Here is a 57,671-nt window from a genome sequence, read left to right on the forward strand (position 1 = left end):
CTAATACGTTAGAAAGCGTATATAGGACGTCATTCCTATTTTTTTCAGGCCACTGACCTGATGGTTACTCGCAATGACGATCTTTCTCTAGAAATCTTTCAATACTTAAAGTTAGTTTTCAATAAAAAAAATTTAGAATTGAAATAACAGATTTCTCCATTTTGCTACCCATGAAAATCATTAATCTTCTTAATAATTCCTTCAAATTCCGGTTCTTTGGCCATGTACTTATTTAGTAAATCGATCTGATTTAAGCCCCTCAACAGGTTGTGTTTAGGATAATTCGTTTTATAGTAAATGTCGCCGTTCAAAAAATCCGTTATAAACCTTACCGCCTGCATATAAATCATAAATTTACCTGAATAAATAAAGAATTGTTTTTCGGTAAAAGCCAAAACCTGGTCCATTTCTTCCATGTAACCTTTATGTATTGCGGCAAAAACATCTGCCCTGATGATTATTTTGCTAAAATCCTTTTCTTCTTCATTGGCTTCAGAGAGATAGGTGCGCATCATATCTCCCACATCGCTGATAAAGTATCCCGGCATTACGGTGTCCAAATCAATTACGCATAAACCCACGCCGGTTTCGGCCTGTAGCAATACGTTGCTAATTTTGGTATCGTGGTGTATTACACGCAAATTAAGTATGCCGCTATCTACCATATGTACAAACTGTTCTTCTATATCGTAATGTCTGATAATTTCTTCGATGGCAAACTTTGCCTCACTAATCCTTTCGTCGCCAGCTTTTGCTAATGCTGTTTTAAATTGTTCTACGCGTAAAGGCAGGTTATGAAAATCTTCTATGGTGGGCTTTAATTTTTGTACATTAAAGGCACTAAGCATCCGGGTAAATTTACCAAACTGCCTGGCAGCATGATAAGCCTGTTCAGGTTGGTGTACAAAATCGATCGAGCAAGAATTTTCTACAAATGGAAAAATCCTGTAAAAATGATCAGCAATCACTACAAAATCATCTCCATTTGCCGCGGTTATTGGGGCAACAAACAGATATTCAGGCGCTGTTTGATCAAGATATTTTTTTATGGTCTTAATATTTTGAGCAATATTTTGTGGCTGGCGAAAAACCGCTGTATTCACCTCTTGCAAGATATAGGCTAATTTTTCACTGTAAACTTTCCAGGTATGGTTAATTAAGCCCGAGCCGAAAGGTTCAATTTTAAATTTTTCTGCGTTAAGTCCATAAGCACCTAATACTGCTTGAAACATAAGATGGTAGTCTATTTGAATGAAAATTGTTCCAGGAATTAATAACAATAACCCCTGGATTAAGTTGCTTATTAAATTATGCGGGTAAGGGATATGGCATTACCTAATATCATTAAATTAAGCGTTTTTAACCACAGATGAGCACAAATAAACACGGATTTCCCTATCAGTGTGCATTCTTCCTATCTGTGGTTAAATTATTTTTACTTGTACCGAATGTCTTAACTTAATGACATTGGGCATTAGCCCAAACGGAACTAAAAACCGCTATCATCTAAAGCGAAAGTATTTTTTCGATCCTTCCATTTTCCTTTCGTAAAATCAGGGAATTTCTGTGGCATATTTCCTTCTTTTAAAGATTTGGTGGATAATGGTGTGATTACACTCATCGTAACTGAATCATAGACGTCAATTGGTGTTTGCTTTTTCTGTTTTACCGCCTGGATAAATCCATTAAATACAAACCAGTCCATGCCACCGTGACCGGCGCCTACAGCTTCTGCTTCATATTTTTTCCAAAGCGGGTGATCATATTTGGCAAACCACTCCTGAGCAGGATCCCATACATCATCTTTCTTTGATTTATGGTCGATGTATACTGATTTATTTACATCCATCCAAAGACCTTTTGTTCCCTGCACCCTGAAACCGATCGAATATGGACGTGGCAAGTGTGTATCGTGGCTTAACAAAACGGTTTCGCCATTTGCACAGTTGATCATGGTAGTCGTTACATCGCCATTTTTATAATTAATTTTAGCATTAGGGTGGCCGGGAGACATTTCTTCTACATAAGCGGCCAATCCTTTGGCTTTAGAACTGAAGGATACCAGGCTAATAAAACTATTTCCCCTGTTAATGTTAGCATATTGCATTAAGGGGCCAACACCGTGGGTTGGATATAAATCACCATCCTGATCGATGTTAAACTGCGTACGCCATTGTGCCTCGCTTAGTGCTTTAGGTCCGTACTCTACCCCACCGCCATAATAATCTTTACCGTTATTAAACAGTACATTTCTTAAGTTATGTTGATAGCCACCCTCAAGGTGCACCAATTCGCCGAAAAGGCCTTGCCTAACCATATTTAAAGCCGCCATTACATCTCTACGGTAGCAAACGTTCTCTAAAGTCATGTAAGGCATGCCTGTTTTTTCAGAAGTATTTACAATATCCCAGTGATCCTGTACTGTTAAACCAGCAATTACTTCGCAGCCCACATATTTACCTGCTTTCATGGCATTAACCGCCTGGTCGCGGTGAAACTGCCACGGCGTTGCTATAATTACGGCATCAATATCTTTATGGTCTAAAAGTTTTTTATAAGCATCTAAGCCTCCTGTATATTCTGTTGCTGCAGGCCTGCCTTTTTTGGCAATAAAATTACGACAGATCTTAAGTGAGCTCTCCTGGGTATCGCAAATCGCAACAATTTCTACATCATCTCTTAATGCACCTTCAGAAATATGGCTCATGCCACGTGCACCTACCCCAATATAACCTAATCTTACTTTTCCACTGTCTGATGATGCAAATAAACTTCCGGTTGGCAGGATGGTTAAACCCGCAGCCGTAAATGCACCATTTTTGATAAATTCTCTACGTTCCATTTGTGTTTTTTTGGTTTTGTATTTTTAAAAGTAGAACAAGCAAATGAGCATTACAACATAAATATCAGCGCAAACGATTGACTAATTTTATATAGCTGCTTTATTTTGACAAAACTAAACCTTTGCCTTAACCTCTTGTTAATGCTTTCAGTTATTACTGTAAACAGTTAAATTACAGAAGAAATTGATATCTAGATTAGAGCCTGCAAATGCACAAGAATGGTTAAGATATGATCAATCTTAGTCCAACTTCCTTTAATGATAATAGAATAAGAATTGATTTTGGGAAATTATTATTAAGAACAACACTGCAAAAGTTTTCTTTTGTTCTCTATAAATTCCAGAAATTTATAATTTATGATTATAAATTAGCTTATAAACTGAGTCATTGGTCCATTTATAGTAAAACGAAAAGAGCACATTTATTTGGCATCTAATTTTATACAAGGGCTGTTTCGATTTAATTGAAACAACCCTTGTATTTTAATCTTTAAGGTATTGTTTTCTATAACTCAAATATGTTTTCGGGTTACAAATTATATAATCTATAATATCAATTTTCACTTTTTCGCAGGTATCAAAACAAGTGCTTACAAAGAGTTCATCAACAGAATCTATAAAAAGAGGTCTTTCGTTATTGTATTTCAAAATGACTATACCATAAGCATTACACGCTAGTGCTAAACCTATTACTTGTTGTATATAGTTACCCGCTTTCCCAAAGTCTTGAAATTTGTACCAAGAAAAAACATGCCGTTTTTCATTTACAAATAACACATACCGTTCGTTTTCATGATTGGACAATGGTTTACCGCTGATACGTTTTAAAAATTTAAAAGAAAACTTAGCCTTACTTACTTCTAAAGGCCGTTTGAGCGCTTGATAACTGAACTTAAGCTCAGCTAAAGCAATTTGATTTTTCGTTGGTTGCATTTTGAAAAAAGTTAAATACGCGCCCAGGTCACTGCAACCAACGTCGGAAAACCGAAGTGATGCTAGACTTTCACCAGTATGCCTGGGCTTATAATAAATAATTAAAATGGCTGGATTTCTCCAACGTTGGTTGCACTATAAAGATAAGAAAAATATTAACAACTTATATTAATAGATCAATAATATATCCTTCAAATGCTTGATATTGACATTATTCTTGTATTGGTGCCAGGCCATTGATGGAGTAAGTCACTAATAATGGCCTTACATTTTTCCAATTTTCCCTTAAACTTTTCATATGTTCTTCACACCTAGGATCTTGATTCATCTTCCAGCCTTCTAAAGTTTCTACTGTTTGTGATAATTTTTCAAATGATCGATCCGCTTCAAAAGCAGCATTTAGGCATGCACCAACTACTTCATCACATTTGTTTGAGTCTAGGTAAATAGTAGATATGAGATCTAAAGCTAATCTTTGCCTTATACTTGGTGGCGGGTGTGAATAGGTACTTAGCCTATCAAGATCGTAATTACCAACTCCAAATAACTTCCAAATCGAGTAATTAGCAAAAGACCACATATAAAGCATATCATAAAAGGATTTGAATACGCTATTGAGCTCATCTACAAAAGCCTTTTGATTCCACTCTATATTTAACAACGTTAAACCTTTTAGTGTAGAATAAGCATCTGCATCAAATTCAAGAGTTTGGCTCAACATCATATCTTCAGATGAAACAATAGAATTATGCCGTAAATTTTCAGTTATTATACCATTACTATTAATATTCAACATAAGATCACAATGCCCATTTATAATATGTGCATACTCATGTATCGTTATGGTGTGCAACGCTTTATTGGCTAACCAAGAAGCAAGTGCTTTCCTTGTACTGTCTACAGGAATAACTGGTTCCGAAATCGCTGCCAAAAGATTAATATCAAGGATGTGAATATTAAATAATTTTTCTTGATCAACTTCATTGATAAAGTTCCCAACATTAGATAATATAGCTTTATTTCCCAACATCCTGCAAAAGAGTGCAAACAAAAGCATATATGTTCCATAATTTATTCCGATAAAATATTTCATATCCACCTTAGTTGCATATGCGCCAAAAGTAGTATCATTCACGATATTAATATTAACTTCTGGAAGAACCGGTTTTAATTTTCTTAAAACATCAATCACATTTTGGACCCCTTTTAAGACCATCGGCGCTTCAAAATCCTTTCTAATTCCACCTTTAAACTTAAATGCATAATCGAATTCTTTCTCATCCGAAGTTAAGCTTACTTCTTCCATATTTTTCTTATTTTAAATTAAACTTAGCTTTGATTAAAATCTGTTCAGTTTTATAAATAGTAGTTAACCAACTTTAAATTACACTTTACAAAGCACGCTGCAATATCATTAAGTAAATTTTTATCCTAGCTTCATTTATCCATCAGCTTGATAAAATCAAATTTAATAAAAACCCCACATATGCATATGATCATTGGAATCTATCCTTTTCAAGTTTGTAATATTCAATAACTTTCTTCGCAAACACATCCATCCTATCCTTTAACGACTGAAACTGTTCATAGGCAGCGTTAATCCCTTCCATAGGATCTTTAATCTGCAGACGCTCCAATTGCTTAGGTTCGCCATCTGTAATTCTCTCTTCAAGCTCTAAAAATTCTTCGGGTGTTACTTCTTCTTAGGTTTTCTTGGTTTATCAGTAATTTGATTTAAAGTTGCAGCCTCTTTCAACAAATAGCGTTTTATTAGTTCAATTAACTCTTTCATAATAATTTTAGTTTTGTTATGCAATCTTGAGCCTTTTAGTTTCATAACTCAATCTTACAACAAAATTACTAAAAATATTAGTAAATAAAATTCCATTTCCAACACACTTTATTTTCCTGTTGTGCTTTTATTTTATTGCTTCCATTAAGATTTCCGCATACACGGGAATGATGCAAAGGACATAATAGCTTCCTTTTTATCCAGGAACTGCACTCTGTTCTTAAACCCGGTAGTAATGGAAATCCTTTTTATTGCATGAACATAATCACCTTCCATTCGTGTAAAATTTGCAATAAAAAGATTGAAATGCATAACGGGGCTTCAGCATCCACGGAGGTATGCATGTTCATTTTCAGACAAAAAAATGCACGAATTAATTGCAGACCACCCCCAGCCCCTCCTTGAAAATAAGGAGGGGAGTTGGATGATACGCCCACAACTTTCTGATAAAATCAACATCAACTATTATAAATAAAGTGGTACTAAATACCACAGCCCCATTCAGCAATAAACCCGGTAGTAATGGAAATCCTTTTTATTGCATGAACATAATCACCTTCTATTCGTGTAAAATTTGCAATAAAAAGATTGAAATGCATAACGGGGCTGCAACACCCACGGAGGTATGTATGTTCATTTTAAGACAAAAAAATGCACGAACTAATTGCAGACCACCCCCAGCCCCTCCTTGAAAATAAGGAGGGGAGTTGGATACGCCCACAACTTTCTCATCAACTATTATAAATAAAGTGGTACTAAATACCACAGCGCCATTCAGCAATAAACCCGGTAGTAATGGAAATCCTTTTTATTGCATAAACATAATCACCTTCCATTCGTGTAAAATTTGCAATAAAAAGATTGAAATGCATAACGGGGCTTCAGCATCCACGGAGGTATAAACGTTCGTTTTCAAATGAAAATGCATAAACTAATTGCCCCCTACCCCTCCAAAATTAGGAGGCGTATGTTTCTCTTTACTATTTATAAATTCCCCTGATCAAGCTTGGCAAAGCAATGAGCAATAAAGGCATGGCTACTATAAAACCACCAATAACAGCAATGGCCAATGGTTGATGCAGCTGTGCACCAGCTCCGATGCCTAAAGCCAAAGGCATTAAGGCGATAATTGCCCCAAGTGCGGTCATTAATTTTGGTCGTAACCGGGTAGAAATAGCAAAGGTTATGGCATCATCAACACTTTGTTTGGCAAGGGATTCTTTAAACTGTAAAAAAGTAAATATGGCATTCTCGCCAATGATGCCCACAATCATAATTAACCCTGTGTAACTTCCTACGTTTAAGGGGGTATGGGTTAAAAACAAGGCCAAATAACTCCCGGAAATGCCCAGCACCGAGATTAATAAAATGAGAAAGGCAATTTTAAAATCTTTAAATAGAAATAAGATTACACTAAACACCAACAAACTCGATGCGATAAGAATGGTGAGCAGTTCGGAGAACGATTGCTGCTGTTCTTTATATGCACCGCCATATTCGATATGATAACCTGACGGCAGGTTTACGTTAGTATTTACGGCTTTCTGAAGATCTTTCATTACACTTCCAAGATCCCGGTTATCGAGCCTTGAGGTAACTACCCCAATGGTTTGCAGGTTTTCTCTTGCTACTTCGGCAATTCCAGCTTTAAGATCAACCTTCGCCATTTGCTGAATGGGCACTGCTGTTCCATCGGGTAAGAAAATTTTAAGCTTGTTGATATCGGCCACGCTAAAAGTTCTGCTTCCGGGATAAACCATACGAATGGGCGAAAGCTGTTGTTTATCGTATAAATTGCCAATTAAGGTTCCCTGCATGGCGGTTTGAAGCTGCGATTGAAAGGACACCGGACTAACACCATATTGCGCCAGCATAGTAAAATTGGGCTGGATATTTACTGTTGGCCCTGAGCGTACAATGCCGTCAAACACATCGGCTGTACCACCTACATGCGAAACCAGATCGGCTACCTTTTTAGATAAACCCTGTAGTTTTTCCTGGTCGTTGCCAAAAATTTTCACCTCGATTGGCTGTGTAGAACTCATTAAATCGCCCAGCATATCGCCAATTACCTGCCCGAAATCAATTACCAATGCAGGTTGTGTATTTTCGATATGTGAACGTATTTCAGAGATCACCTGTTCGGTGCTTTTTGTTCTGTTATGTTTCAGCTGGATCAGGTAATCGCCGGTATTGGGTTCCGTAATAAAAAAGCCCATCTGCGTTCCTGTTCTTCGCGAATACGCCTGAACATCTGGAATTTTAACAATTTCCTTTTCTACTTCTTTAAGCATTCTATCGGTTTCTTCGAGCGAAGTACCTGGAGGCGAAGCATAATCCAATACAATACTCCCTTCGTCCATTTCGGGGAGGAACCCGGTTTCTAAACGTGGGAAAACGAGCACAATCGATACAATCAACCCGAACATAAACATGATCGAGATATAAGGTCTTTGTATAAAATAGCGCACCCAGTTTTGCGATTTAACCTCATTTACCACTACTTTTTTGCCCGATGATGCGTAGCTACCTCCTTTGCGGGTAAGCAAAAGATAAATCACAGGTAAACCAATCCAGGTAACAAAGAACGAGCAGACCAGGGTAATGATCATGGTATTGGTCATCACCTGAAAATAAGAACCTGCAACACCCGTCATCAGTACAAAGGGAACGAATATCACAATGGTACTGATAGAAGAACCCAGCATGGCCGGAAAAAGATAAGTCACCGCCTTGCTCAATAACCTCATGCTAAGCTCTTCGGGGTGTTCTTCATGTGAGCGGTGGATCTGCTCTACCACCACTATAGCATCATCTATAATTAATCCTATGGCCGCAGCAATGGCACCAAGGGTCATGATATTGAGCGAATACCCAATAAAATAGAGCACAATTATGGTTAAACAAAGTGTAACCGGGATGGTAATTAAAATGGTAATGCTTGCCTTGAACGATCTTAGAAAAATAATAGCCACCAAAATGGCCAATGCCAAACCAATTAATAAGCTATCGCCTACACTTTTTACCGATTCGTTTACAAAATCGGCCTGTACATAATAAGGTTTAATGCTTACACCAGCTGGTAGAATGCGTTTCAATTGTTCTACTTTGGTAAACATTTCGTTAGAAAGATCGACCAGGTTGGCATTAGGTTGTTTGATTACTGCAATCAGGATTCCATCTTTTCCGTTAGCATTGATGCGGGTATATTCTACACTTTGCTGAATATTTACCTTGGCAACATCCATTACCTTAATATTCCGGTTGCCCTTTCTGCTCAATACCAGATTTTCCAGATCGCTTTTGTTTTTTACAGTAGCATCGGTTACAGATAGGTAGAGATAATTGTGATCGGTGAGGTAGCCGTTAGATTTTATAAAATTGGTTTGGCTGAGTGCATTGCTGATCTGATCTGGGGCGATACCTAGTGTCTGCATTTTCTGTACATCAAGCTCCAGCCAGTATTCTTTGCTTTTGCCGCCAATTACCCGGATCTCAGAAACGCCATCAACTTGCGAAAGAAAGGGTTTTACGGTATAGGTGGCAATTTTTTTCAGTTCAACAGACGAATAATTGTGACTTTCTAAGCTGTAGCCACTTACCGGAAGGATAGACGGATTCATCTTCTCTACCGAAATATTAACCCCAGCTGGCAATGAAGCGCTAATTTTGGCAATCTGCGATTCTATCCGCTGCTGACTTAGATCGATATCGGCACCGGGGTTCATAAATGCAGAAAGTTCGCAACTGCCCCTACTGGTGGTACTCCTAACCAACTGAAGATCGGGCACTTGTTTTACCGCATTTTCTAAAGGCCGTGTTACGGTAACCACCATCTTATCAACCGGCTGTAATTCTGCATCGGCAATAATCTTAATCTTTGGAAAAGTAATTTCTGGAAAAAGCCCTGTTTTTAGCTCACTGAAAGCATATACTCCACCAACCAGTATAATAAGCAATACTGCCAGGATTGGGTTTTTATGGGAAATGAAAAACTTGTTCATGGGCTATTTCTGGATTTTAACTTTGGCGGTATCAGCTATTCCATAGTTTCCAGCTGTAATGATCCGGTCTGTTTTTGAAAATTTAGGATCGAGCACTTCTATTGTATTTTGGTTTTCGATGCCTTTTTTCACGTTGATCTTTACTGCTGTTGAATCGTTGATGAGTTTCATCACCCAAAACTCATCTTCGGTTTCGTTGGCCAATACCGCCGATTTTGGCAATACCTGGGCCTGTAGATGTTTTACTTTCGTCAACCTCACTTTCGCAATCAAACCTTCGGGCATATCTTTACCTCGCCCCACTTTAAGGATATAACGTTGGGTCTGTGCCGATGAATCGACAGCAGGCATTGTTCCTGAAACGGTTCCGGTTATTTTGGTTCCGTCCGGTAAGAGGATATCTAAGCTTCTATTCTGAGTGATCAGCTGATGATATTCGTAAGGCAGATCGAGCAGAAAAACCAGGCTATTGCGGTTGCTGATGGTAGCCAAAGCTTCTCCATCCTGCACATAATCCCCCTTTTGATGATTTACCTGGATAATTGTTCCGGCTTGATCGGCCCTGATATTGGAAATACCAGAAAATTTAAACCCGGCATCGAGTTTATTTACGCTATTGCCAATAGATTTTGCTTCTTTGGTGATTAAACTAAACAACAATTGATGGCTGCCCACCTGCTTGCCCAATACAACCTGGGTACTCTCTACATAACCATTGATGTTTGCTTTCACAAAACTTTTCTCCAGATAGGCCGAAACCGCCGAAAGCGCTACATATTCAGAAAGAGAACTATCTCGAACAGTTGTCACCTGAACCGGTGTAATTGGCGAGGGCTCATCTACTGCTTCTGCCGGGGCAGAATGATTACATCCCGAAAAAACAAACAGAGTGGCAATACCACTATACATTAATTTTAGATAGCTATTCATGGTTATCGGTTCCAGTAATTAAATTGATTGATCAGTTTTAAACGGTTAATATTCGTTTGGCGCAATAAATTTTGAGCGGACATATAGTTGTTGATCGCAATAACAAAATCGGCCACTTTTAAATCGCCAGTATGCATCAATTTGCTATCTACCTCGATCAAACCCTTGCTAAAACGGATCTGCTCGTTAATTTTTGGAAAAAGCGCATCAGTCTGGTTAATCTGTTGACGGATCAGGTTTAGCTGCTGTTGCTGTTGTCGAACAAAAAAATCGCGGTAACCAGATATGGTTTTAGAAGAAAGACGGAGCTTATTGTACTCCATTTTTTTCTGATGACCATCGTAAATGGGAACTGAAAAAGTAAAGCCAATACTTGCACCAAAATTTTTATAGGGCTGCAAAACAAATGAAGAATTATAACCCCCATTTGCATACACTCCAAGTTTGGGTTTATAGTTAAAGTTGATCGCGTTTTTTTGATTGATGTTTTTTAAACTGTCTATATCAAAACGTTTATTAAAAAAGCTATGATCAATTGAGGTGCTGGCGACCTGCAATTGGGGATCAGCTAACTTAACCTGTGTGGTATCAGTAATGCCCGCCAGATAGTTTAATGTGGCATAATCATTTTTAAACTGTAGTTCGGCCTGTTTTACTACCAACTGTTGTTGTTGTAGCGTAACCAGAAAAGTTAAATATTCTGATTGTTTATAAATATTGCTTCTTGTTAATTTTTTAAACAGTGCTTCTTCTTGTTCGAGCAGCGTAACCACTTCCCTATTAAAACCTACCTGTTCTTGGCTGGCATAGGCCAAAATATACTGATCGGCAATAGATCTTTGCAAATCATACAGTGACAGTTGTCCGGCATATTTAATGGAATCGTTTTGGATTTTAATGGCCTCAAGCTGGTTATTGATACGTTTCTTGTTCAGCAGATCATAATTCACATTAAGTAGTGCTTCTAACGCCTGTCCATTGGTAAGCACTTCATCATAACCATAACTACGAACAATTGGCGCATACATTCCTGCAGAACTGGCCGTAACCTGTGGACCTCCGGTAGCCCGAACAATTAAACTATCTATCCCAGCCGAACGTTGTTGGTTCTGCAAATCCTTAAGTACCGGACTTGTAAATTCAGCTTGTTTTAAATAATAATCGAGATTTTTTGAGACCGTTTGCGCCACAGCACCAGTCACCCAAAAAGTAATCAAGCATAGAATCAGGCATTTCAACTTTATATTCATTTTTGGATGATTTCAATTCAAAAAATATTGAACAATATTAAAATCTGCCCGAAAGCATTAAACCCGTGCTACCTTGTTGGTGGAAGGGCATAAATGTAAAATTCCCATCTTTTTTTGTGGTAAAAAGGCTTTTGATATATGGATATACAAGATAAGATATCTTTGTGGAAGCAATCCCAAATCCGGCACCGGCCACAACATCACTAAACCAGTGTTTATTATTATACATCCGCAATGTTCCGGTAGCCGTTGCAACAAAATAACCAGCATAACCTATCCATGGGTTAACATCTTTATACTCCTGGTGCAGAAATTCTGCAGCCATAAATGCAGAAGCGGTATGCCCTGAAGGAAAAGAATTTGTCCCCGATCCATCAGGCCGTTCTCTACCAACGCCCTGTTTCACAAAATGGGTAGAAATACCCATAATTGCAGCTGATGTAACATATAACATCGAAGCATCAAACAAATTGTGTTTACCTTTTATACCTGATAAATTTAGTGCGTACACCGCAGCAGCAGGTGCAAATTGAAGATAATCATCAACATGGGCCGCAAATAAAGGATGATCTTCCTGTAATTCTGCCCTGGTACTTACATCCAGTTGTTTTAACGCACCATGATCATAAACAGCTGCAAAACCGTAGCCGGCAAGTAAAACCGGTGCAATAAATGCTGTTGCCTGAAACCTTCTTTTCGGGATCGGATTACCAGCATACCATCGTCCTAACGAATCTGCAGGAACATTTTTAACAGAATCTATAATTTGGATCGACTGAATAACGGCATTGGCATAAGTTTGACTGGTATAAATTACCATAATCAACAGCATTCCTAAAAACCTTTTCATAGTTTAACTTTTAATCAAAAATATGATCGAATTATGGAGAAATTCTGAAGATATGGGTGAACGAAACTATTTTTTAAATCAGATTCGTAATGAGTAATTCGATAATGACAGGTGGTAACACCCATCACCACATCAAATTTTTATCAGACAACAGTGAAACAGGTTCAGCATGACGATGTGTAAAAAACGAACACATTAACCACCAAAATAGACTGTAAAAACATGTTCACCACTTTCTTCGTGATAACCGATGCAAAAGCCATAAAGGTTACAGATCTGTTTGGTTATGGCTAACCCCAGCCCCATGCCTTCAGAATCTAAAGATTTAGAAAAGCGATCGAAGATTTTGGTTTGCAGATGACCTGGGTTTCCGGAATTGGAAATGATTAAGCCCTTCTGATCAAGTTTAACATGAATGTGCCCACCACTTACATTATGCCGTACCGCATTACTAAAAAGATTGTTCAACAGAACATCTGCCAGGTAACGGCTCATTTTAACCTCAACCGGGGCAAGATCTTCTGTCAGGATCAGTCCGTCTTTTTCCAATAACTCTTGAAACTGGCGAGTCTTCGCCTCTACTATTTCTTTAAGTTCGATATGCTGAAAATCGGGAATCAGGTTATTTTCAATTTTGGCCAACAATAATAGCGATTGATGCAATCTTGATAATTTGCCCGTGGCATGATAAATATCTTCCAATAATGTGCCCTGCTGCTCGGTAAACGACTCTGTTTGCAGCAAAGAATCTAATTTAGAATTAATTACGGCTAATGGAGTCATCATTTCGTGCGAGGCATTATCAGTAAAACTTTTTAGTTCCTTATAGTCTTGCCTTACCCTTTCGGCCATGGCATTTACAGACTTATTAAGCTCGTTAAACTCATCAATTTTAGTTGGCTCTTGTTCAATAGTATCCATTCGGGTTACTTCGAAAGCTTTCATCCGGCTCAAAATAGAATAAAAGGGACGCCAAAGCCTGTTCAGTACAAATCGGTTAATCAGCAATAAGGATAAAAGCAAAACAACCGTAATTCCGAGTGTTATTAAAAGAATGATCCTAATCAGGTTTTCTGATTCTACCCTCGATTTGGTTATGGTTACCGCTATGGTTTTACCATCTAAATGTACAACGGTGACGAGACTCCGCCCAGGTTCGTTTTCACGTTCTTTCGGGTTAAAATAAATGGTATTTAGAAATTCTCTTTCTGAATTAATTCCGTTTAGGGTTTTATATGATATCTGTTGATCGAGATAGCTTGCAGGTAAAGGGAGTTTATGGAAAGTGTTTACATACTGGTTAATTTCATTTTCTTCAACAGCTAAATCGCGATCTAATTTTTCGGTTAAAATAAAATGGATTACAACGTAGTAAATAATGCCCGTAATGATTAATACAAAGATAGAGGTTAAAATATTTGCCTTATTGTAACGGTTGGAGAGTTTCATATATCGCCAAATTTATAGCCTATCCCATAAACAGAACGAAGATAATCTGCTGCTCCGGCTTCGAGCAGTTTTTTACGGAGATTTTTAACGTGAGTATAAATAAAGTCGAAATCATCCGACAGGTCCATTTCATCGCCCCAAAGATGCTCGGCCATTGCATTTTTAGTGACCACTTTATTACGGTTAGAAAGAAAATACACCAACAGGTCGAACTCTTTTTTGGTGAGGAATGCCTGATTGCCTTTAACGGTAATTTTCATTGCTGAAACATCAACGGTTATCTCGTTGAAAAGAATAATATTGTTGCCGTCAAAATTTTTTCTGCGGATAATAGCACTTACACGCGCTTTAAGCTCTGACAAATGAAAAGGCTTAACCAAGTAATCATCTGCACCAAGATCCAGCCCCATCAATTTATCATCTAAAGAGTGGCGTGCAGAAATAATTAATACTCCATCTCTTTTTTTTAGTTGTTTAAGCTTGGTTAACAGTTCCAGTCCTTCCCCACCGGGCAAGCCTAGATCCAAAAGAATACAATCATAGCTATAAAGTGATATTTTTTCATTGGCAGCGGCAAAATCTGAAGCATGCTCGCAAATGTTGCCCTCGCCTGTAAAATAAGCAAGGATACTTTCTAATAAAGCCTGTTCATCCTCAATGACTAAAATTTTCATTGGTTAATTATTTCGTTAAACATAAAGTAATCATTAAAACCTGAAAATTAAAAATACGATTACCATTCCAGTAAATTAAACGATATCGGAGCAAGGTTTTGAAAAAATAAAAGGAACAAAGATATTGGTATTAAATGCTTTGCAAAAAGAGCCGCACATCTCTCATTTCACCTTAAATGAGGCAATTGAATTTGCACAAAGGGTTGGCGCACAAATGACTTACCACCGAACATCAGGCTGGCTTATGACTGGCTTAGTTTTGAGTGTTAATTTGACAGATAAATTAAATTATTAACCTCAGTTCGATTAATAATGCTCATTTATTGTTCTGTATAAACATTTTGCATAAACGGGTCGTCACCCTGATCCGATAGGTATCGGATTCATTTCAGGGTCTTTCCTGCAAATAAGATGCTGACCACGAAGTTGCTAAAAGGCAATTGAAAACATCATCTCTACTTGTAAAATAAATTCAGCATGACGTGACGCCTAGCCTAGAACGATAAAAAGCAGATAATTGCTGTAAATATTAATCGAACTCAGGTTATTACCACTATTAAAAAACGAAACTGCCACAATAGCTGCTCATCGATATTTCCATTCTATCGTCTGCAATGAAAGCAATCCAGGTATGGAAGGTCCTGCCCTTATAAAAGGAGGGTAGCGCCAGGGTATCCCTTTCTTTAAATCGCCTGGCACCGCCTGTTTCGAATACAGCCGTTTTATTGTCCACATCATACGCCATCAGCATTACCTGATCATATTTCCTTGTATTATTGCCATTTGAATTATCAATCCAGCTGAAATATACGCCTGCATCATCCTGCTCCAGTTGAACACCTTCGGCTCCGCTGGCATTTCCAAAGCTTAAACGTATCGAGGCATAGTCGATTTCGCCGGCAATATTTTGTGCATTTAGCATATTATACGATTTTGCAACATTATGGGCGGTCATCATGCGTTTTTTCGATTCCAGGTTAAAGCCGATCCTTATAAAACCAACCATAGGGCTTAAGAAGGTCTGCATCATGGTAAAACGGGATCTGCTGGCCTTTTGATCAGCACTACCGGTTTTGTTTGTGATGGATTTTTTGCGTTTGCTCCTGATGACCCATTTCCCGTTCAGGTAATAACCGGTCACGGCACCTACTGTCCCGGTGAAGCCGCCATTAATTCCGTTTTCTATTTTTCCCATGATTGCATTAGCTTAGGCTATACAACATAGTAAATTACTGATTAATAAACAAATAAGCTGTATTTATTTCTGACTTAAGCCGGCTTTTATTCGGATACAATTGTCATAAGTCCGACGAAACCCCGGCTTAAGTGCATCGAAAGTCCATCGTAACGGTTACGCTTTTATGCCTGTATTATAGGAATAAGTTAACAATAGAAAGTAGCGTGGTAATTGAGCATACCCAAGGGAAATTGCTTTTAAAACATGTGCAGAAATTAATTAGCCACGGAAACACAGAAATCACGGAGGAAATTAAAGTCTTTCCGTATTTTTCGTGCTTCCGTGCCAAACATAACGCTTAGGCATGCGCAGAAAGAAGAAGAATTATCAGAGAAATGTTAAAAGCGATTTCCCTGGATCATACCCCAGATTAAAATAAGATTAATAAATTATTAAGTATAATACTTTAATAATACCTTTAAGCCTAACCAAACCTTCAGGATTTCTTCAGAATTGAAAACTACCTTCGCCAAATTACTTAATACCGGGCAAGTAAAATTCAAGCTTTGGATCCATCATTAATTATGAGCATTAAAGAAAAAACAAATAGGGTACTAAACCACAGGTTTGGACCAGTCTTTTTAGTTGTCGCACTATTGTGCGGCATTTCATTGATTACTAGAGTGGCCCTATTAATTTACAGTGCATCTGCTGTTGATTGGTCGATCTTGAATCTCCTTAAAATTCTGGTTGTTGGTCTATTTTACGACCTTGCGGCTGCGTCTTTTGCGGTAATTCCAATTGTAATTTACTTATGGATACTCCCTTCCAAATGGTACACCAGCAAATTCAACAGGATATTGTTGTTCATCTACTTTTTCTTTGTTGTTTTTACCCTTATTTTCAATGCCATCTCAGAATGGTTTTTCTGGGAAGAATTTTCGGTCCGTTATAACTTTATCGCGGTCGATTACCTGGTGTATACCACAGAAGTTATTGGGAATATCCGTCAATCGTACCCGATCAACAGCATTATGGTAGGTTTGGTGATCATTACGACACTAATCGTTTATCTTTTAAGAAAATCTATCACAACATCTACCACCAATAAGACCAGTTTCGGCAAACGAACCATAATTGCCTTGATTCTTTTGTGCCTGCCTGTGCTTACTTATTTTGGGGTAAGCCATAAATGGAAATATTACAGCAAAAATCAATATGTAAATGAGCTTTCGGGTAATGGCATGTACGATTTTGGATTTGCCTTCTGGAACAATCAACTGGATTATAATACTTTCTATAAAACACTACCGATTAAAAATGCAGAAGCTATTCTGAGTCGTTTATTGCAACAAGATTCTACTGCAGAGGGGAAATTTAAAAATACCTCCAGAACCATCAATAATTCGGGTACCGAGAATAAGATGAATGTGGTACTGATCAGTGTAGAAAGTTTAAGCGCTGAGTTTTTAGGTACTTTTGGCAATACACAGCACATCACCCCACAGCTGGATTCGCTGGCAAAAGAAGGTTTGCTATTTAACAATCTATACGCTTCGGGAACGCGCACGGTGCGTGGTTTGGAAGCACTTTCACTTTGCATCCCGCCTACCCCTGGGCAATCGATCGTTAAACGTCCTGATAATAAAAACCTGTTCACTTTAGGTAGCATATTTCGTTCTAAAGGCTACAACAGCAGGTTTATTTATGGTGGTTATGGATATTTCGATAATATGAATGAGTTCTTTTCAAACAACGGTTATCAGGTAACGGATAGAAGTGCACTTCAGGATTCAGAGATCCATTATTCAAATATCTGGGGTGTTGCCGATGAAGATTTATTTACGCTTTCGTTACGCGAACTGGATAAAGATTATAAAGACAATAAACCCTTCTTCGCACAGATTATGACGGTTTCGAACCACCGTCCATACACTTATCCCGGGGGAAGGATTGATATTCCATCACACACCGGCAGAGAAGGCGCAGTTAAATACACCGATTACGCTATAGGTAAGTTTATACGAGAAGCAAAACAGAAACCCTGGTTTTCAAACACCCTATTCGTAATTGTAGCCGATCACTGTGCTTCGAGCGCAGGTAAAGTAGAATTACCGGTAGATAAATACCATATCCCAATGATTTTTTATAGTCCAGGGCATATTGCACCAGGCAAATTCGAGAAACTAACCGCACAGATTGATATTGGCCCAACCATTTTGGGTTACCTGAATTTCACTTACGACAGTAAGTTTTTCGGTCAGGATGTATTTAAAATGAAAGATAACGAAGAAAGGGCATTTATAAGCACCTACCAAAGCCTGGGCTACATTAAAAACAATACGTTGGTTATTCTCGATCCGAATAAAAAAGCAAGTACCTACAAGCCCGATTTTACTACCGGAAGCGCTGTAGCCATACCAGCAGATCAGAAATTGATTAATGAGGCTATATCCAATTACCAGATGGCATCATACCTCTACCAAAATGGTTTGTATGGTTTTGAGTCTAAAAAGTAACCCCGATAAATTTAACCACCAGCATAATATTAGCTGCAGCATGTTTATAAAACCCAACTGACTGCAGCTTTTATCAGACTTCTGATCTTTATAATTGCCAGGATAGTTTATATGCTAAGCCTTTTTTGAGCGGCTGCAGGATTAAAACTAATCATAATATAAAACCTGTTATAATTGCTTTTTTCAACATCTCTTCCTGAAAAAAAACTATTTGACGCATTTAAAAATCGTCAGGTTGCTTAAAATTGACAATTAAACATCTAACCGAATAATTATGAAAAAAACACTATTATGCGCGCTCGCATCAGCGCTATTGTTTGCGGGCTGTTCTAAAAACGAGATCAACACTTCAGATCCAAAATTAACTCAGCAAACATTAGCCGCTATGAAACCTGACTCCCTGGGTGGAGCCACAGCTGCTTTGGCGGTTCAGGGCATAGCACAAATTGATGCTTCAACTGTTCAACAAACCATCAAGGGTTTTGGCGGAGCAAATATCGTTGCCTGGACGGGCGACCTGACAAGCACTCAAAGAAATACCGCGTTCTCACCTACAAGTGGTATCGGACTTAGCATCGTCCGGGTTCGGGTTCCCAATTCCAGTTCAGAATTTGCCGCTGAAAAAGCGACCATAGATGCCTGCAAGTCGTTCGGCGGCTCAGCGATTGCCTCCGCCTGGTCAGCACCTGCATCAATGAAGACCAATGGGAGTATTGTAGGTGGCAAAATAAAAACAGCATCTTACGCAAATTATGCTGCACATTTAAGTGCATTTAACAGCGCAGTTGGCGGGCTTGCTGCGATTAGTCCTACAAATGAACCAGATTACAAAGTTAATTACGAATCTATGGAACTCACCGCTCCGGAAGTAGCAGACTTTGTTGCTGCCCAGGGCAGCAATTGTGGTGCCCCGATTATGGCACCTGAACCCTTCCAGATGAATCAAACCTACATTAACACTTACCTAAGCAATGCCACAGCAAAATCTAAAACCAGCTTCGTTTGCGGACATATATATGGTAAGACCCCTTACAACCTGGGCAACGTTGGTAAACCCGTATGGATGACGGAGCATTATACCAATTCAAATATCAGTGGAGACGACTGGTCAAATGCCATGACTGCTGCCAAAGAAATACACGACTGTATGAATTCCGGATGGAGTGCTTATGTATGGTGGTACATCAGAAGAAGTTACGGTCCAATCAGTGAAAGCGGCAATATTCAAAAAGTTGGCTACATCATGGCACACTACGCCAGGTATGTTCGCCCTGGATATACCAAAATCAGCTGTACATCAAACCCTAGTACAGGTGTTTATGTTACTGCTTATAAAAGTGGTACAAAACTAGTATTGGTTATTGTAAACCAAAATCCATCAGTCACCAATCAAACTTTCAGTTATTCTGGAATAACAGTGGGCGGATTTAACCGCTATTTCACAACCAGCTCGGCCAATCTTAGCTCAAATAACTTCGCTGTATCAGGCGGTAGTTTTGGCATAAACCTGGCGGCATCCAGCGTTACTACGCTCGTTTCTTATTAAAGTTTATTACCGGTATGGCATGATAGTCATGATGGATCCAGACAGCAGGATTTCATTTCCCAACAGGTGAATTAAAAATGGCCTGTTCGATTTTTCGGACAGGCTTCTTTCTGGTTAAATCGCTAACTATTCAAAAATAATACAAGAATCGCATTTATAAATACGTTGTAATTTGAACCAAAGCTGGTAACCGCAGCCGTTTAGCCAAAGCCATTAACCTGCGATCTCATCGATAAACCGTTTCGGATTTTCCTGTATCAGCTTGGTGAAATCTCTTTACTAAACTTAGCTAATGCAACGGCTTGGGATTTACACTTAGGAAGATCTACATCAATAAAGAATTGAAAGGTTAGGCAATTATGTACATAAGTAATAACCTGTTTCTTATCACATAGATAAATTAATGCGGCAACCTGTCTCTGAGTAGTCCATACACCCAGGTACCTGCAATAGCACTTAAAAGTGTAACAAAAATAACCGTTGCACCCGTGCCAATTTGTGCAAAAAGTGGCCCCGGACAGGCTCCTGTAATTGCCCAGCCCAGGCCGAATAGCAAGCCGCCATATACCTGGCCTTTATTGAAAGTCTTCGGATGAAATTCGATACTTTCACCATAAATGGTTTTAATATTGAATTTTTTGATCAGCCAAACAGAGATCATCCCTACCACTATGGCACTTCCAATAATGCCATACATGTGAAACGATTGCAAGCGAAACATCTCCTGGATCCGGAACCAGCTTACCACTTCTGATTTAACGAAGACAATACCGAACAATACCCCCACAACCAGGTATTTGATGTTGTGGTACCATTTGGGTGTTAATTGACCTTCGTTTACGCACACCGCATCTAAAGTCTGGGTTTCAAAATCTGTGTTTTTATGTTGTACCATGATGATTTTTAGAGGGCTAAAATGTGAGGTAAAATTAAATTGGCCATAATGAAGCCGCCAATCATAAAACAAATGGTGGCTATTAATGATGGCCATTGCAAATTAGACAAGCCCATAATGGCGTGTCCGCTGGTACAGCCACCAGCATACCGGGTGCCAAAACCCACCAAAAATCCACCAACTACCATAAGCAGAAAACCTTTCAACGTAAGTAAAGCTGGCCAATTCATAATGTCTAGTGGGATTAAGTTATCATAATTGGTAATGCCGTAACCTGCTAACTCAGTGGCCAGTTTTGGGTTAACAACAACAGGATTTGGGTTAGAAAGAATGCCCATCGCAATGGCACCACCTATTAAAATCCCAAATACAAAAAACAAATTCCATGCTTCTTTTTTCCAATCGTATTTAAAAAAAGAGATGTTCGCAGGCAGACAGGCCGCACAGATATGCCTTAAAGAAGCGCTGATGCCAAACGACTTATTGCCGAGTATCAAAAGTGCCGGTACGGTTAACCCAATTAGCGGACCGGCGACGTACCAGGGCCAGGGTTGCTTTAAAAATTCTAACATATTGATATGATCTATTTAATTGCTTCAGTCAATTTTACGTTATCTATTGTTTCAAACAACGACGAAAAAAACTCCATAAATGTATTAAATCATCATCTGATATTAATCACGAAATAGTTAGTTTAATGGATTTTATTGGAATAGTTAACATTTTATTGCGATGCTTACTTTGATGCAAAAGAATCATAATCAGAAAGAGGTACTTGCTTCCTTTCAGACGGCATAGCTGACAGGTAGTGAAGGCGTATAAAACTACCAGGCATACCCAGTTACTGATTTTATTATTCAGGTGATTTAACAATAAGTTCTAAAATGCATTTGATGCCTGGTTAAATCAAAAACAGAGTTAACTATTTGATCATTATCAATTAACATTTGATAACTACCATTGGATGAATATTCAGTTCAGCATTTAAATCAAATCACATCCAATGAAAAAAGCCCCTTCTTACAAAGCAATTGCTTTTCTAATTTCTTTATTTGTTTTTTCAGGTTGCCATAAAGATAACCTGACCAAAAGCATTACAGTAAAATCTACGACAAAAGATGTACCCAATTATTATTTTAACTGGGAAACCGCTTCAAACATGCCGGTCGCAGGATCATCTCCGGTAGTTTCGCTTCCATGGCAGAGTCAATCCGGTAATTACATCGACCCGTCATTGGTGAGTGATTATAAAAGTAATGATGGATGGGAGCTGGTTTATAACACGTTTAATCCTAATGTCATTGCAACAGCTGCAAATCAACCGGCTGGCGGATTATATTTTGCCCTTTATAACCGCTATCGCGGCATAATAAGGTATTATCTTTATATACCTACAGGACTGTTTGGAAACAGCTCCAGCATAGAACATGGTTTAAGCACTTACTCAGATAATAGCACATCGTCTAAAATGTTGAATTTTGATGGGGTTGACATTGTTGATCCTAGTATAAGCACACCATCTTTTGTAAAAACAAATAATCAGGGTGTAGCTGTAGGCGGAGGCTGGTATTCTATGCAATATGAAATAGGCTATGATCCTGCATTTGCAGATACTACTTATCCGCATTTAGGATTTACGTGGAATTCAAAGACAGTAAACATTTCTCAGATAGCATTGAACGGAACCAATGTAGGTACTTTGAACGGTAATATTACTCAACCCTCAAGCGGCTTCGATTTGGCAGGTACGTTGATCAATGGTATTGTCGGAGCGGCAGAAATTTACGGAACCGTTGCGACAGCTGGCGCAGCATCGGGAACATTTTTGTCAGGTTTAGGTGGCGCAGCAGCCGGCGGTTTAGCCGGTAACGTAACGGGCTTTCTAAGCGGTATCTTCGGTGGAAACAGTAACAACTCGCAGGAAGTAGATTTGAAAATGAATTCGACCATATCACTAAACGGAACATTATCAGGAAGCCAGCCATTAGTTCCTAACAGCCTGGTGTTTCCCGGTCAAAGTGTTGCAAATACAATAGGTGCGCCAGTTCCATTAATTGGTCATGCGCTTGGCGTATTTAATTTGAGTGCAAGACCAACTGTAAACGTCCACACAACCAGACAATCGGTTTTGGTAAATGAAGGTGGTCAAAATGTCCCTTACAACCAATACTCCATACAGTATACCGTTAACTCGTCAATTTTTAATAGCTTAGTTCAACAAAACACATCTGTTATTAATTCAAGTGCAACAGGCGCCAGCATTCAAAATTTAACCTATCAGGTGGTCATGATAAACCCAAACACCGGTTATAACTTTAATGCTAATGCTACACATGAAAACATTGGCTCACTTTCCGTTTATACCGGATCGTCAGTTACTTTACAATATTTGGCGGAGCATAGTTTACCCGTTAATAATACGCAGGTCGCTGTAAGGGTTTCCTTTAATGTAGTGCCCAATAATGGCGCTCCATCTTCGCTGATCGTGAAGAGTTTTGTGGCCAACCTGGTTAACAATTAACCAAAAATTATAAACCGTGATTTTTGAATTTCATGTGTTCAAAAGGCTGTTTTTTATTTTTGTCACATCTAAAACTAGGATAGACCAGTTTTATTTCAAAAAGAATAATCGATTAGATCCATGATGTGTACAATTAAGTTATTCTAGAATCTGGCTAATGAGGCTATCCAAAGGTATTACGGTTGTATTATTAATATCATTTTCTCTTACTTCAAAAGCCCAGCAATTGTTGGGCTTTGAAGCAGGAGTCAGCCGTAACTTTCTAAAAACGAATGGCCCCAGTCAAGTTTCAACACGTGTTGATGCCAAAAACGGTTACTATTTTGCTTCAAGAATTCAATTTAGATTAGGTCATATAATAGCTATTGAAACAATGCCAGGCCTTATTGAAAAGAATTACAGCGTTAGCCGAACAGACTCACTGGCGGGCATTTATACAGATCATAGCAATAAGTATTTACAGATTCCAGTAACCTTGCATGCGGTTATCGGAAAAAGATTGAAGTTTTTTTTGGACGCCGGTATCTTTGGTGGTTATTGGGTAAATAGCAAAATTAACGGCACCGTGCCGGATATATTCTCAGTAAACAGCGATAAAAATCAGCATGGTCAGGAATTTAACTTAGTTCCCTACAGCCAGAACTATAGCTTTGATAAGCAAAAAGATCAACGATTCGATTTTGGTTATGCAGGCGGTTTAGGGCTACAATTTAACTTCTTTCAACAGTTGGATGGATTTATTGCAGGCAGATATTTTTACGCAATTTCTAACCGGCAAAAAAATAATCCAGCTTATGATATGAGCAGTTATAACCAAACCATAACGGTCTCTTTAGGAATTACCTATAACTTAGCTAAAAGAAAATGATTAGGAATCGCATAATCAGGTTGGTTTTAATTTTATCTCTATTATTTGCCGAATCAAGCTGCAGGAAAGAGATGGATGTCTCGACCCCGACTAATAATCTGCAAAGTTTTGATGCTATTTTTAAAAGCTACTGGACGCAAATGAGTACCAATTATGTTTACTGGGATATTGATACGACCAATTGGGATAATGTGTACAAAAAATATCAGCCCTTATTTGCCAACCTAAAAACAAACAATAACGATGATTTAAATACTGCCTTTAACTACTTTGAGTCAATCACTCAAGGCTTAACAGATGGTCATTACACTATAAACTTCAATTTAATGGGGCTATCGGGCCGCTATATTAATCCTGCTGCTACCAGAAAAGTAGCGGCAAAGCAGTTTCATACACCATACAATTACTTTGCAATAGATACGGGTTACCTGGATAAAGGCTTTAAAACAGGTTATTTCATAACCAGCGATAACAAAAGATTGCAGGTAACCAGTGGCCTGATTAATAATCAAATCCTGTACTTTAATTGTAATTTATTTTCGCTGAAAGAAGCTTTTACATCCCAGGAAAAGAACAGCGCTGCCGAAACATTATCCTATTTTTTTAATCTTCTGAAATCAAAAAAATCACTTTTAACGGCTGTTGTTGTTGATGTCAGGAATAATCCGGGGGGAAACATTGAGGACTTAAATTTCTTTGTTGGTCATTTCATTGACAAACGATTGAATTTCGGCTATACACGATATAAAAATGGTAGCGGAAGAAAAAATTATACACCTTGGATTAGTGCTTCCATCAATCCTGACCAGGATGGCAGATCACTTGCCATACCAATTATTGTCCTTACCGATCATTTCACGGTCTCATTAGCAGAAGCTGCGGCAATGGCGCTTCGCTGTCTACCCAATGTCAGCACAATTGGGGAACAAACCTGGGGAGCTACAGGACCGATCACAAATTATGGAGTTTACAATGATGGATCATTCGAAATACATGGTGTCTTATCTGTTTATACATCCTCTGCAGCATTTAAATATATAGATGGAAAAATGTATGAAGGTATTGGTTTTCCACCAGACCTTCAGGTTACCACAGATCCCGGTAATTTCGTTAATGGACACGATGATATACTTGATAAGGCTCTTCAAACAGTTAGATAGTTAAGTTAATCTTCGTATTTATTTTTTTAGAAGACTCAACCAAAAAAAATTGATAAGAAGGCAATTAGAATTTGTAGAAATAGAGTCAGGATTTCCTTTAAGACAATCGGTATAACAGCCAAAAAAATATTATTTTAAACTTTTTTGCTACCTGTTGGTCTATTTTATATGATAGAAACACAAGAGACATTCAATTTCACTACAATACCGCTGGTTAGCGGCATCTTACTGCTAGTTTTTGGCACCTTCATTTTCCTCTTTGCGCTATGGCGCAGAAACGAACGGAGAAAAGTGACAGGGATCAGCAGATTTACCTGCCCTGACAGGATGGTTAACACCAAAAACACGGAAAAGATCCTCCGGGTTTTGGCTATTTTGCTCCTTATATCCGGTTTTATACTGATCACCTCTGAAGCACTGAGGATTGAAAACAAGGCAGCAAATCAAATCACCACAGGTTAAATAGTAACCAGTTTTAGCTCAACTGATTCTCCCAGGTCTAAATACGCCTAAGTGCATATCAGCGTCATAAAATCATGTATAATTCATCATTTCAACTACGGGTTTGGATATATGGGCATAAAAAGCTATATTATCGTTCATCCCGAAATTAACCGCTCTAGTTAAAACAATTTTTTCATTAAAACTTTTCAAATTTGGCATTAAAAAAAGCAGGATTTTACAGGGGGCCACGCTTGCCCTTCAAAAAAAAAGAAGCAGAACACAAGATTAATAATTTTATCACCTCCCCGGAGGTACGCTTAACCGGAGATAATATTGAGACCAATATCTATCCGCTGGCTGAAGCACTCAAATTGGCAGAAGAACTGGATTTAGATCTGGTTGAAATTTCCCCGAACGCCACACCACCGGTTTGCCGTATTATCGACTACAGTAAATTCCTTTACGAACAGAAGAAAAAACAGAAGGAAATCAAAAGCAAGGCGAAACAGACCATCATCAAGGACATCCGTTTCGGACCGAATACCGATGAGCATGACTTTCAGTTCAAGCTCAAACACGCCGTTTCCTTTTTGGAAAGCGGAGAAAAAGTGCGTGCCTTTGTGCATTTCAAAGGCAGATCGATTGTTTATAAAGATCAGGGAGAAATACTGCTGCTAAAATTTGCGCAAGGCCTCGAAGAGGTAGGCAAAGTAGAGTTATTACCAAAACTCGAAGGCAAGCGGATGTTTCTGACCTTAGCACCAAGAGCAGGAAAAAAATAAATCCTTCAAAAAAACCGCGTTGCCACATCATTTATTGATCATTGATTTACAAAAAACAATTGCGACAGTGTCAAAACTGCGTCCGGACCAAGCTGTTATAAGATGAAAAAATCAAGCTTTTGAATACAAATGAAGCACGTTACCATATTGCATTGCCCCCAAAATTTAGCTAATTATGGGGGCATTTTTATGAGCAGCAAAAATTAATACAGTTTAACGTTAGAGCTGGAGAATGCTGCCCCTCCTCCCCGTAAGAATCATTCTCCTTCAATCAGCTTTTAAAGACGTTTTTCTTTGATTCCATTACCTTTCTGAAGAAATATAAAACATCATCAACATAATGGTTAAAGCTCAGGACTTCTCTTTTACGCCATATTTCCTGCCGCATGCGATTCATCTCTGCAGTATTACCAAGCTGTGCAGCCAGATCATCGTACGATTGATAAAAAATTCCAAATCCATTTTTACTGGTGAAAGCCTGGGAAGCGCAGATGTGCCCGGTATTATCCCGCTGGATCATGGGAAGTCCGGCTGCTCCTAATGTCGACATCCTCGCCGCAAAGTTAAAATCAAGCCAATTGGCTTTCATTAATTCACCGTTATTTTCAGAATCAAAAACGTGCAGCCAGCCGGCATCATACTTCGAGAGTTCTTCCACCCAATCTTGCGGCACACAAGCCGGATGCAGATGGAGATAGCCCGGTGCCAATTCATTAGCCTCATCTATCCATGATTTATAAACACTATGGTAAAAATCTCCATAGAGATGTAAGTGAATCTTCCTTTTAGCCAATTCTTGTATATCAGCAGGTAAAAGCCCCATCGGCCTTCCCGGAACCACGGTATGCATTTCCCCATCCTGTTCTGAAATCAGTCTGCCTGGTTTTCCCTTAAACCTTGAGATATGCGGCAAGTCACCGTCTACGATTATACTGAAAGGCACCTCAAAATGAAAAAATTGTTCATACCAGCGTTTAATTTCCGGATTTAAAAAGATTATTCCGTCAGCATACTGAAAAAGATCAATCATTTTATTCCATAGGCCATTTTGCCTGCAGAAAAATGGTCCTTCCTTAAAATGCCACACCAGTGGAATACCCAAATCTGCACGCATCACCTGATGAATGAATGGTATCACTTTGAAATTTAAGAGTGCATAGATGATATCTGGTTTCAATTCTTTAACCGCCTGCTGCCAGTTATCTTTTGGAATGTCTGTAATATTTCCAAAAGGAAGCGGACCAACTGCATTAAAAAAAGAAGGTTCGTCCATCCACAAACCATACAACTGATGGCCTTTTTCTTCAAAAGCCAGAACCCGTTCGGCATTATAAGACAACTCGCCAACGAGCAAAATTTTTAATGGTAAGCCTCTTGATACTACAGGAAGATCATCTAAGTCCAGGTATTCAGTAGTTTCATCTATCAATCCGCCAAAAGCCGATTTAAACCTGATTTTTTGATTGACCTGGTAAAACTGCTTGTACAGATTGATCCCCCCACCCCAGCGCTCACTGATGATTTTATGCCGTTGTCCCGGATGGGAAACCCATTCCGTTGTAATTTCCATGGTAAACTTTGGCGTTGCGCCATCCAGCAGTTTATTCCAGAACATATCATGCAGGCTATCGGTCACCAATTCATTCCTTTCCAACCACCTGTGAGGTGTTTTTTTATGCATCACCTGTACCAACTGATAGCCTATATCTATAAAGGCGCCAAAACTTTTCTGCCCGCTACTGCCAGTATGATCATCCTTATAATTGTGTTTTGCACCCGAACAGAAAAAAGTATCATCCGGATTAGCCAGTGCCAGATTCCATAGCGACTGTAAATGATCCTTAAAGTATAAATCATCAGAGGGCAGGTAGCTGATATAGGCATATGATGCCTCTTCAAGCCCCTTATTAATGGCAGCACCCAGGCCTTCATTATCAGCATTATATAAGTACCTGATCCGATGATCGTGGAGGTAACGTTCTACCACCTCAAGGGTAGCGTCAGTACTACCATCAATGATGATAATCAATTCCCAGTCCTGAAATGACTGGTTCAGCAAACTGGTGATCGCACCTGAGATAAAAGCGCCATGCCTGTAAGTGGGCATGATCACACTAATGCCTTTATTTTTCATTCTTTAGAGAGAAATGGCAAGCGAATACACATGATCTGCATCCGGTTACCAACGCGTTAAAAATTATTTGATTGTCAAACTTTATGGGATACTCCACTATACAATAATAAATATTATTTATTACATTATGGAATAGAATAGTACTATAAATCCAAAATGATCCACGCAGGTTTAATGCATAATTTTGCGGGAATTTCTTATGCCTTCCTGCTATCCTGCATAAGAAATATTAAAGGAGAAAACGTTAAAGCCCTCTGCACAAACTTCACTATTATTGATCAACACTTTATGAGCATAATGATCCCGCAATCGATCCCGTGAACGATTGCACAAATATATTCAACACAAAAAGACAATAATATATTCATTAACTGTAATTTAACAAATACATACCGAATAATATATTCCGACGCACCGAGAAAGCCCGCATGATTCCAACACAATTCTTCTAACCAAATTAAATTTAACATGAGAAACAAGTATTTATTAACATGCCTGACGGCTATTGCCGTGGCATTTTCTTTACCCGCGTGCAAAAAAAGTAATCAATCTGAAAGCAATGAGACCACGAACAAAAACGTTGCTTCACCAGTGGCTGTTACCGAAGCAGTTTGCCCATCAAAGGGCTGGGCATCACAAAACGGTGGAACAACCGGTGGCGGCGAAGTAACGGCTACCGTGGTAACCACTTATACCGCACTGAAATCAGCCATTCAAAATACCAGCGTGAAGGTAATCCAGGTTAACGGAACCATCACCATTCCATCCGGCGGGAGAATTTCCTTTCAGGACCAGAGCGGAAAAACGATTTTTGGTTCATCAGGCGCCAAACTTGTTTCGGCCGATCAAACAAAAGACAATTCAGGGATTATGTATGTTAAGAGATGTAACAACATCATCATCAGAAATATCATTTTTGAAGGCCCCGGTGCTTATGATGTTGACGGACAAGACAATGTAACCGTTGATGCCTGCAATAACATCTGGGTTGATCATTGCGAGTTTAGAGATGGTGTGGATGGCAATTTTGATCTCAAAAACATTTCAGATTACATCACGGTATCCTATTGCAAATTTTCTTACCTCAAACCACCAAAATCAGGTGGTTCGGGCGGATCTGACGATCACCGCTTCTCAAACCTGATCGGATCAAGCGATGGCGCCACTGCAGACAGAGGTCACTTTCGGATTACATTTGTACGTTGCTGGTGGGCACAGGGTGCTGTAGCCAGAATGCCCCGCGTAAGATTTGGCAAAGTGCATATTGTAAATAATTTATTTAACAGTACGGTAAGTAAAAGCTGTATTCAGGCCGGATTTGAAGCCAATATTTTAGTGGAATCAAACGTTTTTGAAAACGTGAAAAACCCGATTGATTTGATGGACAATAATTCAACAGCGGTTCAGGCAAAAAATAATCTTTTTACAGCCGTAACCGGAAATACTTCAGGCAATGGTGTAAATGCATTTACGCCACCTTACAGCCTGACTATACTAAATGCTTCCAGTGTAAAATCTACCGTAACGGCATCAAACGGCGCAGGGGCAACACTTACAGGCAACGCATGTTCATCGCTGTAAAAAATAATTAGGGCGAAGCTGCTATAGAAACCCATTCGGTAAATGTAAAAGTCATCCGATGAATACCGGTCTTACCGCTATTCACCGGATGATTTTTGGCGTAATGCTAAAATGATTTCTTTTAAGCGTTCTACATCATCAACATTTGCCTGCTCTATATAATCTCTTGCTTTTTAAATCATATTCACGGAATAACCGATCAACTGTAAAAATTTTCTGTGTTATAATTTCTTTGCGCTGCTTCATCATTCCTGATACTGACCAGGATTTTATGTTGAAATTCCCACTCGTCGGTCTATCTTCGATATATTAACCTCAATTCGATTAATATTTATTTATACTGACTAATTTAAGCCCTTGAAACTAGCGCGATCGTCATGCTGAATTTATTTCAGCATCTTTCCTGCTAAATAGACCCTGAAATAAATTTACTGCGTAGCTTTCCGCTTCGCTACAGGTCAGGGTGACGCTACGAACGAAAAACATCTGTAGTATACCTTTAAAGGAATAGTAATAATCGAACTGAGGTTATTAATATTTATAAAAGTTAATACAAGATATTTTATCGAATAAAACAGGTTATATATGGTAAGTATAGATCAACTAGTTTTTAGTAAGTGCGTCTATGCGCTCAGCTGCGTGTTTATTTTTCTGATCCAGCGCCAGTGACTTTTTATAGTTTGCCATTGCCTCAGCCTTGTTATCCAACATTTCAAATGTTTCAGCCAGGCTATCGTAAGCATTCGCACTTTGAGGATACATGGACACATTTAATTTAAAAACAGACAATGCCGCTTTAAAATTCTTCTGAGACAGAAGCTGATAACCCCAGCCGTTTAGCTCATTTTCCGATACATGAAAAGATCGATCTTTCTTTTTTAATTCAGAAATCACCTCAACGCCTTTCTCAAAACCCTTTTTCAACAGTTCAGCCCGCAGCTTTTTTAGGTTTGGTGGCAGACCAAAGCCATTAACCTGATGCATTTCCGGAATATAATAACCTGCGATCTCATCAATAAACTGATCCGGGTTTCCCTGCATCAGGTTGGTGAGTACGACAATAGAAAGGTTATCTTTTAGATAAACAAATAAAGCAGATCTTCCTCCGCCCACCGGGCCAACAGCAGGATGCTCTTCCCTGGTAACAGTGGGCCAACCCAGCGCATAGCCGTTTGTAAGGCGGTTGAAGCCGCCGATTTTACCATTGTTCAGCACAGCCGGCTTCCATAAGGAATCAATACTGGACTGTCTCTTCAGTAACTTTCCACCATTTATAGCCATAATCCAACGGGCCAGATCAGTTGCAGTGGATTGAATACCCGCAGCAGTTCTAAAAAAGACCGGAAATTGCATATAGGCATGACCCGGCACTTTATTCCGGACAAAGTTATCGCCCATTTGCCTGGTCATTGTATAAGCACCTGCATAATTCGGAATAACATCATACGAATCGCCAAATCGGGTCAAGGGCATTCCCGCCACATCAAATTGACGTTCCTGTATAAACTGCGTAAAATGCATGCCGCTCAATTTAGTAATTAACTGTCCTAAAAGCACATAGCCAGTCTGGTTATAGCTGAATTTTTCTCCAGGATTAAATGCCATTGGTAAAGCTTTAACTTTCTCCATAGCCTCTCGTTCATCGTTATGTCCCAAAACCTGCTCATCGGCATCCATCATATCCGGCAGGCCAGAAATATGGCTCATTGCCTGCTTAATGGTAATTTTCTTCCAGGCTTCAGGCAAACCATCCAAATGTAGAGAGATAGGATCAGAAATCTTCAACTTACCCGCTTCACTCAGCTGCATAATTGCAATACCGACAAAGGCCTTGGTAATAGAATTGATGGAAAAAACAGTTTCGTTATTAGCTTTGATATTGTACTCCAGGTTGGCAATACCAAAAGTGGTATCCTTAACCATTTTATCATTTTTTACCACAGCTATCTGGAGCGCAGGAATATTACGTTCCCGCATTTTGGTTTTCAGAAAAACATCAATACTGTCAGAAACAGATAATTCCTGCGCGTGCGCTGAGGTGAAGGCTAGACTAAATAAGATCGGGATAATTAAAATACGTGCTGAAATTTTCATATAAAAAGTATTGATAAGATACTGATAAAGACGGTGATTTTGGCAAATAGTTACAGGAGGTCCTGGTTCATGAACCGAAAACCAGCTAACAAACTGAAAGTTAAGATCATATGGATTTATGGAATTAAGGTCCATATTAACAATAAGTATATATAATAAGTTTATATTGCTTCTCTATATTTGTTTTTGATGTGCTAGCTGCAACAGAGGGATGATTGAGTTTGATCTGCCCCGAGAGAGACATCAATTAATATAAAAGAATGCGAGGCTTGGAATACCCGGAATATAGCCTATTCCCAAACCGGCCAGCACTAAAAATATGGAACAGGAAATTTTTACCTTCTGCGCCAGTACGATTAACAGCACAGCTTCTGAAAGTAAAATAAGAAACTGACGAAGAGTGTAATGCATCGCTTTCTCTCTTACAAAGAATAAGCCACTAACATAATCAACAAATAACCAAACACTTAAGCTTTATAGCATTGTTGTTTCAATAAAAAAATTAACGATATAACATGATTTTACCTGGAATTTGCGAGGCACGGATCAATCCTGCTATCGCGAATAACGGGCGAAGATTGCTTTGTCTTTCCCCCACGCAATGATTCCTCGCTACCGGCCATTTGAACCAGATTGGTCTTTAAATAAAACATAGGTTGGGTATCCACCACAACCTATGTTTTCACCAAACTAAAATCAGCATATAAAAAGATCAAATCTTATTACAACTGAAATTATGACCGGTCCTCACCGGATATCTTATCCTTCTGGGATTTGTATTGAAGTCTGACTTAACAAAACTTCTGAAGAGATTTTTAAATGATATTATACACCTTATCTGCTGCTACCTTTAGTCTCATAGTTTAATTTCGGAAAATCCTTCTGGGCCTGTTTAAACTGAATATCATATTCTGCCGGCCAACCAAAAGCTTTTTCTGCAACATCCTGCAGGTTTACACCAGATGCACCACTCCAGAAATGAATAAATTCTCCAAAATTCAGATCTCTTTTGTAACGTCCGTTTTTACTCTTTGGAAAGTTTAAAGCCAGGAGTTCAAAATACCTGTTGAGTACCTTTCCTTCACCATACTTACTGTAAATAGGGAAAAACCAGTTTTTGAACCACTGCGTTCCCTGTCTCGGAAAGTCGTCATACTGAGTCTGCATTTGCGTAAATACTTTATTGGCCTCATCGGCCATTCCTATGTTTTTGAGTACATCATAATTGAAAATCTCCATAAACTTACTGTCTCCCCACAATACATCAGACGGCGATCCTTTTGTACCATGACTTGCGCTGGTTACAATATGTCCCATCTCATGTATCGGCATGCCAATCTGTTCCCCGTTCGGATTGTCCCATTGCGCTAAACCACAATCAATCACGTTCCGGTAATCATGGCTCGCATCAAAAAAGGGTGATGGATGTCCTCCTCCATAATCCTTACCCATCGCGCGGTGCAGGATCACATAGAGTTTTGGATCTGGTCCAAAATCTCCGTAATTGCGTTTAACATAGGCCCAGCAATCTGCCATTGCTGCGATAGGCCATTTGACATTGGCCGGCATGTTTTTATCATAAAAAACAGCTACATGAGCATTGCTTCCTATTAGTTTTAGTTCTTCCTTGTGCTCAAACCAGTGCTCCTTCCATACAGAATCGGGAGTGGTTATCGTTTTGTCAGACTGATTCTGAGCCTTGGATTCTGAAACCAGTCCCAGTAAAAAAACCGGGACTAGTACATAAATGATTGCTTTGGTATTATTCATAATTTTATTATTCTCCATTATAGAGAAGAGAGCCTTATTTATTCCAGAAAGATACTTCACTAATATTGCTGTAATAGGCATCGCCACTGGCCACTTTTATTACCCGGATCCGGATGTATCGAATTGGAGGCAGGCCATCAGGCAGGGCAACTTTAAATGGTGCCGATCCATCATCTGAGCGTTCTACCGTTTTAAGCAGCGTCCATCCTCTTCCTTTTGATTCTGCTGTCCACCCTGCTGAATTGCCTGGCGACTGCGTTTCCGCTCCGGTCAGATCTGCAATTCCCCAGATCTCAAATTTGGTAGGGTTATTACAACAGTCACGCCCGATGATTTCGAACTGTGTAAGATTAACAATTGCCTTACCCATATCAAAAGTGAAGTGATGCGGAAGCGGTGTATTGTCATCACTATGGAAGATATCCGGATATGCAGTTGGTGTTTTATTACCATTCCAAAGTTGAGATAAAGAGGTTTCACTCGAATAGGTCCCAACATCATTTGCTAGCTTTAGCGGACGGAACAGTGATTTATCTACCGGTATCATAATATTGCTCAAAGAATCGTAATCTACGGTATAAAAGGTATCAATAGCCGATTTTACCGGCACATAGGCCGACCTGAAATAAATCTTGGTTCCGGTTTTGTAGTCAGCAAGCCTGATCGAATTTTCATCAGGACTTAATGCACTTTTATGAATGGTACCATCTTTATAGGTATAGCGTATTTCTGTTGTAATGTTGATGGTATCTGGTTTTTCAAAATTGAGTGTAATGCCGTCGTCATCCAGCTGATAAGGATTTGCTGAAACCAGAAACCTGTTGGTTAGACTCGATTTATAGCTATCGCCATAAACCTTTATGTTGCTAATCTGAACAGGCACAGATTTATTCCCAGCCTTATCGTAAGAATAAATGGTAAAGGAATAATTATACTCTACCAGCTTGGGAATAATTACCGATACATCAGTAACGCTTCGGTCTGGTGCTTTCATTTCCAATGAATCTGCTGAATTGTTCCAGAATATGCGGTAATGGGTTACACTCGGGTCGGAACTTGCCTTCCAGTTCAGTTTTATCCTGTAATTGCCTGGCGCGGCGCCAGCTTCGCCGGCAAAGCCCGGATATATGTGTTCTTTTTCGTTAAGATATTTTCTATAATCCAGCGCATCCTTGCTACAGCCACAAAGAACCACAATGGCCATAAAAACCATTAAAATACTGTTGATATGTTTAGTTGTCATCTGCTTTAATTTTTAATTGGTATTTCCCCAAAAAGACAATTCCATCACGTGGGCAAAATCTGCATTTCCCCAGGTCGAATTAACGGCCAGCCTGATAAACCTCACTTTAGGAATATCAAGTGCAATGTTAAATTCGAAGCCAGCTTTTACTGCAGCAAGATCCACAGGAGTGGTTTGTCCGGGTGCATTACCCGATGGCGGTGGCGGACAGGTAAAATTCCCCAGGTTGATCCAATCGCCCACAACAGTTCCTTTTGCCGAACTTACGGGTAACTCAATATCTGCCGGTGCAGCTTTGGCTGATCCCCAGAGTGTCCATGTCTTGGGATTACCATGATTATAAGAATAATCATTGCCATAGGCTTCTCCTCTTTCCCACAATTTATAGCGACTGAGCTTGGCAAGTACGCCCATATCAAATGTGCAGAGCTGAAGAGGCTTACTATAACCGGCCTCTGTATGCCAGCCGGGATCGGAAGTATTGTTATCCCATAACCTCGAAGTATTCCATCCAAGACCTGTTGCCCCCAGAGGAGAATCTGATGGTAGCCTATATTCGCTGAACTGCGCTTTCGGTATCATCATCTCAAATATTGGACTGATTGATTTATATAAAGTATCGGATATATTTCCCCATCTATCGGTTACATATACGCCAAAATCTCTTTTTAGGGTATCAAATCCCCTTACACTAAAATTGATATTTTCCGCTTCGGTGTAGAACTGTTCTACGGGAAGCATTTTTCCTGTCGTTTTATCATTGGAAATCACAATCACACCGATAGCTTTCTTAGTCGGATTACTGGCGATTACATTTACTCCGCCAAAATCAGCCTGAAGCTGAACTGTTGGATAAACGGACAGGTAAGATGGGGTTGCAGGGTGAACATGTATCTGTACAGGATCACTTTTCACATTCGCACGCGATACCGCATAAAGTGTAACATCGTAGTCGCCGCTTTTTTCAAAGCCCTCTACCTTGATCGTATCGCTATAATAAGAAGATTTACTCTGCCTTATGGTTCGCGAATTGATCCGGTATTCTGCCTGTACATACAAGAGATTCTGGGAATTAGGTAGCTTATAGGAAATTACTGCAGCTCCAGCCAGGTTTTCTACTTTTACGCCGGTGAGTACGCCGGGTTTTGTCATATCTGTAGATACTACCTCATTAAAACCTTCGCTTTCTTTACAGGAGTAAAACGAGCAGGCCACAAGTAACATGGCAAAAAATTGCAATGCAAAAGGTCTGTTATATATTTTTGATCTAATTTTCATCATCTTCTATTTAATTACCAATAAGGATTTTGAACTAGGTTTGGGTTAACGATCAGGTCGTTGTATTTAAGTGGCCACAAATAGTCTTTCAGGCCAAATACAGGAATTACGAGATTACGCTGACGGTAATAACCTTCAGGTGTGGTATCCTGAATATTCCAGCCCTGAAGTGGTTTACTAAGTACATCCTGCATCACTTTCCAGCGCCTTAAGTCCCACCCTATTCTGCCTTCAAAACAAAGTTCAATGCGGCGTTCCTGCTGGATGATCGACCGGAGGCCATCTTTACTTGAAGCTTTACCAGGGTTAGTTGAATAAGAAGACCAGGATTCTTTAACACCTTTTAAACCTGCACGTGTACGAACTTTATCGATATAAGTATAAACATCTGCCGTAGGGCCGTTAACCTCGTTAAGCGTTTCTGCATACAGCAGATAAAGTCCTGCGAGTCTGATTAGCGGCATCCGGAAACCTGCCTGGGTAACTTCGGTACCAAAAACAGATTGGTAATTAACCAGTTTGCTTGGCCAGTAACCCGATACGTTAACCCTGATATTATCTTTGGGGCCAGCCAGCGAAGTTCCGCCACGAGCCTGCACATAGAGCATGTTTTCCGGATCAGTTTGCCCGTTACCAAAAAAACAGCTACCATCAAAAGATAAATCGGCATAAAAGCGAGGTTCACGATCCATGTGCATTTTTATGGTCTGGTAACCGCTTTTTAAGTAGTATTTATTTTCCGTACCTACCGCAGCAACAGCATAACGTCCTCTGTAATCGTAACCAGTATCTTCAGCCATTGGCACACCATTTTTCGAATAAAACAGTTCAGCCATCCCGATAGGCACGGCAAAATTGCCCGGTGTGCCACCCATGTTCTGCACCATCGCATTGGTAAGCCTCGGCATAGCCATTGATTGTAGCCCAAATTCAGGATTCAGTGCCCAGATTACTTCGGGATTTTTTTCCCAGTTCTCGGTAATGCTCTGCCTGATGTCCATCACTGTTTTCAATGGCGCAGGTATATTTGGAAGATTGCCCGGAGAGGTAAAATGGTAAAGGGAAAGGTTGCTTTCTTCGCAAGATTTTACTGCAGCCTGGCAGGCCAGCATGGCTTTGTTCCATTTTTCTGCACTAAAAGCTGTAGGGAATAGATTTAAACCATCTTTATCCTTAAAACCAGTATAATCAGGATTGCCGTTAAAAAAAGGGCTCGCCTGTGTAGTAAGCACCTCAGCTTTAACCGAAAGGGCAATATTCTGTGTAATTCGGCCTAAACTTCTTGCCGGATCCTGTATGGTACGTGGAAGATCGGGCGTGGCCTCATCTAATAACGATACGATATAAGTAAATGCCTCGTCAATAGGCGCACGTTTTATCCTTACTTCATCCGTGCCGGCATCTATCGGCAGGTTCTGTTTAATCAATGGGATCGGGCCATACATCCTTAACAGGTAAAAGTGATAATAGGCCTTTAAAAACTTTACCTCTGCAATCCAGCGGTTGCGTTCAAATTGAGCCAGATCTTTCGGCCGGTCGATATTCTCCAGAAAGATATTACATCTCCTGATTGCTTTAAAAATAGGCTGGCCAAGCTGTTCGCCATCCCAATAATTCAATGAGGGATTATCGGTGGACTGGACGCCCCTGATCAGGTGGAAACCTTGCTCCGCATCCCTGCTACCCAATGTTGCCTCGGTTAAGGTGTTGGGGAAATAAATCTCTCCGGAAGTGGTGAAAGCAGCATCGCTATTGGATGGCCCCATGTTCTGCAGGGTAGAGTAACAGGTAAAAAGGTAGTTTTCGGCCTCATTTCTGTTTCTGAAAGCATAATCGATTGTGGCTACATTGTCTGGCGTTACATCCAGGTATTTCTTGCAGGAAAGGGTCATTCCCGAAATCACTGCAATGAGTATGAGAAGTTTTATGTTGAATTTCATTACACGCGTGCTTATAGATTTACGTTGATTCCGATGTTATATACCTTCTGGATCGGATAGCTGAAGCCATTTGAGGCCAGTTCCGGATCCCAGTCTTTGAACCTGCTCCAGGTGAGCGGATTTAAAGCATTGAAATAGATCCTGCAATTAGACAGAAATGCCTTTTTTGATAACTTATCAGGGAAAGTATAACCGATTTCTATCGACTTAAGTCTGATAAAAGCACCATCACGCATCCACCAAGAACTGGTTTGGAGGTTATTGCTGATCTCGGAAGAGGTGGTTCCCAAACGCGGATATTTGGCATATAAATCCTGATTTTCTTCTGTCCAGTGGCTATCGGCAAAGGGTTGAAGCACCTGCCTGTTAGATAGAAATGGACTAACCTCTGATGGATCAATAAAGAAACTCGTGCGGCCTACACCTTGAAAGAAAAGCGAAAGGTCGATCTTCTTGAATCCCATCGAAAGGCCTGCACCATAAACAATTTCAGGTGTGGAAGGAAGGCCGATAAATACCTGATCGGCTTCGGTAATCTTGCCATCATTGTTTACATCGGTATATTTGATATCTCCTCCTTTAGGTGCGGAGGCTCCGGCGCCAAAAAGCTGCGAAGGAGAAGCTGCCGCTTCCTGGTCATCAACAAAAAGGCGCTCGGCAATGTAGCCCCATCTTACGCCAATTTTCTGCCCGGAAAGTATCCTCCATGGCTCTTTATAAGCCGGCTGTTCATATTGTCCATATTTATTCTGCGAAAAGGTAAAGTTCATCCTCCCCGACATCCAGAATCCGCCTCTAAAGGTTTTGCTATAATCGGCAGAAAAATCGATTCCCCTCGAATCAGCAGTACCCAGGTTGGCACTTACGCCAGATTCTAAGCCCATGGTAGAAGGAATTGAAGCCCGCTCCATTAAAATATTGTAACGGTGCTGTTTGTAAACTTCTGCAATGATATTCAGGCTTTTGAAAAGACTAATTTCCAATCCAATATTCGTTTGTCTGGAGGTTTCCCATGTCACGGCATCGTTTGCATAATTGGTAATGCTTACCCCTGGTCTGATCACACCGTTTGCCTGACCAAAATAAGCAGGGTTACCGCCATCCAGGTTTACGTTAGAAAGATAGAAGAAACGCTGTGCGCCAATGGCATCGTTACCTACAAGGCCATAGCTTGCGCGTAGTTTAAGCTTACTCACAGCTTGTTTTAACCCTCCGTCCCAGAAAGCTTCATTGGAAATTACCCATGAACCGCCGATAGTTGGAAAGAAACCAAACCTGTTCTTTTCAGCAAAACGCTCTGATCCATTGTAGCCAAAGTTAAATTCGGCAAAATAACGGTTATCGTACCCATAACCCAACCTGCCTGACAGGCCAACATTGCGGTAGGGAAGCGAATATTGAAGGCTGGATAACTTGGTTGCCGGATCTATTGCATTGGCGTATAAACGTTGTTGCCTTGTTGCAATGAGTGTACCGCTAATGTTGTGTTTACTGCCGAGTTGCCTCGAGTAATCCAAAACGGCTTGCATGTACACAAATGTATTGATATCCTTAAACCCTGGCTCAAAGCTCAGATACTCTGAGGCCTGGCCCGGTTGGTTATTGATCCAGTTGAGGCTATATTGATTGCTGATCCTGTCATAGGAGGCTACATTGTAAAAAAAAGGTGAATATTTTCTGGTCAGGTCGAAATAAGAATACCGATTGGTGTTAAACATTCCTTTAAAAGACAACCCCTTGGTCAGGAAATTAAGGTCCTGGTTTAGTTCGAGCTGTGCGGACATCCTTGACCTCGAAAAAGACTTATATCCCTTCATCATATCTGCGTAAGGATTGGAATAACCAACTGTATTTCCGGTACCCTCTGTTGAGCTATTGCCAAAAAGAATATGCGTATCAATACCTGATGATGGATCTGCAGGATAAAATGCCGGAAACAATACCGGGCTGGTATGAAGTGCCTTTTTATAAAGGTCGGCAGAAAAGGAACCGTCATCAGTAATCGGCCCGTTATATTCATCAAAAGTTCCCGACAACCTCAGCACCACTTCTGTGGTAGGCGTAACATTAATGTTTACATTGGAACGGAGCTGGTAGTTTTCGAGTTTAACGTTATTGTTGAAGTTATTTACAGGGCTCACCTTCAATATTCCGTTATCGCGGTTATAAGAAGTACCGATATAATATCTTGCAACTTTTCCTCCACCGCTCACACTTCCGTTCAGCCGCTGGTTATTGGTACTGGTTTTAAACAATTCATCAATCCAATTAACAGCAGGGTAAACATACTTATTGCTCCCCGGCGCACCACTTAAAGTCTGCTCACGGTTGTAAATATCGTTCTGGCTATACCTTGGTACACCTAGTGGGTTCCGGGTTGTGATGGCTTCATTATACATCTTCATAAAAGTAATGGGATCGGCAATTTCAAGGTTTTGCGTAGCCTGCGAAATAGAGTTTTCGAAACGTACATTTACTTTCGCATTACCTTCAACACCTTCTTTAGTGGTCACCAAAATTACACCGTTGGCTCCTCTGGCACCATACAAAGCCGTGGCACTGGCATCTTTTAAGATGGAGAAACTCGCAATATCATCAACCTGTAGCCGCGCCAGATCGGTTGGCGTAAGCTCTACGTTATCTACCAGGATCAATGGATCTTGCTTGTAACCGAATGTAGTTACCCCACGGATAAAAAAAGTAGAATTATCTAATCCGGGCTGGCCGCTCCGCTGGTAGGCCACTACCCCGGCAATCTGCCCGGCCAAGGCATTGGTTAAATTGCTGGATGGGATCTTTAGCCTGGCAGGTGTAATACTGGTAACAGATCCCACCATGGCTTCTCTCCGCTCCTTCTTTCCAAAGGCGGTAACCACTACATCCGAAAGATTGTTATCATCCGAATGCAGTACGAGGTCTACCTTTAGCTTTAATGGATCAGCGATAAAAGTAGTTTGTCTGAAACCTACAGATGAGACCACTATAGTTGATTTAGCCGTAGCATTCAGGGAAAACTTACCATCGCCATCGGTGATGGTACCCATGCTGCTCTGGCCTTTAACCTGCAGACTTACCCCCGGAATTCCCAGGCCAAGTGAATCTTTAACAATACCGGTAATTTTAATTGTTGCGCCCTGTTGCGCATAAGTGGGACTGCCCAAAAGCAATAAACAGGCACTAAATACTGCGAACAGTACCCACAGGTTTCCCAGGTAAGGCAGATGCCTTACCTTAATAGTAAAATTTTGGTTCATAAAGTTTGGTTGGTTTTTATGTTTAGATTATTTCAAAAAATGTTTGTCGATATTACCTGGAGTAGTCAATTCCCATTGGTATTTGCCAAACAAGCGCTTTAATAGATTAGCCGGGCCAAAAATGACCCAGCTAATACATTTTATTTTCTTTCGTTAAATACGCCCAGTTCAGCAATAGCAGGCGGGCTGTCGAAATTGCTAATGTTTATCTTTATTTTTTCGCACCAGATGCGCTCGAACCTAAAAATACTCACCTTTTTCTCACCCTCATTTTTTGTAGCTAAATCATTCCACTTACCATTTGCATAGTACTGTAAACTGTAGGTAGCTTTTCTGTTATTACCCGCTGTAAGTACCACCATGTTACAGGGAACAGCTTTTTCGAAGTTCAGTTCATACCATGGCGATTTTACGGTGTGATTGGATGACCAGCTCGAACCGAAATCATCATCATTGGCAAAATCCATAATGTTCATATCATCACTCCAGCTGCTGTTACTTTTTACGTGTTTGGCAATGTTGCTCGAAATAATTGGTGCAGCATATGCCGGAATGCGTGGAAGATCTGCAGTTTTTTTATAGATCTGGCCCATTTCCTTAAGCGCAGCTAACGCGTTATCATCGATCAGACCATTTTTGCCCGGGGCCACATTTAATATAAAATTGCAGTATGCGCCATTATAAGGAATGATGAACTTGTTCACCAGTTCAGGTACATTTTTTACAGGAGTGGTAGGGAAAGAGGTTTTCCAGAACCAGTTGGCCTGCAAGGGCAGACAGGCAAGGGCCGGAAGTTTGTTGTTTTCTTTAGAAATAAACTGACCTGCACCTTGTTCGTATGATTTGATATCGGTATAAAATAGCGCCTGTGTAGGATATTTTGCTGCATTTAAATCCATTACCAAACAGTTTGGCTGTAATGATTTAATCAGGTAATAGATATCTTCAAAAGGTACCTGATCATAAGAAATCCTCGACCATGGCGCATCCCAACCATCAATAATCAGGGCGGTAATCTCGCCATAATTGGTGAGCAGTTCGGTAATCTGATCTTTGATCATTTTAACATTCGCTGGTGTAATCTGGTTCGGACGTATGCCATGATGGGTATCCAATATAGAATAGTACAACATTACCTTTAGTCCGTTTTTACGGAAAGCATCTGCATATTCCTTTACCACATCACGTTTTAGCGGTGTGTTCATCACATTGTAGGCCGTGGTTTTGGTATTCCAGATCGGAAATCCACTATGGTGTTTGGTAGTCAGGCAACCATAAGTCATATTAGCAGATTTTGCGGCTTTTGCCCACTGGTTGGCATCAAGCTTTGGCGACTGGAACAATGAAAGATCTGCATCAGGATCAGACCAGTCCTGATCCATAAAAGTTGGCATCCCATAATGGATAAACATGCCCAGCCCAAGGTCAACAAAATCCTGTTGAAGTTCAGGTAACGGTTTATTAGCCGATTTTTGTTGGGCCATTGCCGGGGAAATAGATATCGTTCCCGAAACGATAAGCAATAATGATAAAATCCTTTTAAAGGTCATTTCTCTTTTTTTGTTATGTGATTGGTGTTAGTTGTTTGAAGCATTACTGGATTACAGATACTTATTAATCCAAATCGATCAACATTGATCTGGTTTTCACTGAGATCTGCTTTTCATAATCCAAAGCTACATCCCGCATCAAAGAAATTTGTCGAACGAAAACGTAACAGAAACCTAACAAAAGCTTAACGGCATGGTATTTATGAAATAATACGGCTATTTTTAAAGGATAAATGAAAGATCGTATATATAAATCAGTAGTGTTGGTCAGTTTTCTGATTTTGCTTCTGGTACAGCTCAGGTTAACCTATAATTCTTACGTTCTTAGAGACAGGGATTATAGTTTAAAAGAAAAAACGTTAATTAACGACGAATATGGGCGCAGTATATCCGAAGATAAAGTTTTTAAAGGCGGAGGAAAGATCATCGATTCGATCCTTTCCAGAAATATGCCTGCGCTCAAACAAGCATACTTAAACAACAAGAAAGAATTTGTTAAACGCTCGCAAAGCGTGAGTAACACACTATTAAAAGACCTGCAAAAAGAAAGCACTATGGACAGTGTTTTCCGGTCGATTGTAAAAAATAATGGCTTGGATAGCAATTTACAGTACCTGCTTACCTTTCAGCAGATAGAAATCAATTTCGATCCCAAAATCGGGAATATCACTATATTCGACAACTATACCCGTACCGATTTTAAGGCAGATCAAAAAACACCTTACGGGGTGATCATTGATGGCACATTAACAGATCCGAATGTTCAGAACAGGGTAACTAACCTTTCTGTTAGTGGCAAACTGGTGTATGATTACAGAGTTACCTTTAATCTTTTTGTCGATCCTCCTGGCCGTACTTTAAAAGTAGCCTATCAGATGTTACCAACGTTTTTATTGGTTGCACTTTGCATCATTATAATCGTAGGTATTAATTACTATACCTATATCAGCTGGATGCGGCAGAAAAAGGAAACAGATATTAAATCTGATTTCCTGAACAGCATTAAACATGAATTTAACACCCCAATTACTACTATTTTAGTGGCAAGCAAAAGTCTGCATGAAGACGAGGTGCTCAATGACAGGACACGCGTAAGTGCACTCGTAAATATTGTAGAAAGACAGGCCAGGCGACTTCACTCCCACATTAACCAGATGCTGGAAATTTCGGATATCAACAACAACATCCATCTGGAAGAAACAGACCTTAACTATGCAATTCTTACTTTGGTTAACGACTATAAAATAAAAGTTCAGGCTCCAAACAGTATCACTTTTGATCCTCACAGTTCTGAAATACTGATTATGATGGATCCTTTTGTGTTTACCACGATGTTACAGAATATCCTCGACAACTCCTTTAAGCACAACCATAGCGATATAAAGATGACTATACTTTTTATCACCACTAATAAAGAGGGTTATATACTTCACATTAAAGACAATGGGAAAGGAATTGAAGACGCAATGAAAGAAAAAATATTCGATAAGTTCTTCCGTGCAGGCAAGGATAATACCGTTTCAGGCCTGGGGCTTGGCTTATATTACGTTAAACAATGTATTGATATTCATGGCTGGGCAATCAGCGTGAGAACAGAATTGGGAAAAGGCACCGAATTTCTGGTGCAGATCCCTAAGGAGCAGACCATAATTAGTACAAATCATTAATCAAATCATTTATGAGTTATGATATCGTAATAATTGAAGATGAAACAGACCTGGGCAATGTAATTTCAGAATACCTGAAATTGAGGGGATTTAGTGTCCTATGGTTCCAAACTGCTTCAGAAGCGTTGGCGCACTATAGCGCAAACCAGCTTGATAACAAATTGGTTATTGTGGATGTACAGTTACCTGACATGAATGGCTTTGACCTCGCCTCAGAGATGGTAAAAATCAACTCCAACCAACCTTTTTTCTTTCTAACGGCACATAACGAAAAACAGGACCGACTTCGCGGACTCAAGATTGGTGCAATAGATTATATTTCAAAACCATTCGAAATTGAGGAACTGGTACTTAGAATAGGAAATATCATCAATAAGTTTTCCAGCGCTCCAAACGTACAGGTCGCATCCAGTTCAGGATTTATCAACATAGGCGATATCAGGTATCAAAAGGATCAGCTTTTTTTACGGATGCCCGACAGCAAAGAGGTTTCCTTAACAGTTAGAGAAGCGGAAGTATTAGACCATTTGGCTGGCAATATTAATCAGGTTGTAAAAAAGAAAGATATCTTATTGGCTTTATGGGGAAACGACGATTATTTTAATGGAAAGAGCCTGGAGGTGTTCATTTCAAGGCTACGCAGGCTCTTTAAGGTTTCTGAACAAGTTAGTATAGAAAATGTATATGGATTGGGATACATTTTAAAAGTTAAATAATGAGATCAGTTATAAATTTAACACGTATGATATTGCCTCCAAAATAGTGAAACTAGACAAAATGCTCAAAAGAACCTGCCTATCATCAAAGACAATTTTTCCAAATACAATCTTGGGAACCATTCTATAAGTATATACCAATTTTGAGTCAATTATTCGAAAATCTACCGTTCGTACAATACAACTGCCCTGTACTGTTGCATGCAACCGATATTATTAAGATATGGGTAAGTGGCTCCTAGTTTTCTAAGATAAGAAACTCCGACGCCCTTTTAGTCGACCTAAAGACTGTTTATATGAATGATTGTTGAGTGTGTTATTTAGTGGGTTGGAGATCTAAGTGGGAAAATTGTATTTTTGGACTTCCGAGGAATTATGCAATTGCTTAGATACTAAAACCGTGTTTATCTGCAAGCTCATAAAACCAGGTTATCAGTAAATAGAATACCTGCTAGTGAAAAGAGCTAGCAAATATTAAATGCGCTACAATATTTAGTTTTATAAGGGATTAACCAAACTCAATTAATCCGAAATATTAAACTATTTTAAGTTACCTCACATTAGCCCGTGTCTGAATAGCAATCCTGTTAGAAAAATCAGCAATATCAAAAGGTTTACTTATAAAATCCTGTGCTGGACATGAACCGGCCAGTTGCTCCTGATTGTAGTTGGCCGACATCATGACCACCGGAACATTACTGGTCCGCTCATCTTCCTTTAATTTGCGGCAGATGTCGATACCGTTTCCATCGGGAAGCATAACATCCAGAATAAAGGTATCCGGAACCTGTAAAGAAAGTCCAATTAGAAAAGAAGAAACGTTCGCAAAAGCAGATACCCTGTAATCATCTTCCACAAGAAGCAATTCGAGAATTTCTCTTATTTCGTCATTGTCCTCAAGAATGTAAATCAATTTCTGCATACAATTAATTATTGATAAATCTAAAACGGTGAAATTAACAGCCAAGTTTGAAATTATTAAACTTACTAGCCAACACATTACATCGTTACTAATTTAGATTGTCTTGAAAATGCTTCATTTGAATCAAGCCTAACAGGCATCTTCAAGAAGAGGCATCGTGAAAATAAATTTCGATCCCTCATCTACAACGCTTTCAACCCAGATTTTCCCGCCGTGATCGGTCACTATTCTGGAGGTAATATATAGCCCCATTCCAAGTCCCGGATGAGATACAGTGACTTCATCCATGCGGTAGAACTTTTCAAAGATCCGTGCAATGCCTTCTTTTGACATGCCTATCCCGTGGTCAGCAATCTGGATGCTAACTGATTTTTTATCATCTGAAATGCTTGTTGAAACAGTGATGTGTGAGCCTTTCTCAGAATATTTTGAAGCGTTTCCAATAAGGTTTGTAATCACCTGCTCCAGACGAAGGGGATCTGCCATTGCGACACAGTCATCGCTCAACTGCAAATCGATGTTATTTTCGGAATGGACATTCGATAATATCGATATAGTTTCCCGCAAAAAAGAGTTTATATCTATCCGGACCAAATCATACTGCAATCTTCCGTTTTCCAGTTTAGACACATCCATTAGCTGGTAGGCAAGCAAGGAGAGTTTGTTCGTTTGAGTTTCAAGCTTTGATATCACGCTGCCTACCTTCTCCGAATATTGGTCTTTCAAAAGCATTAACATCTGAGTATAGGCTTTTATAATCGTGATGGGCGTTTTTAGTTCATGACTTGCAACCGAGATGAATTCCGTTTTGCGCTCATCAAGGTCCCTGGCAAACTGAATCTCTTTTTCCTGTTCAGCAGTAAGCTGGTTGAGCTGACTATTCTTGTTTTTTATTTCCTCATAGGAATTTAAAGGTGAGGATTTTTTAAAATAGGACTGCAATAAAGAAATTTTGCCCTCATCCAGTTTAAGTGAACGTGGCAGGCCGAGGCCCATTCGGACATGATAGGAATTTTCAGAAACCTCAAAATTAAAATCAGGCAAAAGCTTTTTCGCGTAAAAGAATCCTTCATCTGTCTCACGAAAGCTAAGATCGCTTTTAAAGCCAACTTCCGCATTAAGTGAATAACGCGGGAATTTCCCACAAATCACAATATTCAGCCTGCCATTATTGGTCAGGTCAATAACCGTTCTTACTACTTCCGATACGGCAGTGGCAAGTGTGGTACGCGTAGCAACAGTTAAGCCCAGCTGCTCGCCAACCTGCATGGTACGCTTGTGGGCGAGTATCAGATCCATTTCATTTTCGAGTGAAATCCCGATAATTTGTTTCATCTTAATGGATTTTTATAACTATTACAGACATATCATCTGTCTGCCTTGCATGGTCCTTATAAATAGCCGCTGCAAGTATCGAAGGATCATGATGGAGAACTCCAGGATATTTCGAGATTTCCCACCTGGTCTTTATTCCGTCTGAGCAAAGCACAAGCTGGTTATACTCCGATACAGAAAACTTCTGGTCATTCATGGTATTTGGAATGTTATGCCCCACGATTCCGTTATATGACATCTGGTTCTTCGAACCGGATGGGCAGATCCATTTCGAAGCAATATTGCCTATCCCGGCCGTTGACCATTCTCCCTTATCATTATCGAAAGTAGTCACATTGGCGACCATTCCCCTTGTTTTTTTTATTGAAGAGTGAACAAAGCGCAATGTTTCAACAGGGCTGGCATCAGGGAAGATTCGAAAGGCTTTCGCACCTTCGTTCACCGCCAGGTTCGCAGCAGGTCCATGACCTAGGCCGTCGCCAAGCATTACCTTGAAGCCTTTTGTGCTAATCTTAAAAGTAAATCCGTCTCCACTGGTATGCTCCCCAGGCTTGCTGACCACGATAGGACGAACCAGAAGTCCCTTTTTCTGCGAGGGCTTTGTACCAACATATATCCTGCTCAGCACAATTGTTCCCCACCCCACAATGGAATAAAGGTCAAAAGTGTCAGATAAACGCTTGATGCTTCCAAGTCCTGCCCCAAGAGTATTGCTGGTCGACATTCCATCCTGCATCATCCTGGATGGATTTCGCATCCCCGGGCCCTTATCGATAGAGATAAGTTCAACGTATGGCGTACCATTTTCGTTAAAAGTACCAAACAGGATTTCTCCGCCATCAGCATATTTGAAAAGGTTGCTCGTCATTTCTGCGGTAATGATATCCACCTCGGCAATCCGGGCCGCATCCATGCCTACATTAAGCAGCCGCTGGTGTATTTCCTTTTTTAACAAAGAAAAATAACTTCTATCGTCAGCCTGCAGGCTTATATGTGTCGCATCAACCATTTGCCCATTTTAAAATCATCACCACTGTTCCCTCCCCGGGCTTACTTTTAATATCGAATTCATTACTTAACCGCTTGGCGCCAGGAAGGCCAAGACCTAAACTTTTACCAGTGGAAAAGCCATCTTTCATTGCCGCTGCAATGTCAGGAATCCCTGGCCCCTTATCCTTAAAAGTTAAGCGTACCCCGTTATCTCTTCCACGTGTTACCACCTCAATCAGGCATTCGCCACCTCCGCCATATCGCAGCATATTTCTCAAAAGCTCACTTGCAGCGGTAATCAGCTTGGTTTGGTTGACCAGTCCCATTTTTATCTTTACGGCTACCTCCCGAACGCGGTTGCGCAATAGGACTACGTCCTGTTCTTTTTGAACCTGGATGTTGTCCTTACTCAGAGAAAGTATCATCATCCTGGTTTTCTTCCTCGTCCTGGATATCTGAACCGATCATAGATTTCAATAAGTTCATCCCCCTTTCAACATTCAATGCAGTATGTACACCCTTTAAAGGAAGTCCGAGTTCAATGAGGGTAATGGCAACAGCAGGCTGCATGCCAACGACTACTGTTTCAGCATCAAGGATCTTGGACATGCTGGCAATATTGCCAATAATGCGCCCCATAAATGAATCGACAATGGAAACAGCAGAGATGTCTATTAACACTCCTCTTGAACTTGTCTTGTTCACCATTTGAACCAAATCTGCCTCAAGGTCTAAAGCAAGCCTGTCATAAAGGTCAACCTGAATGGTTACAAGCAGGAAGTTTCCCATCCTCAGAATAGGAATTTTATCCATAGTTAAAAGTGATTAGGTTTACTGATTGAACCGGATTTTTTCACCTCTAGTCTCAAAATCTTGAAAGCATATGCCAATGCACTTGCAAGGGTTGCTTTTGTAATGATATTGGAAAGATCGATACCTAAATGAACGACTGTTTGTGCTATTTCTGGCCTTATGCCGCTGATGATACATTCAGCACCCATTAACCTGGTTGCACTAACTGTTTTGATTAAATGCTGAGCTACAAGGGAATCTACAGCGGGAACACCGGAAATATCCAGAATGGCAATACTTGAGCCGGTTTCCACTATTTCCTGAAGCAGATTTTCCATAACGATCTGAGTCCTTGAGCTGTCCAGTGTACCAATAATAGGAAGCGCTAATATTCCGTCCCAAACCCGGATAACAGGGGTAGAGATTTCGGCTATTTCATCAGTTTGTCTCAGGATAACCTCTTCTCTTCCTTTAATAAAAGTCTCAAAGGTCACAACACTTAAGTTGTCCATCACCCTATTGATTTTCAGGCTTTCTGAAAACAGCTGTTTTGGATCTGTTATCTCAGTCTGTAAAACTTCAAGAATAGCTTCTTTTAAACTGAAAACAAAACGGCCGGTCTCACGAGGAGAAAAGCCCTGCCTTGCCCTGGTTATGGCTATTCCGCCAAGGATTTCAATAACTGAATTCCAGCTATCACCGTCCATGTCATCCAAATCATCGTTTGAAAGATTTGTAATCAATGCGCCAACCAGCTCATCTGATTGGTCCCTGAGATCTTCATTGCTGATCAGGTCTTCGCGAAGCCCCTCATCAGTTAGTTGGTTCTTCATCCAAATCTCCAGGATGTTATTTTTTTGTTTTTGTAGCAATTTCAGCGTGTTAAATGACATTTTTCGATGAATAGTTAAGGTTGTTAGACTTCACGTTCCATTGAGGATTAGAGCGAAAGATAGCAATTATTGAGCAGTTTTTTTTTATTTTGTTGAATCTAAACTGTCCGAACTCAATACAAAAAATAAGACTATCCTGAATATCAGACCGATTGCAGAGCGCGCTATAAAAATTTAACGGATCTTGATTTATTTTATAAAAATTCCAGCGTTGAAGGGAAAAGATACCTATCCTCAACCTCCCCAACTTTTACGCTTGACAAATAGTTACCTGAAGAACAAAGAGTTAAAAACAAAAAAGGTTCAAATCTTTTCGAAATGAACCTTTAAAATTCTGGGTCGGTGGCGGTGCGTAATTCGAACCAATTTGTGGACGAATTAATTGAAATAGGTGATTTTTCGAAAATTTTGAAGAACTCAAAATAATCGAACAATCCCAAATGAACCTTATCCAGTTTGTGTGCTTTCTAAAAATTGGATTGATGAATTAATTAGCTTTTAAAGGATCTATAGAGATTATTACTTCTTAGTTCTCACTCAAAGCACTTCGTTTTCGTTCCTCTTCTGTACCATTGCTCTTCTTTGTGTTTTTTACCGTACCTCCAAAGCTGTAACTAAAATTCAGCTTCACCATCCTGGTTTCAAACTGGTTTCGCCACAACTGTTGCAGGGTACCGCTATTCTGGTTATATTCACTACGGTACGATTTAAAAATATCCATTGCATTTAGCTGAATAGATGCTCTTTTATTTAACAGCTGCTGACGAATACCTGCTGTAACATAAGTAAAAGCTCGGTTAGTAATTGTTCGATCTACACTTTTGCCACGATAATTGAGAAGAAACATCACAGAGAAATTTTTGCTAAGCAAGAAACTATTATACGAAGTTGCAGAAAGACTGGCTATTCCATCGCTCTCTAGCAAAGCCCCGTTAAATACCCCCTTAAATGAACGTTTGGATAAAATGACGTTGGAACTGGTATACCACCATGGCAATACCTGTTTGCCATACATTGCCTGAAGGGTAAAGTAATCTCCATAATCTGCATTTCCAGGGAGTGTTGATATGACACCATCTACCAAAGGAACGGAGATACTGGTAAAATCATCAACGCTGTGACTATAAGTTAGTCCAAAGAAAAATGCATTTTTATAACCATACCATAAATCGGCATTATAGGCAACCAAAGGTTTCAGTGCCGGATTTCCCTGTTGCAGGTTATTGCTGCTGATAATTCGCACCAGCGGATTTAGGCTTTCGTAGCCAGGGCGTTCTACCCTTTTGTTCATACCTAAGCTAAGGGTATGGTTTTTGATAAACTTATAGTCAAGATGTACAGACGGAAATGGCTGGAAATAGCTCCTTGTAAATCGATCCTTGCCAAACTCCTGTTCACCCTGTCCATTAGTATACTCGCCCCTTATTCCCAACTGATAGGAAAATTTCTCACCATTGCGAGCATAAGTTAAATAAAGTGCTGAAATACTTTCTTTGTAATCAAATAAATTGGTTTGCTGACTAGCAAAATCCTGATAAAAGTTAGTATTTATAGCATTAACATAGCTTGTTTTCATGCCCATTTCTAATTGTTGGCCTTTGCCTAAAGGATGTGTATAATCCATCTTTAAAGCATAAACATCGAATACACGGTCTTGACCAACCACGCTTGGCAGGTCTGATGCGGGACTGAACGTTACGGTTCGGTTATCCTGATCGTTATAATTGCCATAACGGTAATAATCTAAATCGATCGTCAAATCCCTTCCCAAGCTATCTATTTGATGTTGTAGACGAAGTCCGGATGAAAAATTAGTAGCACGAATATTAACCAGATTAATAAACTGCGATTGCGCAACACCATTATCGATATTGGCGGTGCTATTGCGACCAAAGGTCTGAAATCCAGGTTTAACCGAAGCAGACAGTGTAGTACGCTTCGAAAGATAAAAATCCACTCCTAAATTTGGCGTGTAATTCGCATTGGTCCTGATGCTTTTAATATCAGTAGTTGATTGACCCAATGCTATTCCCCTTGCATCAACAAAAGTGGAAGCAATGTAACTATCGTAGAAGTATTTGTTGTAATTATAATCTAGGTTAAGCAGCAGATTATAAGCTTTTCCTTTGTAGTTAAGGTTAAGACCCCCATTCGCTTTTCCAAATGTACCTTTCCCTCCTCCTGCATAAACATTTCCATTCAGCCCGGCTTTATAATTACGTTTACGAATAATATTGATGATTGCTCCATTCCCAGCAGCGTCATATTTTGCAGAGGGCTGGGCAATGAGTTCAACCTTTTGGATAGCAGACGACGAAATCCCTTTCAACATACCGGCCAGTGCCTCTGATGAAAGTGTAGTGGCTTTGCCATCAATATAGATCTGAACAGATTTACCGTTCAGGGTGATCCGGTCATCTGGGGTAACACTAACACCTGGCAATTGGTTCATCACTTCCATGATTGGTGCACCAGACCCTAGACCGTTCAAGTTCACGATTAACTTATCGGCTCTACGTTCTACAAATGGAAGCTTAGCAGAAATGCTCACAGCCGCAAGTTGAGTTTCCGATGCCTGAAGAACAATTGTCCCCAGTTCCCTTTCCTCGGCCAGCACAATGTCAAAAACCGCTGTAAGCCTTGTGGTGTAGCCCATCATCTTGACCTCTATAAGATAGGAGCCATTAGGAACCTGGAAACTAAAATCCCCCTTTTCATCAGCCAATAAAGCTTTGACCGTACTGGTATCTGTACCCTTTTTTAAAACCACTTGAGTAAAAGGGAGATCAGCAAGCTTTTCATCCACCACTTTGCCAGTAACCCTACCCAACTTTTGTTGGGCATTAACAGCCATGGTGTTGAAAAACAAAATAAAAACTAAACCATAATAAGAGCGGGAAGATTTAAGTAAAATAAAAAGCATAACGTTTGGATTAATTTGAACAATCCAAACATATAACTAATTTATTAGTCTAACAACTAATAAATTAGCCATAACAGCTAAATAATTAAATTATAATATATCTACCTGATTATCAGCCTAAAAATTTATCGCAATTTGATAAGCTGAACGTACTTTTTCTCCATTTTGCAATGCAGGTTTCCATTTTTGGCTAGATTTAATAACCCTTAACGCTTCTTTATCACTTTCTTCGTCTAAACTTTTTTCAACTTTTTCATTGCTAATTTCTCCGTTGGTTTGAACAACGAAACTCACAATCACCTTTCCATTTTTATTGGAGACTTTTTTCGCGTTACTGATAAGATATTTACTAAAAGCATCAAATCCACCAGGGAAACTTGCTGCCTGGTCAACTTTGTTATTGTTACCAGTAATACCTGAGGTATTAAAAGAACACAAAATTGCAATTAGAGGTAAGCATAAAACATACTTCCATAACCTGTAGCGGCTAGATTTTTTCCGTTGCAACATCTTTATTCTCGATTCGAGCAATGAGGCACTATAGAAAGTATTTGCCAATACTGGCCCCGCATTCAGGTTCTGTAGAAACAGCAACATCGCATATTGCTTTTTGCTTACTGTAAAGTTACATGCGTATTCATCAGCCAAATATTCGTGGATCAACTTCAGGCTTTTACGATAGGCATAGACAATGGGATTGAACCAAAAAAATACGCCTACTATTTCAACCAGCAGAAGATCGAATGTATGCAACTGTTTAACGTGTATATTTTCATGTGCATTAATTACGGCTAGATCAGAAAGCTTTCGGTCTATCACCTTTGTTTTCCAAAAAGAAAATGCATCCCCATCCTTGGGTAGCGTTATCTGTTTTTTTACACCCGCTATTTTAATGAATAATCGTGTTGCACCAAGCACAACTCCAACCCAATACACAAAGGTTACCCAATTAAATTCTTTCCCGATGTCATTTCCTAATTTCTCTACCCCAACAACCGCAAGTGTGTTAGTAACAATTTCGACCTTTGGCAATATGATTAACCAAGATAGGTCCAAGAATGGCATTAGCATCGATAAGCAAAGTGCAACAAGCAGATAAACCCTGTTAAAAACAAAAAAAGTTTCTCTCTTAAGCAACAGCATATAAAAGAGGTAAAATATAACCAGCGAAACGCTAGACCACAGAAAGTAATATTCAAGTCGCATAATTAATCTTTTATTTGATCTATCATTTTAAGCAACTGTTCGGCGTCTTTCATATCGATTTTCTTTTCCTTAACAAAAAAAGAGAACATATCTTGTACAGAATTAGAAAAATAACTCCCCAAAAACTTATCTGCCTCATGACGCATATATTCTTCTTTGCTAACTAAGGGAAAGTAGCGATGGGTTTTACCAAAAGCTTCATAGCCAATTATGCCCTTGCTCTCTAAAATCCTGATAATGGTTGAAACAGTGCTGTATGCAGGTTTTGGATCTGGGAGTTCACTTATAATTTCCTTTACGAATGCTTTTTCCAACGCCCAGAGTACCTGCATTAATTGGCTTTCAACTCTAGTTAAATCTTTGATATCCATAGCCTATTTATTTAATTTCAAATATCAGCTAAAAAATTAGTTACGACAACTAAAAATCCGATTTAAAATAAAAATGAGGGTATTGCAAAGGCAAAAAAAGACAAAATTGCTTACCGGCCAGAAGTATTTGCCGATGGAGATACGAAATTCATCTGATGGAGAAAGGTATTTATATGTTGAAGTGAAATAATTTTCAATTTCCAATCAAAAAGGTACACGCTGTTGATATTTTTTTTTAATTCCTGTTACCACTTTTAGCCTGCCTTACAGACTGATCTCCACTTAAATTCAGGCGATAAACAAAGGTTAATCTATATCTTGCTGCATTTGGACTCACAACCTGCGAAATAATAAACTCTCTCCCGGTAGTAGTTGTAGAAAATTTGCGCAGGTTAAAAAGGTTGCTCACATCAAATAACAGGCTTGCCTTATCCTTTAAAAAACTCTGGCCTACCCCCATGTCTATAGCATGCACCGATTTCAAATTACTTTGTGCGTTATTAACTGCACCGCTGAAATTGTAACGGGCTTGTACACTAAATTTACTCTGTAACTTCACCTGGGTGCCAAATCGAGAAGTAAAAGTATTACCCGAGTAACCAAAGTCCTGGCTTGCATAAATACCAGCCTGATTAAAATGATATACATTAAGCTCCATATTCATTTTCAGCCATTTATAAGGATTATAAAGTAACAAAAGCTCAGCACCGGAACGTTCTTCGAGCCTGATATTTATTGGCATTGATATAAAGAGACCGTCTTCCCGATAACTGTAATCGATGATTACGCCATTGTTATGCTGGTAATAGAAAGACGGATTGACGGTAAGTACGCCAATATGTCCCAGTAGTCCGAGTTCAAATACATTAGCATAAGATGGATTGAGATTAGGATTACCAATATATCGCGAATTGTAATCGGTCAATTCATTGAAAGGATAAAGGCTATTTAAATTCGGGCGATTAATGCGTCTACTATAACTCAGCTGCAATGAGGTACTCTTGCTAAGAGAATAGCCTAAATGTACCGTGGGAAAGAGTTTCAAATAATCTTTTTTGCTATCATAAAGCCCCCTGCTGTCCATTATATTCACTTCTGTATATTCGCTTCGAAGCCCTAACTGGTAAGAAAAATTCTTGATTTTGCTTCTGAACTGCATGTAGGCACTCCCAATAAATTCGTTATAAGCCACATCATTATCGATATCATCAATTATAAACCACACATTTGCGGTTTCGCTTTCCGCCAGAAAACCTGTACTTACTTTTCGATTTTCAGCTTTTATGCCGTATTCTACTGTCGAATTATTGCTTATCGGGATAACCATATCGCTTTGTGCTGCAAAATCTTTACTCGAGCCGATAGAATTCGTTCTGATTTCAGGCCTTTGCTGAAGAGACGGCAAGATCCTTTGGGTAGATAAATTCCAGTTTTTAGTACTGTTCCAGAAATCATATTGCATATCGACTGTTAACTTTTTACCAGGTTTTTTGAAAAGCTTTGTATAATTAAATTCCAGTTGGTTATAGTTTCTTCTTTCCCAGGATTCACCTAGGCGAATAAGGGAACTATCCTGCACTGAACTGAAATAATTATAAGCCAATTTAGTTTTATCATGGTCTTTGGTTGCATTAAGCAGGTAGGCCACGGTTATCGTGTTTAAGCTATCCGGCTGATAATCTGCTCCAAAATAAACCAGCCTACCATCATCATGACGGTTTTCATCTTGCCTCTGGTTTAGTCTTGAATTTATGCCATTCTGGATTACATTCTGATCCGTTTTATATAGACCAACATAATCAGAAAACCGCAATCCGATGGTAGAAAAAAGATTTAATTTATTCGACTTATAGTTTAAACTAGGTGAAAATCTAGTTTCGTTTGGAATCCCACCCACCAGTCTAACCTGTCCATTAAAACCACTTTTTTTATTCTTTTTAAGTACGATATTGATAATACCCGCCGAGCCAGATGCATCGTATTTAGAAGACGGATTGGCAATAACCTCTACTTTTTCGACCTGATCTGCCGGCAGTTGTTCTAATGCGGCTCCAGCGGTTAAGCCAGAACGTCGGCCGTTTATGAGTACCAAAACGCTGCTGTTACCCCTTAAGCTAACCGCGCCACCTGGCGCAACGCTGACCGAAGGAACGCCAGAAAGCAGCTCGGTCACCGAACCAGACTGAGAGAGAATATCTTTCCCTACTTCAAAAACTTTCTTATCCAGCGTGAGGCTTACGGCAGATTTCGTGGCGGTGATGGAAACTTCTTTTAACACCATCGGATCCGGTTCCATTAAAATGGTTCCCAAATCAAACTTGTTCTTATCCGTTTCTATAGGCTGGCTTATTTTACGGTACGACATAAAATTAAATT

Annotated in this window: 41 protein-coding genes and 1 pseudogene (1 of these 42 running past the window's edge); 11 read left to right on the forward strand and 31 right to left on the reverse strand. The window is 39.6% G+C overall.

Annotated features, from left to right (window positions below):
- Positions 1–164 precede the first annotated feature (164 nt).
- The 10 genes from IM793_RS16985 to IM793_RS17030 form a co-directional block, all read right to left on the reverse strand.
- Positions 165–1,232, reverse strand: a complete 1,068-nt coding sequence (locus tag IM793_RS16985; RefSeq protein ID WP_193423392.1) for a phosphotransferase enzyme family protein — start codon at positions 1,230–1,232, stop codon at positions 165–167.
- A 257-nt stretch (positions 1,233–1,489) separates the two neighbouring features.
- Complete coding sequence (locus tag IM793_RS16990) at positions 1,490–2,842, reverse strand: Gfo/Idh/MocA family protein (RefSeq protein ID WP_193423394.1); 1,353 nt, start codon at positions 2,840–2,842, stop codon at positions 1,490–1,492.
- Positions 2,843–3,325: 483 nt separating this feature from the next.
- Positions 3,326–3,775 (reverse strand): JAB domain-containing protein, encoded by a 450-nt coding sequence (locus IM793_RS16995; protein ID WP_193423396.1) that lies wholly within the window; start codon positions 3,773–3,775, stop codon positions 3,326–3,328.
- A gap of 211 nt (positions 3,776–3,986) precedes the next feature.
- The gene (locus IM793_RS17000; RefSeq protein WP_193423398.1) at positions 3,987–5,081 is read right to left on the reverse strand and encodes a hypothetical protein; all 1,095 of its coding nucleotides are present in this window, start codon (positions 5,079–5,081) and stop codon (positions 3,987–3,989) included.
- Between the two features lie 1,466 nt (positions 5,082–6,547).
- Positions 6,548–9,571: an efflux RND transporter permease subunit gene (locus IM793_RS17005; protein WP_193423400.1), complete on the reverse strand. Its 3,024-nt coding sequence runs from the start codon at positions 9,569–9,571 to the stop codon at positions 6,548–6,550.
- Positions 9,572–9,574: 3 nt separating this feature from the next.
- Positions 9,575–10,501, reverse strand: coding sequence for an efflux RND transporter periplasmic adaptor subunit (locus IM793_RS17010; protein ID WP_193423402.1), 927 nt, complete (start codon positions 10,499–10,501; stop codon positions 9,575–9,577).
- Positions 10,502–10,503: 2 nt separating this feature from the next.
- Positions 10,504–11,751, reverse strand: coding sequence for a TolC family protein (locus IM793_RS17015; RefSeq protein ID WP_193423404.1), 1,248 nt, complete (start codon positions 11,749–11,751; stop codon positions 10,504–10,506).
- Positions 11,752–11,788: 37 nt separating this feature from the next.
- Complete coding sequence (locus IM793_RS17020) at positions 11,789–12,601, reverse strand: phosphatase PAP2 family protein (RefSeq protein ID WP_227256296.1); 813 nt, start codon at positions 12,599–12,601, stop codon at positions 11,789–11,791.
- Between the two features lie 195 nt (positions 12,602–12,796).
- The gene (locus IM793_RS17025; RefSeq protein ID WP_193423406.1) at positions 12,797–14,050 is read right to left on the reverse strand and encodes a HAMP domain-containing sensor histidine kinase; all 1,254 of its coding nucleotides are present in this window, start codon (positions 14,048–14,050) and stop codon (positions 12,797–12,799) included.
- Positions 14,047–14,724 (reverse strand): response regulator transcription factor, encoded by a 678-nt coding sequence (locus tag IM793_RS17030; protein WP_193423408.1) that lies wholly within the window; start codon positions 14,722–14,724, stop codon positions 14,047–14,049. Before IM793_RS17030 ends, IM793_RS17025 begins: the two co-directional genes overlap by 4 nt.
- A 79-nt stretch (positions 14,725–14,803) precedes the next feature.
- Here IM793_RS17030 and IM793_RS24845 point away from each other — a divergent pair.
- Positions 14,804–14,947, forward strand: a pseudogene (locus tag IM793_RS24845) (MBL fold metallo-hydrolase); the annotation flags it as partial.
- Between the two features lie 333 nt (positions 14,948–15,280).
- Here IM793_RS24845 and IM793_RS17035 read toward each other — a convergent pair.
- Entirely contained in the window at positions 15,281–15,919 is a 639-nt protein-coding gene (locus IM793_RS17035) for a DUF6266 family protein (RefSeq protein ID WP_193423410.1), read from the reverse strand.
- A gap of 566 nt (positions 15,920–16,485) precedes the next feature.
- Here IM793_RS17035 and IM793_RS17040 point away from each other — a divergent pair.
- A complete protein-coding gene (locus IM793_RS17040) occupies positions 16,486–18,420 on the forward strand; it encodes an LTA synthase family protein (RefSeq protein WP_193423412.1) in 1,935 nt (644 codons plus the stop codon).
- Between the two features lie 274 nt (positions 18,421–18,694).
- Positions 18,695–19,966: a xylanase gene (locus IM793_RS17045; RefSeq protein WP_193423414.1), complete on the forward strand. Its 1,272-nt coding sequence runs from the start codon at positions 18,695–18,697 to the stop codon at positions 19,964–19,966.
- A 400-nt stretch (positions 19,967–20,366) separates the two neighbouring features.
- Here IM793_RS17045 and IM793_RS17050 read toward each other — a convergent pair whose 3' ends face one another.
- Complete coding sequence (locus tag IM793_RS17050) at positions 20,367–20,861, reverse strand: DUF6691 family protein (RefSeq protein WP_193423416.1); 495 nt, start codon at positions 20,859–20,861, stop codon at positions 20,367–20,369.
- Positions 20,862–20,869: 8 nt separating this feature from the next.
- Positions 20,870–21,433, reverse strand: a complete 564-nt coding sequence (locus IM793_RS17055) for a YeeE/YedE family protein (protein ID WP_193423418.1) — start codon at positions 21,431–21,433, stop codon at positions 20,870–20,872.
- Positions 21,434–21,864: 431 nt separating this feature from the next.
- On the opposite strand from IM793_RS17055, the gene IM793_RS17060 reads away from it, so the two are divergent.
- The 5 genes from IM793_RS17060 to infC all read left to right on the forward strand — a co-directional run bounded on the left by IM793_RS17060 (position 21,865) and on the right by infC (position 26,636).
- Positions 21,865–23,382 carry a hypothetical protein gene (locus IM793_RS17060; RefSeq protein ID WP_193423421.1) on the forward strand — a complete coding sequence of 506 codons (1,518 nt, stop codon included), beginning with the start codon at positions 21,865–21,867 and terminating at the stop codon, positions 23,380–23,382.
- A gap of 157 nt (positions 23,383–23,539) precedes the next feature.
- On the forward strand, positions 23,540–24,250 hold the full coding sequence (locus tag IM793_RS17065; protein WP_193423423.1) for a porin family protein: 711 nt from the start codon (positions 23,540–23,542) through the stop codon (positions 24,248–24,250).
- A gap of 140 nt (positions 24,251–24,390) precedes the next feature.
- Entirely contained in the window at positions 24,391–25,410 is a 1,020-nt protein-coding gene (locus IM793_RS17070; RefSeq protein WP_193423425.1) for a S41 family peptidase, read from the forward strand.
- 168 nt (positions 25,411–25,578) lie between these two features.
- The gene (locus IM793_RS17075; protein ID WP_193423427.1) at positions 25,579–25,872 is read left to right on the forward strand and encodes a hypothetical protein; all 294 of its coding nucleotides are present in this window, start codon (positions 25,579–25,581) and stop codon (positions 25,870–25,872) included.
- Positions 25,873–26,066: 194 nt separating this feature from the next.
- Positions 26,067–26,636 (forward strand): translation initiation factor IF-3, encoded by a 570-nt coding sequence (gene infC / locus IM793_RS17080; protein WP_193423429.1) that lies wholly within the window; start codon positions 26,067–26,069, stop codon positions 26,634–26,636.
- 271 nt (positions 26,637–26,907) lie between these two features.
- Here the strand turns inward: infC and IM793_RS17085 are convergent, their stop codons facing one another.
- Positions 26,908–28,770: a glycosyltransferase family 2 protein gene (locus tag IM793_RS17085; protein ID WP_193423431.1), complete on the reverse strand. Its 1,863-nt coding sequence runs from the start codon at positions 28,768–28,770 to the stop codon at positions 26,908–26,910.
- 468 nt (positions 28,771–29,238) lie between these two features.
- Between IM793_RS17085 and IM793_RS17090 the strand changes: the two genes are divergently transcribed.
- Positions 29,239–30,351: a polysaccharide lyase family 1 protein gene (locus tag IM793_RS17090; RefSeq protein WP_193423433.1), complete on the forward strand. Its 1,113-nt coding sequence runs from the start codon at positions 29,239–29,241 to the stop codon at positions 30,349–30,351.
- Positions 30,352–30,954: 603 nt separating this feature from the next.
- Here the strand turns inward: IM793_RS17090 and IM793_RS17095 are convergent.
- From IM793_RS17095 to IM793_RS17125, 7 genes are all read right to left on the reverse strand, one after another.
- On the reverse strand, positions 30,955–32,445 hold the full coding sequence (locus IM793_RS17095) for a serine hydrolase (protein ID WP_193423435.1): 1,491 nt from the start codon (positions 32,443–32,445) through the stop codon (positions 30,955–30,957).
- Between the two features lie 834 nt (positions 32,446–33,279).
- Positions 33,280–34,215, reverse strand: coding sequence for a hypothetical protein (locus tag IM793_RS17100; protein ID WP_193423437.1), 936 nt, complete (start codon positions 34,213–34,215; stop codon positions 33,280–33,282).
- A gap of 34 nt (positions 34,216–34,249) precedes the next feature.
- Positions 34,250–35,458 (reverse strand): DUF4998 domain-containing protein, encoded by a 1,209-nt coding sequence (locus IM793_RS17105; RefSeq protein ID WP_193423439.1) that lies wholly within the window; start codon positions 35,456–35,458, stop codon positions 34,250–34,252.
- A gap of 12 nt (positions 35,459–35,470) precedes the next feature.
- A complete protein-coding gene (locus IM793_RS17110; RefSeq protein ID WP_227256297.1) occupies positions 35,471–36,736 on the reverse strand; it encodes a DUF5000 domain-containing lipoprotein in 1,266 nt (421 codons plus the stop codon).
- 14 nt (positions 36,737–36,750) lie between these two features.
- The gene (locus IM793_RS17115; protein ID WP_193423443.1) at positions 36,751–38,676 is read right to left on the reverse strand and encodes a RagB/SusD family nutrient uptake outer membrane protein; all 1,926 of its coding nucleotides are present in this window, start codon (positions 38,674–38,676) and stop codon (positions 36,751–36,753) included.
- 11 nt (positions 38,677–38,687) lie between these two features.
- On the reverse strand, positions 38,688–41,930 hold the full coding sequence (locus IM793_RS17120) for a TonB-dependent receptor (protein WP_193423445.1): 3,243 nt from the start codon (positions 41,928–41,930) through the stop codon (positions 38,688–38,690).
- Between the two features lie 140 nt (positions 41,931–42,070).
- On the reverse strand, positions 42,071–43,480 hold the full coding sequence (locus tag IM793_RS17125) for an alpha-L-fucosidase (protein WP_132396423.1): 1,410 nt from the start codon (positions 43,478–43,480) through the stop codon (positions 42,071–42,073).
- A gap of 233 nt (positions 43,481–43,713) precedes the next feature.
- Between IM793_RS17125 and IM793_RS17130 the strand changes: the two genes are divergently transcribed.
- Both IM793_RS17130 and IM793_RS17135 read left to right on the forward strand, forming a co-directional pair.
- Positions 43,714–45,147 carry a sensor histidine kinase KdpD gene (locus tag IM793_RS17130; protein ID WP_193423447.1) on the forward strand — a complete coding sequence of 478 codons (1,434 nt, stop codon included), beginning with the start codon at positions 43,714–43,716 and terminating at the stop codon, positions 45,145–45,147.
- 11 nt (positions 45,148–45,158) lie between these two features.
- Positions 45,159–45,863, forward strand: a complete 705-nt coding sequence (locus tag IM793_RS17135) for a response regulator transcription factor (RefSeq protein ID WP_193423449.1) — start codon at positions 45,159–45,161, stop codon at positions 45,861–45,863.
- Between the two features lie 550 nt (positions 45,864–46,413).
- Here the strand turns inward: IM793_RS17135 and IM793_RS17140 are convergent.
- The 10 genes from IM793_RS17140 to IM793_RS17185 all read right to left on the reverse strand — a co-directional run.
- A complete protein-coding gene (locus tag IM793_RS17140) occupies positions 46,414–46,785 on the reverse strand; it encodes a PleD family two-component system response regulator (RefSeq protein ID WP_193423451.1) in 372 nt (123 codons plus the stop codon).
- A 129-nt stretch (positions 46,786–46,914) separates the two neighbouring features.
- Positions 46,915–48,120, reverse strand: a complete 1,206-nt coding sequence (locus tag IM793_RS17145; RefSeq protein ID WP_193423453.1) for a sensor histidine kinase KdpD — start codon at positions 48,118–48,120, stop codon at positions 46,915–46,917.
- Position 48,121: 1 nt separating this feature from the next.
- Entirely contained in the window at positions 48,122–49,129 is a 1,008-nt protein-coding gene (locus IM793_RS17150; protein WP_193423456.1) for a SpoIIE family protein phosphatase, read from the reverse strand.
- Positions 49,122–49,538, reverse strand: a complete 417-nt coding sequence (locus tag IM793_RS17155; protein WP_227256298.1) for an anti-sigma regulatory factor — start codon at positions 49,536–49,538, stop codon at positions 49,122–49,124. Before IM793_RS17155 ends, IM793_RS17150 begins: the two co-directional genes overlap by 8 nt.
- Positions 49,516–49,899: an STAS domain-containing protein gene (locus IM793_RS17160; protein WP_227256299.1), complete on the reverse strand. Its 384-nt coding sequence runs from the start codon at positions 49,897–49,899 to the stop codon at positions 49,516–49,518. The genes IM793_RS17155 and IM793_RS17160 overlap by 23 nt, the downstream gene beginning before the upstream one ends.
- A 26-nt stretch (positions 49,900–49,925) precedes the next feature.
- Positions 49,926–50,795, reverse strand: coding sequence for an STAS domain-containing protein (locus IM793_RS17165; protein ID WP_193423458.1), 870 nt, complete (start codon positions 50,793–50,795; stop codon positions 49,926–49,928).
- 526 nt (positions 50,796–51,321) lie between these two features.
- Positions 51,322–53,718, reverse strand: coding sequence for an outer membrane beta-barrel family protein (locus tag IM793_RS17170; RefSeq protein ID WP_193423459.1), 2,397 nt, complete (start codon positions 53,716–53,718; stop codon positions 51,322–51,324).
- 117 nt (positions 53,719–53,835) lie between these two features.
- Positions 53,836–54,783, reverse strand: a complete 948-nt coding sequence (locus IM793_RS17175; protein WP_193423461.1) for an energy transducer TonB — start codon at positions 54,781–54,783, stop codon at positions 53,836–53,838.
- Positions 54,784–54,926: 143 nt separating this feature from the next.
- On the reverse strand, positions 54,927–55,295 hold the full coding sequence (locus tag IM793_RS17180; RefSeq protein WP_193423463.1) for a BlaI/MecI/CopY family transcriptional regulator: 369 nt from the start codon (positions 55,293–55,295) through the stop codon (positions 54,927–54,929).
- A gap of 235 nt (positions 55,296–55,530) precedes the next feature.
- A protein-coding gene (locus IM793_RS17185; RefSeq protein ID WP_193423465.1) for a TonB-dependent receptor domain-containing protein crosses the window boundary here: on the reverse strand, positions 55,531–57,671 show its 3' portion. 235 nt of this gene lie beyond the right edge of the window; 2,141 of the gene's 2,376 nt are visible here — the last part of the coding sequence; its start codon lies beyond the right edge, outside the window — the gene reads right to left on this strand; its stop codon occupies positions 55,531–55,533.

The organism is Pedobacter sp. MR2016-19, assembly GCF_014947265.1.
Taxonomy (GTDB): Bacteria; Bacteroidota; Bacteroidia; order Sphingobacteriales; family Sphingobacteriaceae; genus Pedobacter.

What these genes read in the sequence shown, in the direction of transcription:
- IM793_RS17150 (WP_193423456.1), bottom strand. Translation starts at nt 49,129, where the DNA reads ATGGTTGATGCGACACATATAAGCCTGCAGGCTGACGATAGAAGTTAT.
- IM793_RS17090 (WP_193423433.1), top strand. Translation starts at nt 29,239, where the DNA reads ATGAGAAACAAGTATTTATTAACATGCCTGACGGCTATTGCCGTGGCA.
- IM793_RS17060 (WP_193423421.1), top strand. Translation starts at nt 21,865, where the DNA reads ATGAAAAAAGCCCCTTCTTACAAAGCAATTGCTTTTCTAATTTCTTTA.
- IM793_RS17105 (WP_193423439.1), bottom strand. Translation starts at nt 35,458, where the DNA reads ATGACAACTAAACATATCAACAGTATTTTAATGGTTTTTATGGCCATT.
- IM793_RS17095 (WP_193423435.1), bottom strand. Translation starts at nt 32,445, where the DNA reads ATGAAAATTTCAGCACGTATTTTAATTATCCCGATCTTATTTAGTCTA.
- IM793_RS17135 (WP_193423449.1), top strand. Translation starts at nt 45,159, where the DNA reads ATGAGTTATGATATCGTAATAATTGAAGATGAAACAGACCTGGGCAAT.
- IM793_RS17155 (WP_227256298.1), bottom strand. Translation starts at nt 49,538, where the DNA reads ATGATGATACTTTCTCTGAGTAAGGACAACATCCAGGTTCAAAAAGAA.
- IM793_RS17130 (WP_193423447.1), top strand. Translation starts at nt 43,714, where the DNA reads ATGAAAGATCGTATATATAAATCAGTAGTGTTGGTCAGTTTTCTGATT.
- IM793_RS17125 (WP_132396423.1), bottom strand. Translation starts at nt 43,480, where the DNA reads ATGACCTTTAAAAGGATTTTATCATTATTGCTTATCGTTTCGGGAACG.
- IM793_RS17045 (WP_193423414.1), top strand. Translation starts at nt 18,695, where the DNA reads ATGAAAAAAACACTATTATGCGCGCTCGCATCAGCGCTATTGTTTGCG.
- IM793_RS16990 (WP_193423394.1), bottom strand. Translation starts at nt 2,842, where the DNA reads ATGGAACGTAGAGAATTTATCAAAAATGGTGCATTTACGGCTGCGGGT.
- IM793_RS17030 (WP_193423408.1), bottom strand. Translation starts at nt 14,724, where the DNA reads ATGAAAATTTTAGTCATTGAGGATGAACAGGCTTTATTAGAAAGTATC.
- IM793_RS17180 (WP_193423463.1), bottom strand. Translation starts at nt 55,295, where the DNA reads ATGGATATCAAAGATTTAACTAGAGTTGAAAGCCAATTAATGCAGGTA.
- IM793_RS17075 (WP_193423427.1), top strand. Translation starts at nt 25,579, where the DNA reads ATGATAGAAACACAAGAGACATTCAATTTCACTACAATACCGCTGGTT.
- IM793_RS17115 (WP_193423443.1), bottom strand. Translation starts at nt 38,676, where the DNA reads ATGAAATTCAACATAAAACTTCTCATACTCATTGCAGTGATTTCGGGA.
- IM793_RS17070 (WP_193423425.1), top strand. Translation starts at nt 24,391, where the DNA reads ATGAGTACCAATTATGTTTACTGGGATATTGATACGACCAATTGGGAT.
- IM793_RS17140 (WP_193423451.1), bottom strand. Translation starts at nt 46,785, where the DNA reads ATGCAGAAATTGATTTACATTCTTGAGGACAATGACGAAATAAGAGAA.
- IM793_RS17085 (WP_193423431.1), bottom strand. Translation starts at nt 28,770, where the DNA reads ATGAAAAATAAAGGCATTAGTGTGATCATGCCCACTTACAGGCATGGC.
- IM793_RS17005 (WP_193423400.1), bottom strand. Translation starts at nt 9,571, where the DNA reads ATGAACAAGTTTTTCATTTCCCATAAAAACCCAATCCTGGCAGTATTG.
- IM793_RS17175 (WP_193423461.1), bottom strand. Translation starts at nt 54,783, where the DNA reads ATGCCATTCTTGGACCTATCTTGGTTAATCATATTGCCAAAGGTCGAA.
- IM793_RS17000 (WP_193423398.1), bottom strand. Translation starts at nt 5,081, where the DNA reads ATGGAAGAAGTAAGCTTAACTTCGGATGAGAAAGAATTCGATTATGCA.
- IM793_RS17020 (WP_227256296.1), bottom strand. Translation starts at nt 12,601, where the DNA reads ATGAAAAGGTTTTTAGGAATGCTGTTGATTATGGTAATTTATACCAGT.
- IM793_RS16985 (WP_193423392.1), bottom strand. Translation starts at nt 1,232, where the DNA reads ATGTTTCAAGCAGTATTAGGTGCTTATGGACTTAACGCAGAAAAATTT.
- IM793_RS17015 (WP_193423404.1), bottom strand. Translation starts at nt 11,751, where the DNA reads ATGAATATAAAGTTGAAATGCCTGATTCTATGCTTGATTACTTTTTGG.
- IM793_RS16995 (WP_193423396.1), bottom strand. Translation starts at nt 3,775, where the DNA reads ATGCAACCAACGAAAAATCAAATTGCTTTAGCTGAGCTTAAGTTCAGT.
- IM793_RS17050 (WP_193423416.1), bottom strand. Translation starts at nt 20,861, where the DNA reads ATGGTACAACATAAAAACACAGATTTTGAAACCCAGACTTTAGATGCG.
- IM793_RS17035 (WP_193423410.1), bottom strand. Translation starts at nt 15,919, where the DNA reads ATGGGAAAAATAGAAAACGGAATTAATGGCGGCTTCACCGGGACAGTA.
- IM793_RS17010 (WP_193423402.1), bottom strand. Translation starts at nt 10,501, where the DNA reads ATGAATAGCTATCTAAAATTAATGTATAGTGGTATTGCCACTCTGTTT.
- IM793_RS17110 (WP_227256297.1), bottom strand. Translation starts at nt 36,736, where the DNA reads ATGAAAATTAGATCAAAAATATATAACAGACCTTTTGCATTGCAATTT.
- IM793_RS17055 (WP_193423418.1), bottom strand. Translation starts at nt 21,433, where the DNA reads ATGTTAGAATTTTTAAAGCAACCCTGGCCCTGGTACGTCGCCGGTCCG.
- IM793_RS17165 (WP_193423458.1), bottom strand. Translation starts at nt 50,795, where the DNA reads ATGTCATTTAACACGCTGAAATTGCTACAAAAACAAAAAAATAACATC.
- IM793_RS17170 (WP_193423459.1), bottom strand. Translation starts at nt 53,718, where the DNA reads ATGCTTTTTATTTTACTTAAATCTTCCCGCTCTTATTATGGTTTAGTT.
- IM793_RS17100 (WP_193423437.1), bottom strand. Translation starts at nt 34,215, where the DNA reads ATGAATAATACCAAAGCAATCATTTATGTACTAGTCCCGGTTTTTTTA.
- IM793_RS17160 (WP_227256299.1), bottom strand. Translation starts at nt 49,899, where the DNA reads ATGGGAAACTTCCTGCTTGTAACCATTCAGGTTGACCTTTATGACAGG.
- IM793_RS17065 (WP_193423423.1), top strand. Translation starts at nt 23,540, where the DNA reads ATGAGGCTATCCAAAGGTATTACGGTTGTATTATTAATATCATTTTCT.
- IM793_RS17025 (WP_193423406.1), bottom strand. Translation starts at nt 14,050, where the DNA reads ATGAAACTCTCCAACCGTTACAATAAGGCAAATATTTTAACCTCTATC.
- IM793_RS17145 (WP_193423453.1), bottom strand. Translation starts at nt 48,120, where the DNA reads ATGAAACAAATTATCGGGATTTCACTCGAAAATGAAATGGATCTGATA.
- IM793_RS17040 (WP_193423412.1), top strand. Translation starts at nt 16,486, where the DNA reads ATGAGCATTAAAGAAAAAACAAATAGGGTACTAAACCACAGGTTTGGA.
- IM793_RS17120 (WP_193423445.1), bottom strand. Translation starts at nt 41,930, where the DNA reads ATGAACCAAAATTTTACTATTAAGGTAAGGCATCTGCCTTACCTGGGA.